Genomic DNA, 57,456 nt, shown 5'->3' on the forward strand with positions numbered 1-57,456 from the left:
CCTACATCTAAAGTACGTACTACAAGAGGGCGACCAGCAAGGGCATCTAGCACAACACGATAATCTGCTTCTTGGGTAGCTTCATTTGGAGCACTACTATGAGCCATAAAAACGAGTTCGGTTCTTAGTAGTCCGATTGCTTCGGCACCACATTCTACTGCATGGGCTGTAGCTTGAACTTTTCCTAAATTGGCAGCAACTTCGATTTGATGTTGATCTAGGGTAATCGCAGGTTCTTGGCTGTGACGTTCAGCCTCTTCACGAATTTTTTGTTGAAGCTCTCGTTCTTGTTTGGCTTGCTCGATTTGCTGAATATTAGGGTTTAATACAAAAGTTCCTGTATCTCCATTAATTAAAAGAGAGCTCTTTTGTTCAATATCTAGTACTTGATCACCAGCGCCAACAATTGCAGGAATACCTAAAGCACGAGCAACAATAGCGCTATGTGCACTTGCACCACCAACAGCTGTCAAAATACCAGCAACTCGATCTTTATTAAGGCGAGCCACATCACTTGGGCCAACATCATACATGATCAAAATATAAGGCTCTTTAGGCTCTTCGATGATAACTTCGCCACAGAGTTGAGCTAAAACCCGATCGCCAATATCACGTAAGTCTGTAGCACGCTCAGCGAGTAAACGATCTGGTAAAGCTGCTTGCTCTTTAGCTGCTGCTTCAATATGTTCATGCCAAGCAGCAGGAGCAGAAAGGTTTAAGTTAATCTTTTGATAAACACCATTAATAAGATCTGGGTCGTCTAGCATTTCCAAATGTGCTTGGAAAATTTGCTTAATTTCCTTTGCTTCAGATTTTGCAATAACTTGGTGAATATTGTTTTTAACTGCGTGAAGAGCAATATCAAGTTTCTCTTTTTCTGCTTTAACGCTTAAACCCATACGTTCATATTGATAAACCTTAGGTTTAATAACATGTACTGGGCCAAAAGCTAGACCACTAGAAGCTGGAATACCTGTATTTGTACTCAATGTTTTCGGCAATGACTTTACTGTTTGAAGCGATTGAGCTTCTTGGGTATCTGAAGATTGAATTGGTTCAACTTCTTCTCCTAAGCCTTGTTGCACGGCCTGAATAACTTTATCTAAAGCTTCAACAGCATCTGTTTCTGGCTCGGCAATAAAACGTAAAGTCTGGCCACGTTTACATCCTAAAGCCAAGAGGCGCGTCAAACTTTTAGCAGAAACAAAATTACCATCGTCCACCGCGACCTGAATATCACCTTGAAAACTTTTAGTTAAGTTCACCAAATGAGTCGCTGGTCGAGCATGTAATCCATGTGCATTCGCGAGTACAACCGAGCGATGAGGCCAATCTGGAATAACATCTGCACCAATAATTTTAGCAATCTCATTTGGTGTTTGTGTTTGATCTAGCTGTGCGACTTGTTCTGGGTTAAATAAAATATCAATCAGTCGATTAAATCTTTGGCTATCTAACTGCTCATTGGCAGCAATACAGACGAGAGTATTTAGTTTTTGTCCATTTACATCTAAAGCATGGCGTGGTTTTACGATACTGATTGCTGGTTGTTGAACAAACTTACTGCTAGAAATAGACCAGATCTGGTCTTGTAACTGGATAACTTGATCTGGCTCAAGTGAGCTTAAAAAACCACATTTTACGAAATTATGTTTTTTTAGAATTTGAGAGGCTGACCACAATAAGTCTTCAATATCTTGAGATTCAATTTCAGTTTGAATTAAATTTTCGTGCAGAGTTAAAGATAAGGGCTGAGCTTGTAAGATTTCAATAATTTGCTCAGGTTGAGTCGCATTTTTTACTTGTTCACTTACATCCTGCATTAACGCTCTAGTTAATATTTGTAGTACTTGTAAATGTTCATCAGATTTTGCTGCAATAACAACAGCTAAATAAATCGTGTTTTCCCCATCCCATATTATTCCTTCAGGGAAGTGAGCTAACCGAATACCTGTCTCTAAAATAAATTCACGAGATTGTGGAGTGCCATGTGGAATAGCAATTCCTTGGCCTAAATAGGTGGCGCTTTGTTGTTCGCGATTGATGAGCCCTGTTACATATTCAGGTGTAACTAACCCATCTTTTACTAAAATATCTACTAGACACTGTAATGCATGCTTTTTATCAACAGCATGTTGATTCATATGAATATGTCGAGGCTCGAGTGCTAGCATACTTATCCTTGAACAATTTCTTAGGTTTTAACTAAAACAGAAAAAAAGAAGCTGTTTGTATTAAAATAGGTTGATTTACCCGTTTTTAAACAACAGCTTCAGACAAATTACCATAGCAGAACTTTAAGTTTATATCGACGTATTTACGTAAATAATGCTTATTAAAAATACAAAGGAATCACGACTTAATATATTTTAATTTTTATATTAACTATAAATTTAATAAAGTGATTTTATAAAAAGGGGGAGTATTAATAAAAAAACCTCTACACCGGATTACGGGCATAGAGGCAAAAACTAAATGATAGAATTTAGGTTGCTATTGAATTTCTTGCTCTAAGAGTGACCACAGCTTTTGATGTGATTTTTTAAACATTAACATGTGCCCAATTGATTTATAGCCGAGTTTTGTCGGGTTCAGTTCTAACATTTTAGTAGATGCATTCGGATATAAATTTAATAAATCTGCAACGTTGTGTTGAGTGGCAATTTCATCGTCACTTGCCCAAATAGAAGTAATAGGGCAGATAATTTCAGTGTGAAAGTCATGAAAGATAGTTTTACCAATCGCATTTTTCACATAGCCTGGATGACTGCAAAATTCTCGCCATTGTTGTGCGACTTTTTTAGGTAAGTTTTCACCCATTCCAATAAATTGAGTAGCACCATAACCTTTTAACGTACTAGAAATTGGGAAGATAACGTTAAACATAACAGGGGCCAGAAACTTGGTTTTACCTTTGAGTCCTTTTACATGGCCTGTAGAACCTGCTACCGCAACAACTTTTGCTACTTTATGAAAATTTGGCACAATCCCTAATAGTTGCCCACCCGCACTATGGCCAAGAAGAGTAACTTTTTCTGCTTGAGTTTTTTCTAATAAGGCATCAATTGCACAAGGAATATCAAGCGTTCCCCAATCATTAATACTTGCTGTACTTTGCTTTAATGGCCCATGCAATGAATCTCCAATTCCACGGAAATCAAAGCTTAATACTTCATAACCTTGTTGGCTTAACCATGTGGCAAAGGGGTGATAAAAGTTTTTAGTAATACCTGTAGCTGGACAGATCAAAACGGGATTTGCCGACTTTTTTGATTGAGTTGGATAAAATTGTGCAGCAAGTTGATAACCGTCTTCGCAGGTCATCCAAAATGATTCAAAAGTGTTATCCATAATATTACGTAATGATTAGCTTATTAATGAATTTAATTTACATGAGTTCTAAAATGATACTTGATTAAAGTGTGACTATAAAGTCAAGATTTATGCTATACAGCTCATTAAATTTTAATAAAACGAATAATTGGGAAAAAGATGGATTTACCGAAAGCTGTACAGTTAGCGATTGTGTTTAGTGGCATATTTTTATGGATAGGAATGTTCACTGGGGTGTGGAAATATTGGCAAATACGCCGTTCAGAGTTACATCGTGCCCACTATTATGTTGATATCGCTCATCGCAGTAGTTTACTTTATGCGGCTGCCAGCCTAATTCTTGCTGCACTGAGCTATTTTACTGTTTTAAATGAAAATATTGCTTTGTGGTGTGTGTTAGCTAATATTTTCTTTTTTAGCTTTTCAATATTGGTTTATATAATACATGGATGTTTACAAGACACGACAAATCAATTCAAAACGCCACATCGGTTGGGCAGATTTAATTTACCAGCGTGGATGATGTCTTTAATGATGGTGGGATTAATTATGACTGAATTATTGGCTACAGCTATTTTGGTTATTGGAACAATTTTTTTATTTCTGGGTATATAAAATGGATGATGGCTCATCCATTTTTTTTAAATCTTACAATTATTGTTGACTAAGACGTCGCTTGGCTAATTTTCGCATCTTATGATCGACAAAAGCCCACAGACAAAATATGAAAGAAACCACCATCGCATACATAAAGTATTCGGGTTTTAGATTTCCTTTAATCATACCTTGAAACAGTAAAGTCAGCATAAGAGCAAGCGGTGTCACTCCATAAACAACTGAATCTTTGCTGTTCAGAGTGTTAATGAAGACTTGTTTGTTGAAATGTATTGATAACATCTCCATCCCTCCTTGTGGTTGCGCTAAAACCTAATGTTTTAGTCAAGAATAAGTTTTAAGCTTAATGTTGTACTGCTATTTTTAATTCAATTCAATAGCGAATAGAAAATTTTTTAAGCAGTTTTATAAAAACTTCTGTATTTATAAAAGCTTAAGGTATTAAAAAAGTAAATATTAAATATTTTTGTAGGAAATACTTATTTCTTTTGGAAAGAGAAACTATTTAAGTGAAAAGTAGATTAATTTTTCTTTCCTATCAATTTATCTTAGCTATTTTGCTTTTTAAAAAAGGTATCAATTGCATGTTGAGCAATTTCTGCATCTTCAAAAGATTGAACACCCGATACACCAATAGCACCTAAAATTTCACCTTCGTGAATAATTGGTTTTCCACCTTCTAACATGCCTTGAGCGCTAGGCATACTTAAGAAACCAAGACGGCCACTTTGCAGAAGTTCTTCATAAAATTTTGACGGTCTACCTGATATTGAAGAGCATTTTGCTTTTTCTAAACATAAGTGTGAACTTAAAGGAGAGGCGCCATCTAAACGTTTCATGAGTAATAAGGAGCTTGTTTCATCAACAATAGCAATGCTTACTTTAAAGTTGTGTTCAATTGCATATTTTTGAGCTTCTTCCATTAAAAACTCTGCATCTGCTAATGTTAAGTAATATTTAGTTTTCATTGTTGCTCTTCTTTCCTGAGTAAGCTAAAAATTATTTTAGTGTAATTTTACAGTAAAAATTGATTATTTCTATTGTTGATTTGTCATTAAAAACTAGTGTGGAAATAAAATGCTGGTTGGGTAAACACAGCATTCTATTCAATATATAAAATCATGTTTGGATAAAACTCGATTTCAAAAAAGCCACTAGATTAAATATTTTTGAATTTAACTTTGTCGATAATTACGGTAATTGCAAGAACAACTAAAGATGGGATCAACCAAGCTAAGTTTTGTTCATTTAATGGTAAATGTTGAAGAAATTCAGGTAAATAATCACCGAAACCTGCAACTTTAAGTCCATCAATAATACCGAAAATTAAAGCAATACTCGTTACTGAACCGACAATAAAAGAAGGTTTATGCCAAAATTTCCAGAAGAAGCTCAGCATAATCACCACAATTGCTGGTGGATAGATTGCACTTAAGACAGGTACTGAAATAGCAATCAGTTTAGTTAATCCAAGATTCGAAATAATGAAAGAGAAACCAACTAAAATAAATACTAAAAGCTTGTATGGTAATTTCGTTAACTGAGCAAAGTACTCACCACACGCACAAGTTAAGCCAATTGCTGTAACCATACACGCTAGAAAAATTAGTCCAGTTAAGAATAATGAACCCATATTTCCAAAAGCATGCTGAACATATGCATGTAAAATTACTGCACCATTTGCTGCATTTGGTGCTACTTCATGGCTACCTAGACCTAATTTGAACAAGCTCAAATAGACTAAAGTAAGACCGGCACCTGAAATGAGGCTGGCAATAATTGCATATTTGGTCACTAACTTTTTATCAGTTACACCACGTGAGTAGATCGCTTGAATAATAACGATACCAAATACTAGTGCGCCTAACGTGTCCATAGTGAGATAACCATTTACGAAACCTTCAGAAACTGGAGATGCAACGTAATGGTTAATTGGAGCAGGTACGTAACCAGAAGGTATCATGACTGCTGCAATGCCTAAAATTGCTAACGCAATAATTTTTAGCGGGGCAAGCACATGTCCAACTGTGTCCAATAACTTGTTTGGATAAAGTGAAACTATAGTTACAAATGAAAAATAAATTGCGCTATAGATTAAAAGACTGCTACTTGAGGTTCCAAAATAAGAAGAAAAACCAATCTCATAAGAAACTGTAGCTGTACGTGGCGTAGCGAATAGAGGGCCGACTGATAAATAACAAACCACAGTTAAAATCAGACTTGCTACTCGACCTAAGGGGGAGCTAATAATTTCAATGGAACCCTGCATACGAGAGAGTGCCATAATAGTAATTACGGGTAAACCAACAGCAGTAATCAAAAAGCCCATTGCAGCTAGCCATACATGATCACCAGCTTGTTGAGCGACGATGGGAGGAAAGATAATATTGCCAGCCCCAATAAAAAGGGCGAAGGTCATAAAACCTAAGGCAATAATATCTCCAGTGCGAAGATGTTGCATAAATTAAATTTAATAAAAAAGAAGGAATTTTAGAGCAAAAGTAATCATGATCAAGCGCTAATTTATGTGAAAAAGCTTTTTTTCGGGTGGTTAAAACAATATATAGAGTTATAAGCGTTTGTTTGGTTAAAGTATGTACTTGAAAAGCCATTAAAAGGCTAAAAGAACTTCTTTTTAAGTTCTGACTTTTCATAAAAAATATGTAAGAATAAAAACATAAATTTTTATTGTGAATGCTGAATATTTAAGCATTTTAGGCTTTTGGTCTGACTTATATTCATCCTAAAATATTTTGAATTACCTTAGGTTTTGTAGGGACGGGCATGTTTCTTGTCTGCGAGGATAGAATTGAATGAGAGCTTCTACTGTTACCATTAAAACTGAACAAGATCTGGAAAAATTAAGAGTTTCTGGACGCTTGGCCGCGCAAGTTTTAGAAATGATAGAGGCCTATATTAAACCGGGCGTATCTACTGAATATTTAGATAACCTTTGTAATGACTATATTGTAAATAATTTAAAAGTTATTCCCGCTAATGTGGGATATCACGGTTTTACAAAAACGATATGCACTTCAGTCAATGAAGTTGTTTGCCATGGGATACCATCGCCGAATAAAATTTTAAAAGATGGCGATATTATTAATATTGATGTCGCAATTATTAAAGATGGTTATTTTGGTGATACGAGCCGCATGTATTTTGTGGGTAATGTAAATCCACAAGCGAAAAAATTAGTTGATACAACTTATGAGGCGATGGTTGCAGGTATTCATACTGTTAAGCCAGGAGCGACATTGGGTGATATTGGTTATGCTATTCAGTCGGTTGCTCACCGCGAAGGCTATAGTATTGTTCGAGAATATTGTGGACATGGGATTGGTAAGGTCTATCATGAACAACCTAATGTTTTACACTATGGACAGCGCGGGCAAGGCTTGGTCTTAAAGAAAGGAATGGTTTTTACCATTGAGCCAATGGTGAATGCAGGTAGACCGCAAGTGAAAGAGTTAAATGATGGGTGGACAGTCATTACTCAAGATCATTCATTATCTGCTCAATGGGAACATATGGTTGCGGTAACAGATACTGGCTTCGAACTATTAACCCCATGGCCTGAAGGTGTGGGTAATTATCCTGCAATTTAAAAATATAAAAAAAGTTCGATAAATTATCGAACTTTTTTGTTTTAACGCTCAGAAAGATGTTCTACTAAGTAATCAATAAATACTCGAACAGCAGGTAGCAATCCTCGGCGTGATGGATATACGGCATGTAATATTCCATGAGGGGCTTTCCATTCAGGTAAGATTTGTATAAGTTGACCAGATTTCAAGAAATCTTCTGCTGCACTTTCTGGCAATAATGCGATACCACAGTTCTGACTCGCCAATTGCGCCAACATATGTATGTTCGTGCCCATTACAATAGGGCTAACTTTAACTTTCTTCTGTTGATTGTCAGGTCCGTGTAAGATGAATTGTTGATCGAGATGATCTTCAGACAAGCTTAAAATACGGTGTTCACTGAGTTGCTCTGGATTTTTGATATCTCCAAACTCATTTAAATAGGCCTGACTTGCGAATAGGCTTTGTTCTATAAGGGCAAACTGTCGAAGAACTAAACTTGGATCATCATCAAGTTTTGAGCGAACTCGTAATGCGATATCAATCCCTTCATTAATAACATCAACTCGACGGTTACTGACCATCAGTTGCAAACGAATTTCTGGATATTTTTTTAAGAAAGCAGGCAGAATTTTTGGAAGTTGATTTTGAGCAATATCAACAGGAACGCTAACCTTCACTACACCTCTAGGTTGAATACTTAAATGATCAACTAAGTCATGGGCAGCTTGCGCCGCATTCATCATGACTTGAGCATGTCTATAAATATCCATCCCAATATCTGTAACAGCAAAATGACGAGAACTACGCTGGATTAAGCGAACCCCCAAGTTTTCCTCTAAGCTGTAAACGCGGCGACTTAATTTTGATTTTGGTATATCCGTTACACGCTCGGCAGCACTAAAGCCACCATGCTCAACAACAAGAGCAAAACAATAAAAATCATCAAGATCGGTGAGCATTAAAATATCCTATTTCTGCAACAACCATGATTTTACATCATTATTTTTGCAACGATAATTCTTATGCTAAGTTTTTTGTAAGTAGGAGATAAATTCATTATTTAATTGACAGAAAGAGTTTTGAAATTATATTGTAATTACCTTGTAATTTGAATGTATGTATTTCAGGAGGCTTTATAGGTTGTCTATAGAACTATTTAACAATTTCTTCTACACTATATTTTTCTCTACTTTTCAAATCTAATGCCTTATCAATTGATAGAACTTAACGATGCCTCTTCAAATATTGAGTGTCCATTTTGCAAACAAGCGATAATTGACTGGGTACAAGAACAGTATGTTCAGCCATGTGAGCACACTTTATTTATTGCTATGGATTTGGGATTCGAATTTGTTGCAGATCGATTTGAAGAGTGCATGAGTCAGAGCGTGGATGAGTTACACCAAGATCCAAATATGAATATTTTTGAAGCTCTAACGACAACATCTTATGAAAATTTGATTGTTTTAAAATCTGATTTAGGTGTGGAAGGTTTATTTCGCTATGTTGGGGTAAGCGATCTTTAAAATTGAGAGTATAAAAAAGCCAATCTATTGATTGGCTTTTTTATTATTTACGCTTCTGGTGCAGCGCTATATTGTTCAACTAATGGTTTTAATTCACCATTTTGGAACATTTCAAGCATGATATCGCTACCGCCAATAAGTTCGCCATTTACCCAAAGTTGCGGGAATGTAGGCCAATTCGCAATTGCTGGTAAGATTGCACGAATATCAGGATTTTCCAGAATATTTACATATGCAAATGGACGACCAATTTGACTGAGCGCCTCTACAGCACGTGCAGAGAAACCACATTGTGGAAACTGTGGAGTGCCTTTCATGTAAAGTAAAACGGGATGCTTCGCAATTTGATCGCGGATTAACGCTTCAGTATCACGTGCTTGTTCAGTCATAAATAGATCCTCAACTAATCTAGCAGCATTATAGGGGGTGTTTATGTTGCTTTGCAAACCACCTGAATACTTAAAGTTGCATTGAATATTCAATATTTTATTGTATAAACCGAAGTGATAGCGAAAAGCGGACGAAATTTTAGATAAATGATTGATGAGACTTTTCATCAGAGCCAGTTTTTGTTTATATAAACTCTTCTTAAAACCTCATGCAGACAGAGTTCGTTATGACTGATATTACCCTAGCTCCAATACAACCTGATCAACCATCACACTTAATGGCTACTTATGGTCGCCAAGCGATCAGTTTTGTACGAGGCCGAGGGGCATATCTATATACTGAAGATGGCACAGAATATCTAGATGCCTTAACTGGTATTGCTGTATGTGGTTTAGGTCATGCTCACCCAGTTATTGCAGAAGCAATTGCTGAACAAGCTGCAACACTTGTGCATACCAGTAATCTATTTGAAATTCCTTGGCAAACTGCCGCGGCTCAGAAGCTTGCTGAAGTTTCTGGTATGGAAGAAATCTTCTTTTCAAATAGTGGTGCTGAGTCAAATGAAGGTGCGATTAAGATTGCTCGTAAATTTGGTACCCAACAAGGTGTGCGTTTGCCAAAAATTATTGTGGCTGAACAATCATTTCATGGTCGTACTTTGGCAACACTTTCAGCAACGGGCAATAAAAAGGTACAAGACGGATTTGCTCCTTTGGTGAATGATTTTATTCGTGTGCCATTTGGTGATGTAGAAGCAATTCAAGAAGCTGCTTTGCAACATCCAGATATTGTTGCAATTTTGATTGAGCCAATTCAAGGTGAGGGTGGTATTAATACCGCTCCTCAAGGCTTTAGCTATCTTGAAGAAGTCCGTAATATTTGTAATCAGCATAATTGGTTAATGATGCTAGATGAAATTCAAACAGGTAATGGACGTACTGGTAAATATTTTGCATATCAGCACACCAACATTGTGCCTGATGTATTGACGACTGCGAAAGGACTTGGTAATGGCTTTCCAGTAGGGGCTGTAATGACACAGGGTAAAGCTGTTGGTTTATTAGGACCTGGTAGTCATGGTTCTACGTACGGTGGTACTGTATTAGGTTCTCGTGTGGTTTATACGGTAATCGATACAATCCAAAAAGAGAATGCTGTAGAAAATGCGGCAGTAGTAGGACGTTATATTGTTGATCAACTTCGCGTACAGTTAGCAGACAAAAATGTTCAAGTGCGTGGTTTTGGTATGATGATTGGTATTCAATTGCCTAAAGACTGTGCTGAACTGGTTGCTATTGCTCGTGATCAACACAAGCTTATTATCAACGTTACAGCAGGTTCTGTGGTTCGCCTTTTACCGCCTATTAATATGACTCAAGTACAGGCTGATGACTTATTAGAACGTTTAGTCGCTTTGATTAATAATTATCTTTAAATTTTAGTATGAAAAAAATGGGCTCTTATAGAGGCCCATTTTTTATTTCCAATCATTAACCAGAGATGTACTGTTTTAATTGTTCAATTAAGTTTTTCTGATCTTCCATTGCTGCTTTTACTAAGTCACCAATAGAGATGAAACCAACTAATTTTTCATTGTCTAATACAGGTAAGTGACGTAAGTGGCGATCTGTCATGAGCTGTAAACACTCTTCAACCGTGTTGTTTAGGCTTACAGTAAGTACTTTAGATGTCATAATTTCAGCGACTGTAGTGCTATATGAAGAACGCTCCATCAGCGTCACTTTTCGCATGTAGTCACGTTCAGATAAAATTCCGACAACTTTTTCACCTTCGGCTACGACTAACGCACCAATTCCTTTATCAGCCATGATCTTAATTGCTTCAAGGACAGTGGCTTCTGGAGAAATTGTAAAAATATCTTGCTCTGATTTGTTTTTGATTACTTGTGCAACGATTGTCATTTCTTCTGTCCCGTGTTTTATCATTTTGTTTTAAATTAGCCTGATTTTATAAAAATGCAAAGACTTGATAGTCATTCAAATACAAGTTTTACAATCAAACGTTCAAAAAGCATTCTAATAATAATGGTTAAGAACCTAAAGAAAATTTTAGGTTCCTTGCCAGTGCGGATGTTTGAAAAAGAAATGATGCATTTGCTGTGTAGATAACTTCAACTTACGATGAGAAGAATTAAACAAAGCTGGCGTAACATTGAGTCGAGTTAAGGTTGGTAATAAAGACTCGTGAAAATCCTTAGGGGTAATTCTTCTCGGCTTGTAATGTGGCCAGTGTTCTTTAGCATAGCGGTGAGCTTGCAATCCATTGAGCCAGAAAGGAAAAATAAAGTCTTCTTGATCTGATTTAATTGCCCAGCCTTCATGAAATAATCCCCAAAGAACTCCGCAGTACATCATGGTTCTTAAAATATAAATCTTAATCATCAAGTCTTTTGAAACCGGTTGTAGATTGCTTAAACTATTCATTGTCAATTTAATGGTTCGTAACTTGTCTTGCTTATTATAGAAAAAATAGATGACATTTCAGTTTAAACAGGTATCAAATCGTAAACAAATATTCCCAGCTAAGAAAAATTCGTCTTGAGCCACGTCTCAATTGGTAAAGTAAAGCTTTAGATAAATTGATAATTTTGGGCTTTTACGGGCATAAAAAAACGCCACCTGAGTAAGGCAAAGCGACTAAAGCTTTGGTGAAGCGCAAGAATAGATAAGGGGTGAATTGGTTTATATCAAATTTTTACAGACATAAAAAAACGCCACCTAAGTGACGTCTCTTTATGCTTGCATTGTGGCTAACTTTTGCCAATATTGTGCTTTAAGTGAGTCACGTTCAACACGGAAACCTTGATAATACAATTCTGCTAAGAATAGAGCAGCTTTACCGTGCCCAGCGCGAGCAACTTCTTCTAACTGTGTAACTGCGTCTTGAAAGTTCATTTGAGAATGAATAGTGTTTACTGCAGTTGCGTATACATGTTCTAAATCATGATGAGAGATACGTTGAATCATATAAAACTCCTTATTGTAATTATGATTACTTTTTTCTAAAGGCCACTGCCTTTAAATTAATTTAACTTAGAATTATTAAACTAATATTACAAATTGATGGATTTGTCAACTATTTGCGCATTTCGCTTAGTTCACTATTAGGATACATGATTAAACATTATTCACAAATAATTTTGATTAAAATCAATATGAGAATAAAAGACAAGGAGAATAAAATATGACAAATACAATCGACGGCTTTGTTTTTGACACTCCTCCTAAAGAGGAAAAAATCATAGAACTGGCCCATTATCACCGTAAATTATTAGATGAAGCGATCTTTCATCAGGAAATCCATTTAGGGGATTATTGTCTTGCACAGCGCAAAAGGGTGTTTGATTTTGCTGGGCATTTGGAACCCACCCAAAAAAGCTGGTTTTATCAAGTTTATGATGGGGAGCTTCGAAAAATTGCTGATGAAGACGAATTGCACCCAGCTGATGCAGAAGAAGGATTAAGTATTTTTGCGATGTTTTTAGTCTTAGTGATTATTGCAGCAATTTTATACTTTTCCGTCATTCGTTCACTAATAAGTTAAGCATACTCATACTATCCAGTAAGGTACGATTATTAACCTTACTGGATGTTTGATCTTGTACTTATGAGTATTGAACCCTACACTACACTAATTCGAGGTAGGTCATGCTCATATTCAAACAAAATTTTCTTAAATTAAAGTCTGAGTTAAAAGTTGATCAATGTTTTAACCTATTTGTGGTTATTGTCATTGGCTGTATTTTTGTGCTGTCATATTTAGCATTACTTCGGCCTATTAGTCTGGATCAATATCAACGAATTATACAACTTTCTCATCAGGCGACTTATCCAAAAACTCAAGACATGGCTGAGTTACTTATAGCTCAGTCGGAAATTCATCGGGCAGAGTATTTAAAGTTAATGCATGCTTACCAATTTGAAGGTGCTCATATTAAGCAATATCCGGCACTCGCTCAGGAAGATACTCAGTAAATGAGTGAATCAGGTTAAATCTTGGTTTACAAAGCTTTTTGAGCACTATTGTGGCAGGCAAAATTTTGAATTTATGCTAAACTTTATCTTTTTAAACGCGCTGCTTTTCAAGGAATCCGCATGGAGCAACAATCGAATATGCAAAATAAATTCTTGATAGATGCTGAGATCGGTGATGACGATGTCACATTACCTAATTTACCTGCTATCGATGTTCCCATCGTTGAATCTCCTGTTAAATCACAAGAAAATATTGAAGTAGCCAAAGTTGAATTGGCTTCTACAGATACCGAGGTTGAACAACCAAAATCTGGTTTTTTTGGCCGAATGAAAGAAGGTTTAACCAAAACTCGTCGTAATTTCGCTGATGGTATGGTCAATATCTTGATCGGCGGAAAGGAGATTGACGATGAGTTACTTGAGGAAGTCGAAGAACAATTATTGGTTGCAGACATTGGTGTTGAAGCAACTAGAACGATCATTACCAATTTGACAGAGCGTACAGCTCGTGGTGATTTGATCTATTCCCACTCTCTATATAAAGCGCTACAAGAAGAGTTGGTTGCTTTGTTGGCCCCACGTGTTAAACCTTTGCATATTGACCCTAACAAATCGCCTTTTGTGATTTTAATGGTTGGGGTAAATGGCGTTGGTAAAACCACAACCATTGGTAAATTAGCAAAGCGTTTGCAAGGTGAAGGTAAAAAAGTGATGTTGGCTGCTGGGGATACATTCCGTGCCGCAGCAACAGAACAATTACAGATCTGGGGTGAGCGTAACGATATTGCTGTTGTAGCCCAAGGTCACGGAGCTGATAGTGCCTCTGTTATTTTTGATGCCTTTGAGAGTGCTCGTGCTAAGGGAATTGATGTATTAATCGCAGATACAGCAGGTCGGTTACATAATAAAAGCAATCTGATGGAAGAACTTAAAAAAGTTAAACGCGTAATGCAAAAAATTGATGCAACTGCACCTCATGAAATTATGTTGGTGGTAGATGCTGGTACAGGGCAAAACGCGATTAACCAAGTGCAAGAGTTTGACCAGACTGTAGGTTTAACTGGTATTACAATTACCAAGTTAGATGGAACTGCAAAAGGCGGCGTGCTATTTAATATTGCAAGTCGTACTCATGTGCCAATTCGTTTTATTGGCGTTGGTGAAAAAATTGATGATTTAAGACCATTCTCGGCGAAATCATTTGTTGCTGCACTATTTGAAACTGATAAATAACTGGTTATCGGCCATAAAAAGCTTCACTAAATGGTGGAGCTTTTTTATATGTATATCTTTTTTTATTGTTGCGAAAATAAAACGAACTGTCATATTTTTAATGCTGATTATAAAAAATGAGTTCAATACACTGTATTCATTCCCAAACAACGACCCATGGTCAATCAATAGGTAGGAAATAACAAAATGTCTACTTTCTTAGATAAAATTAAAAACCGTCGTACTATTTATGCAATTGGTAAAAATGTTGCATTAGATCGCACTAAAATTGAAGAGACAATTCGTGAGGCGGTTAAACATAGCCCTTCAGCTTTTAACTCGCAATCTTCACGTGTGGTGACATTATATGGTGAATCTCATGCTAAATTCTGGAATTTAGTTCGTGAAGCATTACGTAAAATTGTTCCTGCAGAAGCTTTTGCTGGTACAAACACAAAAATTGATAGCTTTGTAGCGGGTGCTGGTACGGTTTTATTTTATGAAGACCAAGCTGTTGTTAAAAATTTACAAGAGCAATTCGAATTATATGCAGATAACTTCCCTGTATGGTCTGAACATTCAAGCGCGATTGCTCAATTTGCAACTTGGACTGCGCTGTCAGAGCTTGGTTTAGGTGCATCTTTGCAGCACTATAACCCGATTGTTGATGCTGAAGCAGCTGAAGCATTTGATGTGCCTGCAACTTGGAAATTACGTGCTCAATTAGTATTTGGTTCAGTTGAAGCGCCAGCAGGCGAAAAAGCATTTATTAATGATGCTGATCGTTTCAAAACTTTCAATTAATTCAAATTTAAAAAAGAGTACCTATTTAGGTGCTCTTTTTTTACGTTTTGACAATTAATGCAAGGACTAAATAAAACGCAAACTGATGAAATTCAATTATATATTTTAAAAATAATAAATCTGAAAATTAGCCAGTAACTGTACTGTCATAAAATAGTCACAATCATATTGCATATTGCTCATGATTTAATAGCTTATCAAATACAGAGAAAGAAACAGATGACTTTAAGATTAGGTGTTGCTGCAATTGGTTTATTACTCAGTGGTTCAGTATTTTCAGCAGTTACAATTACAGCACCAGAGGAAATTGTAATCCTTGCGGTAAATGGTCAAGAAGTCAATTCTGGGTTATTTCGTTCATCAAAAAATAACTATAAAGTCGATGCGGGTGAGACTAGCTTAAGCGTGCGTTACCAAGAATATTTTGAACATTTAAATGGCGAGCATGACATTGTTAAATCTGGTGTAGTTACAATTCAAACACCTGCATTGCAAGATGGGAAAACTTACAAGCTTTCGATGCTAGATGTCCCTAAGGACTTTGAAAATGCGAAAAAATATGCTGAACAACCAACAGTTGCTTTGTATAGTGCAAATAATGAATTAATTGTGAAACAAACGGGTGCAAACAATGAAGCAAAACCATGGTTTGCAACTGGCTTACTGGGTAAAGTAAGCGACTTTACGACTAAATCATCTAAACCACAGCCTGAAGCTGTGTATGCCTCGGCTAAACCTACTTCTGCTCAGGTTGTTGTACCAGCTCCAACGTCTATGCCAGTAACAGGTGTAGCACAAACGAATGATCAACGGTTAGTGGAAACTTGGCAGAAAGCTTCTAAAGCTGAGCGTCAAAAATTTATGGCATGGTTAGCAGAACAATCAAATTAATCAATTGCTATTTAAAATAAAGCCGATTTAATATCGGCTTTATTTTTAGAATTTTTATAAATAGCCTAAGTATATTTTATGACTAATTTAAATTTCCGTTTAGCTCAATTCGCTGATATTCCACAGCTTGTAGATTTAATTAATACGTCTTATCGAGAACAACAAGGCAGAAGTTGGACAACTGAGCTTGAGTTTGTAAAAGGGCAACGTATTACAGAGCACCAATTAGAAGAACAGCTACAACTTTCGAATTCGACATTATTGGTAGGGGAAACTAACTCTTCCAAAATTGTTGCATGCATTGGACTTACATTTGAAAATAATCAAGTTGAGGTTGGGACGTTCTGTACAGATCCTCATGTTCAAAATATGAGAGTGGGTCGTTCTGTTTTAGAATATGCGGAGCAATATGCATTGAAAGAAGTTCCCCATCTGACCAACGCCGTAATGTATGTGCTAGATGTACGTTCAGAGTTGATTGCTTATTATGAACGACGTGGATATGTGAAAACGGATAATGAACAGCCATATCCAGTTGAAGCAAATGTAGGGGTACCAATAGTACCTATTAAATTGATTGAAATGAAAAAAGACCTCAAATGAGGTCTTTTTTGTTTAGGTTAGAAACCAGATGTAATAGCCTAAAAGCATGAGAGGCCAAGCCACCCATGGACTAAATAACCATTTCCATAACCAGAAGTTGGGTACAAAACCCACTCCATAAATAAAGCCACCAGAAATACCGATCATCACCAACATGAGTTGGCTATGATTGTAGTGTCCGTTAGCATCTAACATGAGTGAAGGGTAAACCAGCAAAATTGCAGCAAGAGGCAATGCCAACAGAAATGAAAGGGCCATTGCGAATGCTTGAACTTTTCGATGATTTGATGCTGTCATTGCTTTTGCCATGATTTATTCCTCATCTAGATTTTGATGATGTTCGATATAAAGTGCACTGAGTACACCTGCAAAACATGCCATCAAAATGCCAAGGATCCATGCGAAATACCACATTTGCTTCTCCTTAATACAAGCTATGCGAGTTTGACTCGATGTGTTTGTTGGTAATGACGCCCCACATTTTGTAATAAGACCAACTGGTATAGATCAAAATGAGTGGTACAAAAATGCCAGCAGCTACAGTCATAACGCCTAAAGTAAGGTGGCTTGAGACAGCATCCCACATCGTCAAGCTAGAATTAGGATTAATGCTAGATGGCAGTAAGAACGGGAATAGTGCAAAACCTGCGGTTAAAATTGCTCCTACAATCATTAAACTTGTACCAGTGAAACTTAGACCTGCTTTTGCTTTTGAAGCTGCAATAATTGCAATGATTGCACCTAATATTGCAAGAACTGGGGCAACTTTAGTAATTGGATAGGTACTGTAGTTGTTCATCCAACCTGGGTTGCTATTGGTAACTACCTCTTTTGCTAAAGGGTTGAGTGCAGCATTTGGATCAATTGCTACTGCATAGCTATAACCGGGTATTTGACCAAAATACAACCAAGCTCCGATAACAAGAAAACAAGCTAAAAATATCATTGCCATAATCTGGGTTGCTTTTGCAGAGCGTTGCTTTAAAGCATCGTCTGTACGCAACATGAGCCATGCACCGCCATGGGCACAGAGCATTGAAAGACTGACAATACCGCAAACTAATGCAAACGGATTTAAAAGAGCAAAAAAGCTGCCAGTATATTCAGAGCGTAAAGTGTCATCTAAACCAAAAGGTAAGCCTAGAAATAAATTGCCAAAGGCTACACCGAACACAAGCGCTGGTACAGCGCCTCCAATGCATAGGCCCCAATCCCATGAATTACGCCATTTGGTGTTTTCAAGTTTGGAACGATAATCAAAGCCAACTGGTCGTAAGAAAAGGGCGAATAAAACCAGTAGTAATGCCCAATACATACCAGAGAAAGCTACAGCATATACCATTGGCCATGCAGCAAATAATGCACCACCTGCTGTAATAAACCAAACCTGATTGCCATCCCAGTGAGGCGCGATCGTGTTAATGGCCGCACGTCGTTCGTTATCGGTTTTCCCAACGAAAGGCATCAGAGCCATGGAACCCATATCGAAACCGTCAGTGAGAGCAAAGCCGATCAGAAGTACACCAACTAAAACCCACCAAATGATTTTTAATAGTTCATATTCAATCATGATAAGGCCTCCCCATTAACAGCTGTTTTCGGTTCTTGCTTTTCAAAATGATATTTACCAGTGTGCAAAGAGCTTGGTCCTAAGCGAGCAAACTTAATCATTAAGTACATTTCAATAATTAAAAGTGCGGTATAGAATGCTGCTAGCGCCAGAATTGAACCCCATACATCGCCAGTACTTAAACTAGAAGTAGATAGGTGTGTTGGTAAAATTTCACCAATAGACCATGGTTGACGGCCACCTTCAGCTACATACCAACCAGTTTGTGCAGCGATCCAAGGAAGTGGCAAACCAAACAATGCATATTTAAGTAGCCAAGGTTTATTTTCAGCATTTCTTTTTGCTACAGCCCAAGTTGCTAAAATGAAAAGTAATAGCATTAAGAAGCCAGAGGCAACCATTGCACGGAAAGAGAAAAATAGCGCTGTAACATTTGGAACAGTATCTTTTACAGCAGCTTTAATATTTTGCTCGCTTGCATCAACTACATTTGGTGCATATTTTTTAAGAAGTAGGCCATAACCTAGATCTTTTTGATTTTTTTCAAATGAAGCTAATAACTCTGGTGAGCGATCGCCTGCACGTAATTTTTCAAGTTCAGCATAGGCAAGCATACCGTTGCGAATACGAACTTCATGCTGCTGCATGAGATCTTTAAGACCAGTAACTTCTTTGGTTGTTGAGCGAGTTGCAATTAAACCTAATGCGTATGGAATTTTAACCGCATAATCTGTCCGCATCTCTTCATGATTTGGTACGCCAAACAAGGTAAACGGAGCAGGAGCAGGGTGAGTATCCCATTCGGCTTCTATTGCAGCGAGTTTAGTTTTTTGAACATCACCTAGCTCATAGCCAGATTCATCACCTAACAAAATTACTGAAAGTGTAGATGCAAGACCGAAAATTGCAGCAATTGCAAATGAACGACGTGCGAAAGGTAGATCTCGTTTTTTAAGCAAGTAGTAGCTTGAGATAGCAAGAACAAAAATTGCACCAGTTACATAACCTGCAGATACAGTGTGTACAAATTTAACCTGAGCTACAGGGTTAAAGATAAGTGCGCCGAAATCAACTAATTCCATACGCATCGTTTCAAAGTTAAATGCGGCACCTACTGGGTTTTGCATCCAACCATTCGCCACTAAAATCCAGAGCGCTGACATGTTAGAACCTAGTGCAACTAACCATGTTACGCCTAGGTGCTGAACTTTAGTTAATCGGTCCCATCCAAAGAAAAATAGACCTATAAATGTCGATTCAAGGAAGAATGCCATAAGGCCTTCAATTGCTAATGGCGCACCGAAAATATCACCTACATAGTGTGAGTAATAAGCCCAGTTTGTTCCAAACTGGAACTCCATTGTTAAGCCAGTCGTAACCCCTAAAGCAAAGTTAATACCAAATAATTTTCCCCAAAATTTAGTCATATCTTTGTAAATTTCTTTACCAGAAATGACATAAGTGGTTTCCATGATGGCAAGGATAAATGCCAAACCTAAAGTTAAAGGGACGAAAAGAAAGTGATACATTGCGGTCATCGCAAATTGAAACCGCGAAAGATCAACCACGCTTTCAGAAATCATCAACGTGTCTCCTTAATGTTGGAAATGTTATCGCCAGCAATATGCTCAGCGACCTGATTGTCGAAATTTTTGGGGATGGTGGGAGCATCAAACCAAATATGTTTAATCGTTAAAAGAAGCACTATTTTTATTATTAGAATAATAGTGATTTCTTTAATTAAACGACTATTAAGATTTTTAAAATAAAGGCTCATAAATTAAACCTCATTTGATAATAATTTTATTATTAATCAAAATATAATAAAAATAAACATTAAATATATTTTAAATGAATATTTAAATAATTAGTTTATATAAAACAAATACTTGTTATTTTAAAATAAATATCATACTAAAATGGTTTGAATTGATTATTAATTCCAACTAAAACACTTGTAAATAAAAGATATAAAGTTTATTAAAATGGTTTGTTTTAATTTAATACCAACTAAAATGGTTGTATATAATATTTATTAACTTTATTTCAAACTAAGGTGGTCGGAATAATAAATAATTAATTAAATAAATGAGAAAATAAGGGCGCAATAAAGCCTGCAAAAAGCAATAATGGACTACAGCAATTATTAAGAATTAGTCGGGTGCGAAAAGATCGTTTGATACGGAAATTTTCTTAGCTACATAATGGCTTTTATGCACTCTGACAAGAATGACTTGGGAATGTAATTCGAGTTCGCCATATTCTGGTTCTACTTGAACATAGTGAAGTTGGCCAAATTCATCACGTACGCGTGCTTGAGCAGAAAAACCAGGTCTAGCATTACCACTAGAAATGGTAGCTAATCGGCCTAAGAGGTTATAGTTAGTATGAGTAAGCTTTGGCTTAATTACTTGGTCAAGGCAGTGAATCATGAACACAGTAAAGAAGATTGCGATGACTAGTGCAGGGACGATTAAATAAAATGGGGAAATAAAATAATGCTGTATTGCGAAGAAAGAGAGTTGTAAAAAGTAGCCTGCATAACTGAAATTGATAAGTAAAAAAACGAAAATTAGAGCTTTAGAAAATTTAACATTAAGTAGTGGTGAGTTAGAAAGCCAATCGGGTGCAATTTTTTTGAGTAATTGACTTGGACGGAGTCCAATATACATACCAATGGTTTCTACCACGCTGAGCAATATCAAAGCCACTACACTTAAGTGAAATGGCATAAGATAATAATTGAAAAAGAAATCAGCCATGGCAGAAACTCTAATGTTAATAGTCTCAGTCTACGATATAGATACCGCCATCTGAATGTACTTTAAGCTCAACTTTATTTAAAAAATCACCTAAACAAGGACCTGAAATACATTCGCCGGTTTCCACGTTAAATAAAGCACCGTGAGTAGAGCATTGGATATATTCTTTGTCTTGATCTAGAAATTGATTTTCTAGATATTCAAGCTCAGTTTGTAGGTGAGGGCATAAATTCTGATAAGCATAGAATGCACCGTCACGTTGCGTAACGAAAATAGTAGTTCCTTGTAAAGTGTCAAAAGCCCTAGCTTCGCGCTCAGGAACTTCTTCCGTCATACAGATCCTTTCCATTTTAAGCACATTCCTTCTGAAAATTTTCAAGAAGTTTAGCATAATCATTAACAGCTAAACGTGGACCAAACTGAGAGACTACTTCACTCGAAATTAAGATAGCTAACTGAGCTGCCGCATTCAAATCTTGATGGTAATTTAGGGCATATAGGAATGCGCCTGCAAATGCATCGCCTGCACCATTTGTATCAACGGCTTCTACATGTCGTCCAGCAACATGGAAATGTTGAGTTGAGTTAGAAACCAATGCACCTTTAGCGCTTTGTGTAATGACTACAGTATGATTTTTAAAACGTAATTGAGCCAGAGCATCTTCTACAGAAGTTGTATTTGTATACATTAAGGCTTCTTGTTCATTACAAAATAGTAAGTCTACGCCATCATCCATGAACTCTTCCAAGCCTTCACGAGCGTATTGCACCATTGCAGGATCTGAAAGAGATAGGGCAATTTTAACGCCATTTGCTTTTGCAATTTCTCTTGCTTGTTTTACAGCCTTACGAGCGGTTTCACTTGTAGAAAGATAACCTTCAATATAGAGCCATTTTGCTGTTTTTAATGGTTCAAAATCGATTTGATCTTGAGACAGTTCGGCAGTAATACCCAAATAGGTGTGCATTGTGCGTTCAGAGTCAGGGCTAATGAGTACCATACAGGTACCAGTTACGCCTTCACTGATCGATTTTGGTGTGGTCTGGATGTTAGCTTCATTTAGACCTTGCAGATAAATTGCACCTAAATCATCGTTACCAACGCGGCAACCGTAAAAAGCGCTTCCGCCTAATGCACTGAAAGCTACAGTCGTATTTGCCGCTGAACCGCCACTTGCTTGACCTTTATAGTCTTGATGCTGTTTTAACTCTGCATAAAGAGCAGATTGAGTGTCACCATCGGACAACTGCATTGTGCCTTTTTGCAAGCCTTGTTGATTCAGAAAATCATCAGACACTTTAAATTCTTGGTCGATTAATGCATTACCAATTGCAAAAAGATCTACAGTTGCCATATGTGTTGTCACAAATAAAAAAATCAGGTTGCTAAGTTTACACCATTGCTTGGATTTGCTGTAGTTTGTTGAATAAAATTCAGTTAATTCAAAAATTAGAAGGGAAATATTGTTGTTTGAATATTATTAAGATCGTAAGTAGGTCAGCTCAGGCATTTTATGGGTATCTTCATTATCAACTTTAAGGAATTTAAAGATGGTTATCGAGAGAGGTCCGTTATTTTCTTAAAAAATGGGGGATAGCGGAATAAATACACCTCATAGTAATTCTTTTTTAATAAGATGATTTTAAAGTCAGGGCTGATTTAACAAGGCCATTGAACTTAGACTTTTAATAAATATTATCAATTAATAATGATTCTTACTAATATTTACAAGTGCAGTGTATTTCATTGAAACTTCGCATGAAATTTTTCGTAGCGAATTTACATGAAGCGTTCTATTTTATTTATTTCATCAGTTGGGGTTATGACAAGCCATGTATATGCCGTAGAGGCAGACCAACAGGCTGTAACGAATCTTCCAACAATTTCAGTAAAAGCTGAAAAGGAACAAAGCTTAAAACAAGAAGTGGGACAAGCATCAACTGCAACTAAAGGACTTATGCAATTAAAAGATGTTCCTCAAATCGTAAATGTGGTGCCTAAACAAGTTTTAAGAGAGCAAACCGTAACCTCAATGCAAGGAGCTTTGCAAAACGTTGCAGGTTTGAGCTTTAGTGTGGGGGATGGGCAGCGTGATCAGGTCATGATTCGTGGTTTTTCTGCTATTACAGATAACTATGTAGACGGTATTCGTGATGATGCACTGTATTTTCGTGATATGTCGAATGTTGAGCGTATTGAGGTATTAAAAGGGCCTGCTTCTGTATTATATGGGCGTGGTTCTGCGGGTGGATTAGTTAATAAAATTAATAAAAAACCGATGGATGAATCTTTGCGTGAAGTGAGCCTGATTGGGGGTACAACAGGGCAACGCCGTGCAGAAGTAGATGTGAATGAAAAAGTAGCAGAGAATGTTAAAGTTCGTTTAACTGGCGCAGTTGAAGATTCAGATGGCTATCGTGATCAGGCCTTTTTAAAACGCCAAGCAGTTGCTCCATCTTTACAATGGGATATTTCAGATAAGACGAAGCTTTTAATTCAGGCTGACTATTTGCATGATGACCGTTTAGCAGATCAAGGTTTTCCGACAGATCCAATTACAGGTAAACCAGTTAAAACAAACCCTAAAACTTTTTATGGTGCATTAAATGGTAAAGAGGTTGGCGATGTTGATACTGAAATTTCAAGCCAAACCATAAGCTTAGATCATGAGTTTAACGATAATCTAAAATATCATGGAGCAGTTCGTCACTATAACTACTCATTAGACCGTCAATACAGTGTCGATTCACATCAAGATTCTGCAAAAAATAAATTGCCCGCTGATCAAATTCAATTGACTCAAAATAAACGTTTACGCAACGAAGATGGCGTCTATGTTCAGCAAGAATTAAGTAGTTTATTTAATACAGGATTTTTAAAACATAACACTTTGATTGGTGCAGAGTACAGTAAGCAGCACAAAGATGAACTCGTGTGGAGCAAAGCTCGTCAAATTACAAATATATTTAACCCAGAGCTTGAAAATTGGGCTCCATTAGATACAAGTGTAGCTGCGGAAACTAATAATAGTAATACATTTGAAAACTACGGTATCTATTTACAAGATTTAATGACAGTTACAGATCAGCTGAAAGTTTTAGTGGGTTTACGTTACGATAATTTATCGCAAGATCGTAATAATAAAGTGAAATCTCAAATATTAAATAGAACTGATAACACCTATTCTCCACGTATCGGGGTGGTTTATCAGCCAGTAAGTAATATTTCACTATACACTTCTTATAATCGGTCTTTCCAGCCTTTGGCTGATTCATTTGTTTTATATAAAAATAGTGATGATTTGAGTCCAACGAAAACCGAAAATATTGAGGTTGGTGCAAAATGGGATGTAAGTGATCAATTGAATGTGACATTGGCTTTGTTTGAAATGAGCCAAACGAATATTCAAAACCAAGATCCGAATGATCCTAAGGGTTTAAGTGCAATCTTAGCGGGTGAGCAAAAAACCAAAGGTGTTGAGTTATCAGTAGCTGGTCAATTAACTGATCAATTATCAGTATTAGCAGGCTATTCCTATATGGATGGCAAAATTGAAAAATCTGCTATTGGACTGACAGGCAATCATTCTGCGCTCACGCCAAATAACACTGCAAACTTGTGGTTAAAATATCAAATTAATGATCACTGGTATGCGGCTGTGGGCGGACGTGGCGAATCCTCACGTTTTAGTGCCTCCGATAACAAGAATGTTTTACCAGGTTACGCTGTTGTAAATGCGGCATTAGGCTATCAAAGCGAACGTTATGATGTGAACTTCAACTTAAATAACCTATTTGATCGCGATTATTTTGTTTCAGGGCATAGCGGAGCGAATGATTCAAACATGATGGGTGATCCATTAAATGCTCAAATTGCACTTCGTTATCGTTTTTAAATAAAAGTTTTTTATAAAAGCTCATCAACTTGATGGGCTTTTTTATTTGTTGGATAGCATATACATAGAATTAAAAGCTTATGTTCTGTTAGGATAAAACATTCATAGCTATGTGCTTGATATCAAAGCCGCGCCAATGAAAACTAATACTCAACAAAAACATAGTATTTTACTTGGCTTTTGTTCGCCAATCTCAAGCTGACTCAGGCTATAATGAGACTTATTCACTTATCCGATATGTTAGGAGATCACATGACTGTAGATGTCACTGAAACCATTTCTCAAACTGTTCACCCTGCGTTTCAGTTGCTACGTCAGCACCATGTAGAAGCATTAGATATTTTAGTGTCTGAATATAAGCATAAAGTTACAGGTGCGGTGCATTATCACTTGGCAACTGATTATGATGAAAATGTATTTCTGGTTGCTTTTAGAACACAGCCTATGGACTCTAAAGGCACTGCACATATTTTAGAACATACCGCTTTGTGTGGGTCTGAAAAGTTTCCGGTACGTGATCCGTTCTTTTTAATGATTCGCCGTTCTTTAAATACGTTCATGAACGCATTTACAGCAGCAGATTGGACAGCATATCCATTTGCTACTCAAAACAAAAAAGATTTCCAAAACTTACTCTCTGTTTATCTTGATGCAGCATTTGCCGCTAATTTGAATCCGCTTGATTTTGCTCAAGAAGGTATTCGTATTGAACTTGAAAATGGGCAACCTGTTTATAAAGGTGTTGTTTTTAATGAAATGAAAGGTGCGATGAGTGCACCGTCTGACCAACTTTATCATCAGTTGGCTCATCATTTATTTCCTGAAACGACCTATCATTACAACTCAGGCGGCGACCCGAAAGATATTCCTGATTTAACGTATGAGCAGTTAGTCGATTTTTATAAGGTACATTATCATCCAAGTAATGCTGTATTCATGACCTTTGGCAATCAAACAGCCTATGAGTTGCAAGAGCAATTTGAAAAACTAGCTCTACATAAGTTTTCTGCTGGAACAACTCTATATTCTAAGCCCGAAAAACGTTTAGCAGCGCCAATTGAAGTAACAGAAAACTATGGTGTTGATAGTGATGATTTAAAAGATAAAACTTATCACGTTCTATCTTGGTTATTACCAGAAGCAAATGAAGTGAAATTGCGTTTGGGAATGCGTTTGGTTGAAGGAATTTTGTTAGAAAACTCTGCTTCACCACTGCGTCATTACCTAGAAACATGTGGTTATGCTCAATCAACAGGTCCATTAATGGGCGTGGACGATAGTAATTTTGAAATGACTTTCTACTGTGGTGTTCAAGGTTCAAACCCAGAACATGCGCAAAGCTTTAGAGATGGTGTTTTAAATATTCTGCGTGATGTTGCTGCAAAACCAATTGATAGTAATTTAGTCGATGCAATTTTGCATCAGATTGAGTTGCATCAACGTGAAATTAATGGTGATGGTACACCTTATGGCTTAAGTTTAATTTTAAATGGCTTAAGCGGTGCGATCCACCACAATGACCCAATTCAAATTTGGGATGTTGACAGCGCAATTGCACAAGTTAAAGAAGAGTTGAAAGACCCAATGTGGTTATCAAATCTGATTCAAACACATTTGCTAGACAACCCGCATCGTGTGCAGATGACTCTAGTTCCAGACCCTACTAAGTCTGTAAAAGAGCAAGAAGCAGAAAAAGCACGTTTAGCTGCTATTGGTGAGAAGTTAACAGATGCTGATAAGGCTGAAATTATCGCTAATACCAAGGCGCTAGAGGAACGTCAGGATACTCCAGACAACCTTGAACTATTACCAAAAGTAGGTCTGGAAGATGTACCTGCTGATTTGCATATTGTGCAGGGTCAATTACGCGAAATTCTTTGTAATCGTATGGATACGCCGTTGAATCTGTACCATGCTGGTACGAACGGTATTTACTATCAACAAGTACTTATTCAGATTCCTGAAGACATTGTGAAGTCACCTTACTTCAATTTGCTTTCTATCTTGATGGGCGAAGTAGGTGCAGGTGAATATGACTATCTTGAACTACAAAACTTACAAACGGCGGTAAGTGGTGGTTTAGGAATGGGCGCTTCACTACGTAGTAAAGTTGATGACAAAGATAAAATTAGTGCTTGGTTAACGTTAACGACTAAATCGTTGACTCAGAAGTTTGATGCAATTCATTTATTAAAATTAGCATTTGAACAGCTTCGATTTGATGAGAAAGAGCGAATTATTGAGTTATTGCAACAACGTAAAACACGTTGGCAATCTCGCTTATCTGGAGCAGGTCATAGCTACGCAATGCAAATCGCGTCACGTAATATGAGTGCATTGGCTCAACGCGACTATCAAAACACTGGTTTAGGTGCATTAAATTGGTTAGGTGAGCTTGTTACTAAGATTACTCAAGACTCTGCTGCATATGATGATTTGATCGCAGAATTAAAACGTATTCATCGTAAATTATTGCAAGCGCCTAAACAATTCTTGCTTGTATGTGAAGAACATCAGTCTGAACGTTTAGTTGAAGAAATCCAAAATGTTTGGGATAAACTAAACGTTGATGCAACCGAAACAGAATTAACTCACGTAGAACAGGCAAATGACAATAATCATGAAGCATGGTTAATTCAGGCAAATGTTCAGTTCTGTGCTTCAGCTTATCAGGCGGTGGATGTGTCGCATCCAGATGCAGCTCCGCTAATGGTATTGGCAGCTTATTTACGTAATGGGTTCTTACACAGCGCCATTCGTGAGAAAGGCGGTGCGTATGGTGGCGGAGCAAGTTATGATGGGAATGCGTGTTCATTCCGTTTCTATAGTTACCGTGACCCACGTTTAGCAGAAACTTTTAAAGATTTTGAAGCAAGTGTGCAGTGGTTATTAAATACGGAACAACAGCCTCATCAGCTTGAAGAAGCGATTCTTGGCCTAGTTGCAAGTATGGATAAACCAGGTTCACCAGCGGGTGAGGCGATTACTGCATGTTATGCATTGTTGCATGCAAGAACACCAACTTTCCGCCGTATCTTACGTGAGAGATTGTTGCATGTAACATTAGATGATTTACAACGTGTTGCTCGTCAATATTTAGTTGAGCAAACTCCTGTAAAAGCTGTAGTTGCACCATTTGCTAAACGCGATGAATTGCAGCAATTAGGTTTTACCATTCAACAAGTGAATTAAAATAAAGATTGGAGATGAACATGGCGTTCAGACAATTTGAACGCACATCTTTACAGCTAAGCATGGGAATCGTGCTTAGCTGTTTGTGTGCGTCTGTGACATATGCTGACACCTTGGCACCTGTAACCCCCGCGACAGTAGATGCATGTGTTGCTCTTGCTTCGAATGCCGATCGTCTGGCTTGTTATGACTCTGTATTTAAACCGTCAGCTTTACCAGTTATTCAAGCTGCGGCTGTACCAGAGCCTGTTAAAAAAATTGATGCACCTGCTGTTCCACCTGAAACTTTTAAAGAGAAGGTGGTAGATACAGTGAGTAATATCAAAATAATTGGTAAAGCACCGAAACTTCAGCCTACTACTTCTTTGCTAGATCAACGTTGGGAGCTATCTGAAGAGAGTAAATTAGGGGTTTGGAATATTCGTGCTTATCAGCCAGTCTATTTGCTACCTGTATTCTGGACCAGTGACAAAAATGAATTACCTACTAGCCCAAATCCAAACAATGTAGAACATACAGCCCAAAACTTGAAATCAATGGAAAGTAAATTTCAGATTTCTTTAAAGACCAAAGCTTGGGAAAATATTTTTGGTAATAATGGTGATTTGTGGGTAGGTTATACCCAATCTTCACGTTGGCAAACATTTAATGCTGAAGAGTCTCGTCCTTTCCGTGAAACGAATTATGAGCCTGAAGCAAGTTTAATGTTTAGAACGAACTATGAATTGCTTGGCTTAGATGGCCGTCTGCTTGGGGTTACCTTAAATCACCAGTCAAATGGTCGTTCAGATCCATTATCTCGTAGCTGGAACCGTGTCATCTTTAACGTTGGATTAGAGCGCGGTAACTTTGCTGTAATGCTTCGTCCATGGATTCGTCTTGAAGAAGACAGCAAAGATGATAATAATCCAGATATGGAAAATTACATCGGACGTGGTGATTTAACAGCATTTTATAAGTGGAAGCAGAATGACTTCTCTTTAATGCTGCGTCATTCCTTGAAAGGTGGTGATGATTCTCATGGCGCTATTCAATTTGATTGGGCTTTTCCAATCAGTGGTAAATTGCGTGGACACTTCCAGTTGTTTAATGGTTACGGTGAAAGCTTGATTGACTATAACCACCGAGCAACCTACGCGGGCTTGGGTGTTTCACTCATGAACTGGTACTAAGTTTTTACTTATAAAAAAGCCGCTTTTAAAGCAGCTTTTTTTATTATCCAATTTGAATGTTGGCTTGGGGATGCTTGAGCCGACTTTTTTTCGGCGTGGCAATTAAATAAGCCAGTGTTAATGGGCCGAGTCGCCCAGCAAACATCAATAAGCTTAAAATGAATAAACTACCATTATGCAGATCTGGCGTGATTCCACGAGAAAGCCCTACAGTACAAGCCGCGGAAACAACCTCAAAAAGCAAATTCATAAAATCTGCTTTAGGTTCTAAAAGTAAAATTATAAAGAATCCCATGAAAATGAGTATGCTCGTAATTGCAGTTACAGCTAAAGCTTTATACGTCGTTTCGTGTGCGACAGAATGATTAAATATTCGGATTTCATCTGTACGACGTAAAAATGAAATAACACTGAGTACTAAAATGACAAAGGTTCCAACTTTGATTCCGCCTGCTGTACTGAGTGAACCACCACCAATAAACATAAGCAACATCATGAGTAAAGAGCTGCTGTTGGTCATTGCGCCTGTATCAATGGTATTAAACCCTGATGAGCGCGGAACAGTGGCTTGAAACCAAGCATTCAGCGCTTGATCACCTACACTGAGCATTCCTAGGGTATGAGGATTTTGAGCTTCTAAAGCCCAAATTAAAATAAAGGCAATCAGGTTAATCACTGTAATAGTTGTAAGAATCAGCTTGCTATTCGGGGTAAGTTTTTTCCATTTTTTATTTTGCTTAATGTCCATAAGAACCAAAAAGCCAAGTCCACCTAAGGTGTAAAGTATGCTAACAGTTATACAAATAATATAGTTGCTTTGAAAACTGATTAAACTATTAGAAAATAATGAAAAACCAGCATTGTTAAATGAAGAAATGCTGTAAAAAATCGCATAGTACAATCCACGTGCAAAGCCGTAAGTCGGTGTAAAAGCAGTCGTGAGAATAATTGTACCAATAAGCTCAAAAATAAGGGTGTAAGTGACAACTCCCTTAGCAACAAACGTCACCTTTGACAGGCTTGTTTGACCGAGACTATCTTGAGCCATCATTTGTTGTTTAAGACCAACTTTGGGTGACAAACTTAATGCAGCTAAGATAGCAAAAGTCATAAAACCCAAACCACCAGATTGAATCAACAACAAAATAATGGTTTGCCCGAACAGGGTAAAAGACTCGTGAATATTTAAAACAGATAGGCCAGTAATTGTGACGGCTGAGGTGGCTGTAAAAAGCGCGTCCATCCAACTCACATGACCCGTATTGGCAAATGGCAGTTTGAGTAATAGAGTGCCAAAAATAATAAAGCCCAGAAACCCCAGTGCCAAGAGTGAAGGAGGGCTTAAATTTAATGTTTTATGGGGCTTGGGATATATAGACATATTCTAGATTTCGCCTCTTATAGGAAGCAATTAGAAAGTTTCTTTAACTGGGGTAAATGACCTTCTAAAATAAGAATATCATGCGTTTGCAAGGTGAAATTTTCTTCGGTCTCAAACAAAATTTGTTGCTGTCTTTTTACGAGCAATGTTTTAACCTGTGGTGCTTGCTGCATAATGCCATATAAGTTAATACCATTAAGCTTTTCGGGGATTTCAATTTTTATAATGTAGTGATCATCTTCTAAAGACATATAGCGACTCACCATTGGATAGTTCAGCGCTTGGGCAACTCGTACCCCCATATCTTCTTCAGGATGAATAATTTTATTGATATTGAGGTGCGACAAAATGGTGTGATGGGCTTTGGTTTTTGCTTTTACCCAAACTTTGTCCATGCCTAAATTTTTTAAATTCAGTACACATAAGATACTTGCTTCAATATCTTCACCAATTGCGACCACAACTGCATCACAATTTTGAATATTGAGTTCATCAAGTACATGTTCGTCGGTCGCATCGGCAATGACGGCATGAGTTAAAACGTTGGCAAGATTTTCAACATTCTTTTTTACTGTATCAATGCCAATAACATCATGATTTAATTTTGTGAGCTCTTGAGCAACTGTTGCTCCGAAACTTCCTAAGCCAATGACTGCAAACTGTGCCATATTGGTCCTTGTTTCCTGATTAGACGTTTATTTTTAAGGATATTTTCTTTGAGATAAAGAGAGGCAATGTAAATATGATGGGAATATTAAAAGAATTATATGAATAAGCCGACAAACTTGCCGGCTTATTCATCAAAATTGAAGATTATTTCAAGAAACGTTTGTAGCCGACATTATTGGTAATTTCTGCATACGGATAACTAATCTGCTCAAGAGTTTCAATTAGACCATCAGGGTTCTGTTTCGCATCGGTTGCTTGTAAGCCCACTAAAACACGTCCTTCTGCTGCGCCATGATTACGGTAATGGAACAACGTAATATTATGGGTTGGGCCTAAACGAGTTAAGAAGGTTAAGAGGGCACCTGGACGTTCAGGGAACTCAACGCGGAACAATCTTTCATCATCTATATTTGCGTGACCACCAATTAAATAACGAATATGCAGTTTGGCAACCTCATCATCAGACAAGTCATCTACCACATAATTTTGTTGCTTTAATTGTTCCAAAATTTCATGACGCTCTGCATCACCACCTTTTAAGCTAATACCGACGAACACTTGCGCTTCATCTGTATTGTTTGCTCGGTAGTTAAACTCAGTAATATTACGACCTTGTAAAGCACGGCAGAAGCCTAGGAATGCGCCTTTTTCTTCAGATAAAGTAACAGCATAGATCGCTTCACGTTGCTCACCTAACTCAGTACGTTCAGCAATATAACGTAGACGGTCAAAGTTCATATTGGCACCGCATACAATCGATACCATATTTTTATTGCTGATTTTATGTTCGGTAATATATTTCTTGATACCAGCAAGGGCCATTGCACCAGATGGTTCAACAATGCTGCGGTTTTCGTCAAAAGTATCTTTAATGGCAGCACAGATTTCATCTGTGTTTACTGTCACAATATCAGGTTCAACAATTGGGCCTGAGTTATCAGATTTGCGCAGACGAATAATGTCAAATGGTAAAGCACCAATTTGAGCAACGGCAGTACCGTCTGCAAACAAGCCTACATGTGGCAAAATTACGCGCTCATTGGCTTCCAAGGCTGCTTTTAAACATGCAGACTCTTCATATTCAACACCAATAATTTTTACATGGGGTGCAACTTCACCCAGGTAAGCTGCTACGCCTGAAATTAGGCCACCACCACCTACAGCAACAAATACATATTCTACATCACGCCATTGACGCAAGATTTCATTTGCAATTGTCCCTTGACCAGCTATCACAAGTTCATCGTCATAGGGTGGAATGAATACAAGGCCTTCAACTTCGGCACGTTGTTGTGCATATTTATTTGCTACATCAAAACTATCGCCATGTAACACAACTTGACCACCCAAGCCTTTAACTGCTTGAACTTTAATGTCAGGAGTCGTGCTTGGCATAACAATGATTGCTGGAACTCCTAAACGTTGACCTGATAATGCTACACCTTGAGCATGGTTACCAGCAGATGCACAAATTACCCCACGTTCGAGTTGTTCTTTAGGTAATTGGCTAATACGGTTATAGGCACCACGTAATTTAAAAGAAAAAACAGGTTGTAAATCTTCCCGCTTAAAACGAATTGTATTATTTAATTTTTGACTAATTCGTGGAGCTGCTTCGAGAGGCGTTTCAATTGCAACATCATAAACCGTTGCTTGTAAAATTTGTCGTACCACACGAGACAGCATGTTCATCTTCCCTATAACAGTTTAAAATAGGAAATTATTGTAGCAAACCCTTGTGCATTTGCGCCGATTATTGGTGCATAAATGTCAAAAAATAGTTGAGTGATGTCATGAGTCTATATGCAACCCAAGATGAAAAGAAACAAGCTGCTGCGAAAGCTGCTTTAAAACACTTGCCCAAAGGTGGCATTTTGGGGGTTGGGACTGGAAGTACCGTAAACTTTCTCATTGATTTATTGCCTGAATTACAATTAGAAGCAGCTGTGGCAAGTTCTCAAGCAACTGCTGATCGTCTTAAAAAACTAGGCATCGAAGTTGTAGATATGAACCATGTAGGTGGTTTAGATGCCTATGTTGATGGTGCAGATGAAATTGACCGTCATATGCATATGATTAAAGGTGGCGGTGCTGCATTAACACGTGAAAAAATTGTAGCTTCAATTGCTAAGAAATTTGTTTGTATCGTTGATGATTCAAAATGGGTTGATCAACTTGGACATGACTTTCCACTTCCAGTAGAAGTTATTCCAATGGCTCGTTCTGCTGTAGCTCGTAAGTTGGTAAGCTTAGGTGGCGATCCAGTTTATCGTGAAGGTGTAGTAACAGATAACGGTAATGTGATTTTAGATGTATTTAATCTTAATATTTTAAATGCACTTGATTTAGAAAAAACCATTAACAATATTCCGGGTGTTGTGACTAATGGTATTTTCGCTTTAAACCCAGCAACGATTGCAATTGTTGCAACAAATAATGGTATTGAAGAGCGTACTGCACAGTAATGTCTGTGGAAATGCCAGAAATTAAAATTGTTCGTCACGTAAGGGCAAGAAAATTGCGCTTACGTGTTGAGCCAGCTTCAATCCGTCTTACGGTTCCTTTGTTTTGTAGTAAAAAACAAATTCAGCTTTTTTTAGCGCAATCTGAGCAATGGTTAACTGAGACGTGGAATAAACAACAAAACGTTCAATCGGCTTCCATTGATATTCCTTCAGAAATTTATTTTTTTAATAAAGAGCAACCGTTTCAGGTCATCGTTCAAAAGCAGCATCGAGTTTTTCAATTCGATTGGGAAAGAAGTTGTTTATTTATTAAAGATACGCAGCCATATTTGGCATTACAAAGTGCAGTGATTGCTTTTGCAAAACAAGAATTACCCGAGCTTTTAAAAGAATTAAGTGAACACACTCATTTGGCTTATCGGGAATGTACAATTCGCCGTCCGAAAACTCGGTGGGGAAGTTGTAGTAGTCAGCATAATATTATGCTACATGCAGGCTTAGTGCTCATGCCTCACGAAATTACTCGCTATGTCGCTATTCATGAGTTAGCTCACACTAAACATTTTGACCATAGCCCAGCTTTTTGGGCTGAAGTTGAAAAATACGATCCATATTTTCAAAAACATCGCAGACAACTTAAATCAAATCCGTTGCCTGCATGGTGGTATGTCTCAAATTAACTAAAACTACATTCTAGTTGTGGTGTTTGTAAGCTATCTGGTGCTTTTCGGCTATCTAAGCCTGCTTTTGCACTCACGATTTTATTTGCTTTAATCGATAATTGTATAAAGTTGTATTGCTGCGTTGCGTTGTTTGGTTCGGCGGAACTTGAGTTGAGTAAATAACTTGAGCTTGCAGCATCGGTTTGCAATAAATTATCTGTACTATCGGCACTTAATGCAGAGCGATAAGTCTGTGATCCTTTAATAAGTTCGATTTGGCCATTTGCACGGAAATTAAGCTGGCAACCAGTTGCAATGTCTTCATAATGACCCACTAAATAGTCTGTAGCGGGTAGTTTGGGGTCGGAAAGATTAATGCTAGTCAAACCTTGTTTGCAAGGATATGCAGAACCATTACAGGTCGCTGTAATACCGCTAAAACCAACAGCTCGACGATAATCACCCGCACCATCTATGCGGAAAAAGTCAGTCGTATTTCCGGCGGGTACGATTCCTGAATATAGTTTCTTTTGCAGAAGGTCATAACCTGTTTGGTCTAGAGTGGATTGGCTTTGGCCATCTGCCAATTTAAAAGTAGCGGCTTTTAAATTGGTTGCGAAATTATCGCGTGTTGCTTTTTGATTAGCTGCGATATCTAACAACGTATTTTTGACTGGATCAATATTATCTGGAGCGGAAGTGAAAATAGGGGTGAATGTTATTTGATCACCATGAAGTTTTTTTCCATCTAAAAAGCCATCTTTTAAATCGGTTGCCAAACTCTTAATGAACTCTTGATATGTAGTTGGTCCGCTATGAATTGTTGACCAATATTGTAAGTAGCCAAAGCTAAGATAACTATCCATATATGTACTAGGTTTTTTAGTTGAGTACTGCAGTAAAGTTAAAACTGTAAGGGAATTTGCTGGACTTAAAATTGGGATGTCAGCATCTTTAAACGCGTTAAGAAGCGATCTATAAACATCTTGCGAAGCTAAATCCACATGCAATTGCTCAATGCGGGTTGGGTCAATCGTTTCTTGAGGGAGTTGTCCTGAGCGTATAGCAGCTCGTTGGTAAATCGCTTCACTACTTGGGCTGATGAATAGGGTTCTACCACTTACACTGTTTGGTGTAATAAATGCATGATAAACACCAGAGAAATTTTGGTATGTTGAAGTAATGGGATCAAATACTTGAGATGAATTTTGAGTCGTAATTTCTACGCGATATAAACGACTTAATTTAGCGGTAGGAATTTTGACATTAAAGCTGTTTAAACTTGCAATTGAAGTATCTACTAAAACAGAGTTGGTAGTGTTGTCATATACTTTGAGTTGGATATTACGCATTTCTACAGGGGATTTAACAGTAACATCAGTTGTTGCCTCTGGAGTAGGGTCAACAGGTGTTGGAGTGCTTGGTGAGTTACCACTACTACTGCCTCCACCTCCGCAACCAACAAGTGCAGCACTTAAAATTAATGTGCTTAAGCCAAGGTAAGTGCGTAATTTTGTTTCTTTTGATTGATGAAGCATCCTAGCTCTCCAAAATTAAATCTGATATTTATTTGCTGATATTTGTTTAGTTCTGACAGTTGAATAAGTGCTATCTAATTGTCGCTAAAATTAAAAAATTAAAATTACCAAGCATGAAATGGTTTTGTAAGCTTGGACATCCTGTCATACTACAGCACAAGTATAGATTCAAAAATTGAGGTAATGCACGTGATTTCTGTCGGAATTGTTGGTGGAACGGGTTATACAGGCGTTGAACTATTACGTATTTTATTACGACATCCTAAAGCGCAGGTTCGAGTTCTTACTTCACGTACAGAAGCGGGCAAACCAGTTGCAGATATGTTCCCTAATTTACGTGGACATACTGATCTTCAATTTTCTGATTTAAATATTGATGATTTAAAAAAATGTGATGTTGTGTTTTTTGCTACACCTCATGGTGTTGCAATGCAGCATGCAAAAGAATTGATTGCAGCAGGTACTAAAGTTATTGATTTGGCAGCTGATTTTCGTTTGCAAAATCTTGAGCAGTTTGAGAAATGGTATGGCATGGAGCATGCCTGCCCAGACGTTTTAGAAAACTCAGTATATGGTTTGGCTGAATTAAACCGCGAAAAAATTAAACAGGCGCAAGTTATTGGCAACCCTGGTTGCTATCCAACTACCGTTCAATTGGGTTTAGCACCGCTTTTAAAATCAGCACAAGCATTGATTGAAACAAAAAACATTATTATTGATGCGAAGTCAGGTGTTTCTGGTGCTGGTCGTAAAGCAAGCTTAGGCATGATCTATAGTGAAAATGCTGATAACTTCAAGGCTTATGGAGTTGCGGGTCACCGTCATCATCCGGAAATTGTTGAAGCATTAGAAAATATTTCTGGGCAAAAAGGTGGCTTTGAAGGGCTCTTATTTGTTCCTCATTTAGTTCCAATGATTCGCGGTATGCTCAGCACAATTTATGTCGATTTGACAGAAACTGGAAAACAAACTGATATTCAGGCATTGTATGAGCAATTTTACGCAAATGAAAAATTTGTTGATGTGATGCCTGCTAACAGTTCGCCTGAAACACGTAGTGTGCGCGGTGCGAATGAGCTTCGTATTGCTTTATATAAGCCGCAGCCGAATAAACTTATTATTCTTGCGGTACAAGATAACCTTGTGAAGGGTGCATCTGGTCAAGCTGTACAAAATATGAACCTTATGTTCGGCTTTGATGAAGATGAAGGCTTACAAGGGATTGGTTTATTACCATAAAAAACTCTTTTTTGCTTCACACACATTTAAATTTCGATTTAAATGTGTGTCTTGACTCTGATCTTAAACACTGAGATGACGATGCAAAACTCTGGACAGACGACTTCAGCAGAAAGTTCGTTGCAAAAGAAAAATTTTTTAAATACCAATAAACCTTTGTTTATTGGCGCGGCTATTTTAATGAGTGGTTGTCTTGCGCTCGGCTATACAATTGGGCACCGTCAAGGTCTGACTGTTGTAGGTTACGATGCAGATGCAGAGCAATTGGTTGAAGTGGTGCAAAAGCAGAAAACAGCTTTAGATGCAGTTAATAAAAGCCTGAACGCTGCGGTACAAGAGCGTGATGTTGCTGTAACAAATGCAAATGATCTGTTTGAAGCTCTTAATCAAGCCAATGCTGATAAAACGCAGCAAGAAGGTATGAGTAATATCTACCGAGATATCTTGAGGCAGCGCGGTGGTTTAAGTTTGACCATTCAAAATTTGGCGATCAAACCTCTGCCTGAAAATGCTTATGAATATCAGTTGGATCTCGTGCAGGTGAGCCCAAGTAAGCGCCGTGCTTCAGGATCAATTGAGATAAGACTCATTAAAGATACAGAAGTTTTGGTTGTACCACTTGAAGCTAAAAGCTTTAACTTTACTGACTTTGAGCGCTTAACAGGTCGTTGGACAATGCCTAAAGGTTTTACACCTCAATTTATTGAGGTACGTTTAACAGGCGGTTCCGATACACCAGTTATTAAACGTTTTAGTTGGCAGCGCGGTAAACCTGTCGAAACATCTTCTGCTTTCGTGGCAGAAATTCCTCAAGCTGAAGCAAATTCACAATAGTAACATCCTATGCGAACAAATAAGCGTCAAACAAACTTAAAAGATATCAAGGCTTCTTTTCAGCAGTCTGGTTATGTCGATTGGCACTTCCATCCACGCTTAAGTGATTCGCAAAACGAAGATCATGACGGAGAGGTTGTTGTACAAACAGCACCTCCTGAACTCAAGCGTCCGCCGTTATATGCAGTCTTATTAATGAATGACGATTACACGCCAATGGACTTTGTAATTGAAATTTTACAACAATACTTTGCAATGAATCTTGACCAAGCGACTCAAGTAATGCTAACAGTACACTATGAAGGTAAAGGTATTGCTGGGGTATATCCAAGAGACATCGCGGAAACCAAAGCAAACCTTGTTAATAATTACGCTCGATCGCAAGGTCATCCATTACTTTGCCAGATTGAGCCTAAAGCATAAGGGGGTTACATGCTCAGTCGTCAATTAGAAGTATCATTACGTTTGGCTGTTAGCATGGCTCGTCAAAAGAGACATGAGTTTCTTACAGTTGAACATTTATTATTAGCACTACTCGACAACGATTCGGCTGTGAATGCTTTAAAAGCATGTGGGGCTGATATAGTTTCTTTACGTAAAGAATTAGAAGAATATGTAGAACAACATACTCCTAAGCTTGGCGAAAATAGCGAGCAAGCGCCTCATCCAACAGAAAGTTTCGACCGCATTTTGCAACGTGCTATTTTCCACGTGCAATCAAGTGGCGGCGATCGTACTGTTGAAGGTGCGGATGTTTTGGTCGCAATGTATTCAGAGCGTGATTCTTTTGCTGTGTATTTGCTTAAACGTCATCAAATCAATCGATTGACATTGACTCAATACTTGTCTCATGGGACACGTAAAGATGAAGTGCAAGTTGAAGAAGAAGTCGAAGATATTGAGGGTGAGACGAGTACGGGCAATGCAGGACCATTAGAGCTTTATACGCTGAACTTAAATGTTGAAGCGCAAAAAGGCAAAACTGATCCACTTATTGGTCGTGAAAAAGAAATTGAGCGTACAGCACAAATTCTTTGCCGCCGTCGCAAAAATAATCCATTACTGGTAGGTGATCCGGGGGTTGGTAAAACCTCGATTGCTGAAGGTTTGGCATGGTTAATTGTGAATGGCAAGGCGCCTAAACCTTTGAGCCAGGCTGAAGTCTATAGTTTAGATATTGGTGCATTAGTTGCTGGGACCAAATATCGTGGTGACTTTGAAAAACGTTTAAAACAATTGCTTAATGCTTTGAAGAAAAATCCAAATGCGATTTTATTCATTGATGAAATTCATATGATCATTGGCGCAGGCTCAAGTATGGGCAGCACAATGGATGCTTCGAATTTGATTAAACCGGCTTTGGCTAATGGTACTTTACGTTGTATCGGTTCAACGACGTTCCAAGAATATCGTCAGGTTTTTGAAAAAGACCATGCGTTATCACGTCGTTTCCAGAAAGTTGATGTTAATGAGCCAAGTATTTCTGAAACAATTGATATTTTGCGTGGCTTAAAATCTAAATTTGAAGATTTCCACCACGTACAATATGACGATAAGGCACTGGTATCAGCTGTAGAACTTTCTGCTAAATTCATTAATGATCGTTTCTTGCCAGACAAGGCAATTGATGTGATTGACGAAGCTGGTGCTCAGCGTCGTTTGAAAGCCGAAAGCGATGATAGTTTGATTACGGTAGAGAATATCGAAGATATCGTTTCTAAGATTGCTCGTATTCCGCCTAAAACTGTCTCTAAAGATGATAAATCAGTGCTTGAAAATCTTGAGCGTGATTTAAAACGCGTTGTGTTTGGTCAAGATGAGGCGATTACCGCGTTAGGTTCAGCGATCAAGTTGTCTCGTGCTGGGTTGAAATCACCAGATAAGCCAGTAGGTAGTTTTGTTTTTGCTGGCCCAACAGGTGTGGGTAAAACCGAAGTGACTAAGCAACTTGCGAAGTTGTTAGGTGTTGAGCTTGTGCGTTTCGATATGTCTGAATATATGGAACGTCATGCAGTTTCACGTTTGATTGGTGCGCCTCCTGGTTATGTCGGTTATGACCAAGGCGGGCTGTTAACTGATGCGATTCATAAGAACCCGCACTGTGTTTTATTGCTAGATGAAATTGAGAAAGCACATCCAGATGTGTTTAATCTGTTGCTACAAATCATGGATCATGGTGCTTTAACGGATAACAACGGACGTAAGTCAGACTTTAGAAACGTTATTATTGTCCTGACTACGAATATTGGTGCAGAAAGTATTTCTCGTGCGAGTATTGGTTTTACTGAACAAGATCATAGTTCTGATAACCAAGAAGCAATGAAACGTGCTTTCTCACCAGAGTTCCGTAACCGTCTAGATAGCGTTATTCAATTCAAGTCATTACCAACAACTGTGATTGAGTCTGTGGTTGATAAATTCTTAACAGAATTACAAGCACAGCTAGATGACAAACAAGTTGTACTTGATGTCGATCAAAGTGCTCGTGATTGGTTGGCAACAAATGGTTATGACCGCTTGATGGGCGCACGTCCAATGCAACGCCTCATTCAAGAACACTTGAAGAAACCGCTAGCTGAAATGATTTTGTTTGGTGAACTTGCAGATCATGGTGGTAATGTGGCTGTATCAGTGAAAAATGAAGATGGCAAAGCTGTTGGCTTAAAACTCGAAGTTTTTGAAGATCATCATACGGCAGAACCAGCGTAACTTATGTTAATTGATAGTCTTGCGATAACCCGAATACTGAGTGTATTCGGGTTATTTATTATCACAGCAATTGCTGAAATTCTTGGTTGTTATTTCCCTTATTTGATTTTAAGAGAAGGCAAGTCTGCTTGGCTGTGGCTACCTACAGCTTTAAGTTTGGCTGTCTTTGTCTGGCTGCTGACTTTACATCCAGCGGCTTCTGGGCGCATTTATGCTGCATATGGCGGTATTTATATTTTTACTGCTCTCATGTGGTTGCGTTTCGTGGATCAGGTCGGATTAACAAGATGGGATATAGTGGGTGGTCTAATCGTGCTTTGTGGAGCTGGCTTAATTATTTTACAACCTCAAGGGCTGATTCGTTAAGACAATGAGTGAATCAAATCTTAAGCGTGAAAATAAAAAGTTTTTTAAAAAAAAGACTTGTCAAAGCCCTCAACAATGCGTATTTTAGATTTAAGGAACATTTTTTTATATTTGAGATAAAGATGTTAAATCTATCTGTGAACACTAACGCATATTATTATTTTTGGCAATTTAGATAGTTGCCTGAGCGTATTCGGGCATGAGAAAGTTGCCCATCACAGTTAATACCTGATCGGCAACCCCGATCAGGTTTTTTTATGCTTTATCTTTTTTGAATCGAGGAACTTAAAATGAACAACATGACTTATTCATACTTTAGCAACTTTTATTGGTTTTACTTTTGCTTACCTTTACCAACGAATAGATCCAAAACGCTCAAATAAATGATGGGACTGAATAGATTGCAGTCCCAAGGAAAGACCAATGAATGCCCTAAATACTTTATTGACACAAAGCAATACAAAAGAAACACCAGTTAGTTTACCTCTCCAGTTAAAAGCAAAATATCCGCTTGCACATTCTTTCGTGCGTCAAATTGCCGAACATCGCCAAACTATTCAAAATATTCTTATCGGCATAGATCCTCGGTTAATGGTAATTACAGGGCCTTGTTCAATTCATGATCCGGTTGCAGTACTTGAATACGCTGAAAGATTGCAAAAATTACAAGAAAAAGTAAAAGATCAGATTTTTATCGTGATGCGTGCATACATTGAAAAACCTCGTACAACCGTGGGTTGGAAAGGTTTCATGTACGATCCAAATTTAGATGGTTCATCAAATTTACAACTTGGTTTAGAAAAGTCTCGTGAACTTTACCTGCAAATTATTGAAAAAGGTTTACCAATCGCGAGTGAAATTTTAAGCCCAATGGCAACTGGTTATTTTGATGATTTATTGGCTTGGGGCGCAATTGGTGCTCGTACAAGTGAGTCTCAGATTCACCGTGAAATCTCAAGCCACATGCCATACAGCATTGGTTTTAAGAATGGTACGGATGGTTCAATTCAGATTGCATTAGATGCAATTCAGTCAGCACAAAATGAGCATCAATTTTTAGGAATGAATCAGCAAGGCTTGCCTTCGGTGATTCAGAGTGCTGGGAATCCATTACCGCACTTGATCTTGCGCGGAGCAAATCATGGGCCAAATTACGATTTAGCTTCAATTCAGGCAATACGAGAAAAACACAAACAAAATCTTCCTGCATTAGTCATTGACTGTAGTCATGGTAACAGCAGTAAAGATCCGTTGCGTCAGCCAGAAGTTTTACAGCAAATCGTTGCTGAACGTTTAAAAACCCAAGTAAAGGGTGTCATGATTGAAAGTCATTTGGTTGATGGTAGCCAAAAGATTTCTTGTGATATGACTTATGGGCAGTCAGTAACTGATGGTTGTCTAGGTTGGGAAAAAACTGAGCAACTTTTATTAAGTGTTTCTGAGCAATTAAAAGTGAAAGAGTTAGCTCATTCTGCTTAATCATTTGTCGACTTAAAAAGGGATCTACGAGTAGATCCCTTTATTTTTTAAGAAGCATGTTTTAATTCTGATAAGAATGTAGTGATTTCATGCCCAAATTTTTTCGGCTCAGTTAATAACGGTGTATGGCCTGAGCGCTCAAAATATATTGCTTTTGCGTGTTCAACACTATGAGCAATAAGAGTCTGTCCAGCTTCTGGATAAAGCGTCGAGTTGCGACCAATAAAGAAGGTTGTTGGGCATTGTAACTGTTGAATGGCTTCACGATAATCTTCATTGTGATAAAGATAATTTTCGACATACCAAAATAAATAATCTAAACGTTGAATTGGTAATAAATATTTTTGTAAAAAGGGCTGTTTGAGTGCTGTTTTAAAAACTAAAGGGCTAAAGGGATTGCTGCTTTGTAACTCAATAAAATCTACCCAAAGACGAACCAGTTCTTGTCGATCTGGAAGCGCTAATTCATAAAGATATTTGGCATTTTTGTGCTTTGATAATAATTGATAGATATCATTTAATAATTGTTTGAACTGAGGATGCAGAGGGCCGAAGAGACCATATTCCCATGTTGAATCGACAGATATTTTTGGTGTTTGATCGATATGCAAATAGGCTTTTAACTGCTGAGCCAGATGTGCATGTTTCATACCATGCATGGCAGTTGTAGCACCCATTGAATAACCCATCAAGATAAAGTTATCGAGTTTTAATTGTTCTATTAAATGGGCGACATCTTGCCAGTGGCTAGAAATTGCATCTTGTTCAGGGATTGCACAGTTCTTTGAACCCCCAAAACCACGCCAATCTGGAATGATAAACTCATAATCTTTACGGTTTGCATAAATAAAAGGAAGCCATTGCCAGCTTTGCATGCCAAGCCCAGATAAAACCAAAACTGGTTCACCACGACCAACACGACGAACAAATAAGTTTTCCCGATCGGGCATGGTGTAATATGGCATGACTATTCTCCGACTACGCTATCTTGAGCAAAGCGTTTTAATTGAGGGATGACTTGTTCTAACCATTTGATCCATTCACTTTCCATCGTAATCCCAAGTTCTAAGATCATTTTGTGAATGTATAACACACGGTTATCTAGATCATCATTATCTTTAAAATCCTTATCATAAATACTTTGATAAAGTTTTAGTTTCTCTTGATGTAAACCAAGATGTCTTAACAGCTCAGGTAATATCTGATTATTGCTCAATTGTGCTTCAGCACGCAATCTAACCATTAAATCATCACGAAGCTGCGCGGGTTCACTTTGTTGTGTCATCCATGAAGCTAGTTCAATACGCCCCAATTGCTCAACTTGATAGGTTTTTTTTCGACTATTTTCCATTTCATTTTCTAACGTTGAAACCCAACCTTTTTTTAGCATGTGGTTGAGTTCACGATAAATTTGCTGATGGGTAGCATTCCAGAAAAAACCGATTGAACGATCAAACCGGCGGGCAAGTTCAAACCCTGTACTTGGTCGTTCAAGCAAACTGGTTAATAAAACATGGGGAAGTGACATAGCAATCCGGTTTGTAAGCAAAAGTAAAGTATGACTGATGAGATTATGCAACATGTTGCATAAAAGTCAAAATTTGATTATAAATTAATGCAACAAGTTGCATTAGCAAGCTTATTGCTAGCCAAAGGAGAAAATATGTCAGCTTATCCGCATTTATTGAAGCCACTTGATTTAGGCTTTACTACTTTAAAAAACCGTGTGCTTATGGGGTCTATGCATATTGGTTTAGAAGAAGCACCACAGGGATATGAGCGCATGGCTGCGTTTTATGCTGAGCGTGCAAAAGGTGATGTGGGTTTAATTGTAACTGGCGGTGTTTCTCCGAATGATGATGGTGTTGTATTTAGCCATGGTACAAAGTTGGATACAGTTGAAGAAGCTGAAAAACATAAAGTGATTACCCAAGCTGTTCATGAAGCTGGCGGTAAAATTGCAATGCAGATTTTACATACTGGGCGTTATTCTTATCAGGCAAATAACGTTGCTCCTTCAGCAATTCAAGCACCGATTAATCCAATTAAGCCAAAAGCTCTAAGTTCTGCCGAAGTGCAGCAGACCATTGATGACTTTGCAAACTGCGCCAAACTTGCTCAGTATGCTGGTTATGATGGTGTGGAAATCATGGGTTCTGAAGGTTATTTAATTAATGAGTTCATTGCCGCGCGTACGAATCATCGTGATGATGAATGGGGCGGTAGCTATGAAAACCGTATTCGTTTTCCTATTGAAATCGTAAAACGTACACGTGCTTTAGTAGGTGAAAACTTTATCATTATTTATCGTCTATCGATGCTTGATTTAGTTGAAGGTGGTTCAAGTATTGAAGAAGTGATTCAGCTTGCAAAAGAAATTGAAAAAGCAGGTGCAACTATTATTAATACAGGGATAGGCTGGCATGAAGCTCGTATCCCAACAATTGCGACCAAAGTTCCTCGCGCTGCGTTTACATGGGTTACTGAAAAACTTAAAGGTGAAGTCTCTATTCCTTTAGTTACTTCTAACCGAATTAATACGCCAGAAATGGCTGAACATGTGTTGGCATCCGGTCATGCTGATATGGTGTCTATGGCACGCCCAATGCTAGCGGATGCTGAGTTTGTTTTAAAAGCAAGCGAAGGCCGTAGTGATGAAATTAATACATGTATTGGATGTAACCAAGCTTGTTTAGATCACATTTTCTCAATGAAAATTGCAACTTGTTTAGTGAACCCGCGTGCATGTTATGAAACTGAACTTATTTTTAAAGATGCACAAGTTCAAAAGAATATTGCTGTTATTGGTGCAGGACCTGCGGGTTTAAGTTTTGCTGTATATGCAGCTGACCGCGGACATCAAGTTAAAATTTTTGAAGCAAGTCATCAAATTGGTGGCCAATTTAATATTGCAAAGACTGTTCCTGGAAAAGAAGAGTTTTATGAAACCTTACGCTACTTTGCTCGCCAAATTGAGTTACGACCAAACATTGAATTAATTTTGAATCATAAAGCAACTTATGAAGAGTTGAGCCAAGCAAATTTTGATGAAATTGTGGTCGCAACTGGTGTAACACCTCGTCAATTACAATTTGAAGGTATTGATCATCCTAAAGTACTTAGCTACTTACAAGTTTTAAAAGAACGTGTACCAGTGGGACAGCGTGTAGCCATTATTGGGGCGGGCGGTATTGGTTTTGATACGGCTGAATATCTCATTCATGAAGGTGAAAGTGGCAGTTTAAACCCAGAAAAGTTCTATGAAGAATGGGGAATTGACACTCAATATGAGCATGTAGGTGGTTTAAAACAGCCAAAAGTTGAGACTTCTGAACGAGAAATCTATTTACTGCAACGTAAGGCCGCTGTTGTTGGTGCAGGTTTAGGTAAAACTACAGGATGGATTCACCGTGCAGGCCTTAAAAATCGCCAAGTTAAAATGCTTGCAGGCGTTCAATACGACAAAGTAGATGATCAGGGCTTACATATCACTATAGATGGGCAACCGAGTGTGCTTGAAGTTGATCATGTTGTGATTTGTGCGGGTCAAGAATCTTTCACTGCAATGTATGACCAATTAAAAACAGAAGGTAAAAATGTTCATTTAATTGGTGGTGCTAAAGAGGCAGGAGAACTAGATGCAAAACGTGCAATACGTCAAGGTGCTGAACTAGCAGCGGTTCTATAAATTTTGAGGGGCATTTCTTTATACGGAAATGCCCCTTACTGCATTGGTTAAATTACGGGATAAAATAACAATGACACTTGAAACTACAAAACAGTCTTTAGAAAAATGGCATCACATGATTCAGGCAGGTAACTTGTCTGATCTAAATGATTTACTGGCAGATGACGTGGTTTTTCGTTCACCAGTTGCCTATAAACCTTATGAAGGAAAGCAGGTCGTTTTCTTCATTCTTACCAATGTCATTCAAGTGTTCGAAAACTTTACTTATCATCGTGAGTTTTATACAGAAGATGGCGAGAATGTAGTGCTTGAGTTCAGCGCTAATGTCAGTGGTAAATCATTGAAAGGTATTGATATGATCCATTTTAATGAACAAGGCAAAATTATTGATTTTGAAGTAATGATTCGTCCAATGAGTGGCTTAGCAGCATTGGCTGAACAAATGGGTATAAGAATTGCCAAGTTTCAACCACAATAATTTTAGTAAATAGCCTAAGCAAGATAGAGATTAATAGAATGTGGTTAAAACTTTCAACTTTAGCATTGTTACCTGTACTTTTTGTGCAGGGAACAAAGGTTCGTAAGAATACACCACGCTTGCTAGAAGCCACTGGTGAAAGAGAAGGCATGGTTGGCAAGGGTAGACCATTGTCTCTGCTTATTTTAGGAGACTCTGCCGCAGCGGGAGTTGGCGTTGAAACACAACAAGATGCTTTATCTGGCGCAATTATTGCTGAGTTACAAGATCAATATTTGATAAGTTGGAAGCTTCACGCAAAAACAGGTGATACTACTAAGCAGGTTTTTCAAGCTTTACAGCATTTAGAACAGCAAAATTATGATGTTGTTGTTACGTCTATTGGCGTTAATGATGTAACAAAACTAACGTCAGCAAACTCATGGATAAAACAACAAAAACAATTATTTGAATATATACAAGCACGTTTTCAGCCTAAACTCATTATTGTTTCAGGCGTTCCGCCCATGCAACATTTTCCAGCTTTACCCAATCCATTGGCTTGGTTGTTTGGAAAATACGCGGAGCAAATGAATCAAGTATTATATAAATGGGTAGAAGCACAAAACCAATTTAGATTCATTCAATATGATATTGAAAGTTTTCAAGCGTTGAATCTGCCTATGGCAAGTGATGGCTTTCATCCGAGCAAAGAAATTTATGCAATTTGGGGACAGCAGGTTGCAGCATTAGTGCGGCAATCATTTAACTCATAATCAGAGGTCGTGATTGGATATGGGCATATCTACTTTAAATAAAATTAAAGCTTTCGGTTCGGAATTGTTTGACTCAGTACTCGGTGCTGAACAGCCAAAAGTCTATTATGACCCACAAGGGAAAATTAAAGATGTTTTGGATAAGTTGCCCCAACTTAAGCAGAAATATCGTCCTACGCCATGGTTAACTAACAATCATGTTCATCTTTTATATTTCGATATTATTAGAAAAAAAACCATCAAGCTTGAATATGACCGTATTGACCAGCTCAGCATGAAAGATGGTGGCGTAACTGCAATTGCATGGTATGGCTCTAATCTTCCGGAAGATACTCCTACAGTTGTTATCATGCACACCATTACAGGGACACCTGAAAGTATGCGTGAATTGGTGAGAGATATTCATCAATATACGGGATGGAGAATAGCACTATGCTTACGCCGTGGGCATGCGGGTTTACCTATGCCTGTACCACAGATTTCTCTTTTCGGATCAACAAGTGATCTTAAAGAACAGCTCACACATATTCAAAGTTTGTTTGCTGAATCAGATTTGTACGCTGTAGGTTCTTCTGCTGGCACAGGATTATTAGTTCGTTATTTGGGTGAGCAAGGCACTGACACACCATTTAAAGCTGCTTTTGCAATGTGTCCAGGCTACAACACAGAGATTGGCTTTAAAAATGTTCACCCGTTTTACAGCAAAATGATGACCAAAAAGTTATTCAAATATTTTATTCATCCTTATCAAAGTACTTGGAACCAGATTGCTTCTTTAGAAAAAGTTCTTGCAACGACTAGTCTAGAAGAGTTCGAAAAAGAATACTTTGAAATGGCTGGCTTTCAGGACTATCAAAGTTATTGTCAGGCAATTAATCCAATTTATGTATTTGAAAATGTCAAAATTCCATTAATGATTCTTAATGCTGAAGATGATCCCGTATGTTCAATTAAAAATTTAGAGCCGTATAAAGAAACGATTCAGCAAATGAGTAATATTGCGGTGGTAACCACTAAAAAGGGAAGTCATTGTGGTTTTTACGAAGGTTGGAAAAGTACTTCATGGGCTGCTAAATTAATATCGAATTATTTTATGGTTGATCATAAACAATGATTGCGTTGCCGTAATTGGTTCAATAAAGCCCATTCAATAGATGGGCTTTATGGTTTTGTTGGATCAGGATAAAAGTAATTTTGAGTTTTTTAGACCAATTTTGATTTTAGTATTGGCAACGAGGTCTTTTTCGTCAGTTTGGTTAGGATGAAAATCAAAGCGATAGTAGTCAAAAAATTTCGGAGTTAAAACTCTATATTGTGTTGCTGCAAAACCAAGAAACTTACGCCAAGATTTAAAATTAAGAAGTTGGCGATCTCGTTTCATAAGAACGAATTGATAGGATGTTGAGAAGCCGGTAATTAAAAATAAACTTAAAGTGAAAACAGTGATACGTGGGAGATATGCGCTCAGCCCACTTCCATATAAGTGTTCATAGAGATCAAAGGCCACAGCTTTATGTTCAGTTTCTTCAATACTATGCCATAACCATAAATTACGAATAGTTGAGTCCGTCATTAGTTCATTAATAGACTCCATCATGCTAACCACAAGTACTGCTGTGTAGTGTTCAAGACCGACCGTTACAAGCAGGTTCCATTTTTTACTAAAAACTTTTTCAATACTCTTTAAAACAAGACCCGTTACTTTTTCTAAAGATTCAGGATCTAAGCCATGTTGTTGTGCACTCACGTGAAAAGCATGATGTTCTTTAGAATGCATGGCTTCTTGGCCAATAAAAGCACTGATTTCACGATCTAGAAGTTCATTCGACTTTGCTTTGGCGCGTAAAGCTCGGACTGAACGAACAAAATATGATTCGCCCTCAGGAAACAATGTAGATAAACCCGTAAAATAATGTGTAAAAGTGGGTTCGTTATTACACCAATAGCGAGGTACGTTTTCAAAATTATAGTCCATACGACGGACTGGAAATGAGGCAGGTACTCGATTTGATACAGTATTCATTTTAAGCTCCAATCTTCTTTTAATTAAAGTTCCAAAAAGGAACTTGATAAAAAATTACATCTCAGAATATGGAACGTCAATGCTTTTCTAGATGAAAGAAGTAGATTGTCCTAAATTGATATCTGGGAAAACTTTAAAGACAAATTGGAATAAGAAAAGTAAGACTGATTATTGAATTGATAGTTTTAATAATATTTAAAAAGCCCAAATCAACTGTTTAATTTGGGCATATTTATACGAGAACTTAGTTTTTAAGCGCTGGTGTAGCAGCAGCAATTGCAGCGGCAACAGCATCATCTTCAGTTTGAGATGGTTCTGCTGGCTTAGCTGGTTTTGACTGAGCTTTTTCAGGCTTAGGTTCTGCTTTTGGCTCAGGTTTAGGTTCTGGCTTAGGCTTCGGCTCTGCTTTAGGTTGTTCAGAAACAGTTGTTTGTGAATTTTGCTCAGAATGGGCAGGGCGAGTTTCACTACGAATTACAGTTGTAGTATTCGCAGTTTCCTCATGATGAACTTCAACTTGCGTTGGTTCCTGAGTTTGAGCTTCTTCAGTTTTAACACTTTCTAAAGACTCAAATTTTGCAGGTTCAGCAGGCTTAGGTTCTGAAACAGCAGTTTCAACCTTTTCTTGCTCTTCTTCAGGTGTTTCTTTTTTGACGCATGCGGTTAACAATAGTCCAGCCGCAATTGCAGCGCAGATTAAAAGTTTTTTATTTGCCATTGCCCTAAACAACATTTAATTGAGGAGCTCGCATTATAACAGCAAAAGAGAATGAAAAAATCATGTGAGATTGACCTAATTTTTTATTAAAAATGCTGATAGAATAGCCAGTTGTTTAATGATCTTTGAATTGGTGCGGTTTGACTTTGCTTTATAGGGGCAGAGTACAGTAAAATTGCCCAACATTGTAGGCCGATTTCGGCTTGATTGTACGAGAAACTTAATGACCCATTTTATTTTTGTTACTGGTGGTGTGGTTTCATCGCTAGGTAAAGGTATTTCTGCTGCTTCAGTTGCTGCACTTTTGGAAGCCCGTGGCTTAAAAGTCACAATGGTTAAAATGGATCCTTACATTAATGTCGATCCGGGGACAATGAGTCCTTTCCAACATGGTGAAGTTTTTGTCACAGAGGATGGTGCCGAAACTGATCTAGACTTGGGTTATTACGAACGTTTCTTACGTCGTGCTAAAATGACCAAACTGAATAACTTTACCAGTGGCCGTGTTTATCAAGATGTTCTAAATAAAGAACGTCGTGGTGATTACTTAGGTGGTACGGTTCAAGTTATTCCACATATTACAGACAACATTAAAGAACGTGTACTTCGCGCAGGTGAAGGTTACGACGTTGCAATCGTTGAGATTGGTGGTACGGTTGGTGATATCGAATCACTTCCATTTATGGAATCAGTTCGTCAGTTAATGGTAGAGCTTGGTCATAAACGTACCATGCTAATGCATTTAACTTTGTTGCCATATATCAAATCTGCGGCTGAGTTAAAAACCAAGCCAACTCAACATTCAGTGAAAGAGCTTCTTTCAATTGGTATTCAGCCAGATATTTTAATCTGCCGTACTGAATATGATGTAGATGTTGATACTAAACGTAAAATTGCATTGTTCACTAACGTGGAAGCGCGTGCCGTTGTGGTATGTAAAGATGCGAAAACGATTTATCAAATTCCACGCACATTCTATGAACAAAATGTTGATGACTTGATCTGTGAACGTTTTGGGTTTAATGATCTTCCAGAAGCTGACTTAACCGATTGGGATAATGTAGTCGAAGCATTACTAAATCCTGAATACACGGTACGTGTTGCGATGGTTGGTAAATATGTAGAACTTCCAGATGCTTATAAATCTGTGAATGAAGCACTTTTACATGCTGGTATCCAAAACCTTGTGAAAGTACAGATTGACTATGTCAATGCTGAAGAACTTGAAACTCAAGACGTTTCTATTTTGCAAACAGCTGACGCAATTTTAGTCCCAGGTGGCTTTGGTGAGCGTGGTACTGAAGGCAAAATGAAAGCTATTCAATATGCACGTGAAAACAAAATCCCATTCTTGGGTATTTGTTTAGGCATGCAATTGGCTGTAATTGAATATGCACGTCATGTTGCAGCAATGCCAGAAGCATCTTCTACAGAATTTAACCGTTCTACAAAGTATCCATTGATTGGTTTAATTACCGAATGGTTAGATGAGCGTGGCGAGTTACAACAACGCAGCGTAGAGTCTGATTTAGGTGGAACTATGCGTTTAGGTGCACAAAAATCTGAATTGGTTGAAGGCACAAAAACACGTGAAGTCTATGGTAAAGCAGAAATCACTGAGCGTCATCGTCACCGTTATGAAATGAATAACCGTTTCATTGAGTCGATTGAACAAGCTGGGATGAAGATTTCTGGTTACTCTTCAGCACAACATTTGGTTGAAACTGTAGAAATTCCTGAACATCCTTGGTTTATTGCTGTACAATTCCACCCGGAATTTACAAGTTCACCACGTGATGGACATCCATTATTTGCTAGTTTTATTGGCGCTGCGAAAAATCAGCATCAAAAAAGTAAATAATGCGATTTTAAATAAACTGGGAAAGTTTAAATGTCACAATTAAAACCACAAGAAGTTGTACGTTTAGGCGATATACAAATGGCAAATCATTTGCCATTTGTATTATTTGGCGGAATGAACGTACTTGAATCAAAAGATTTAGCTTTCGAAATTGCAGAAACGTATGTGGATATTTGCAAACGCTTAGATATTCCTTATGTATTTAAAGCGAGTTTCGATAAAGCAAATCGTTCTAGTCTGCATTCATTCCGTGGTCCTGGACTTGAAAAAGGTATTGAATGGTTAGGCGATATTAAAAAACATTTTAATGTACCTATCATTACTGATGTTCATGAACCACACCAAGCTGAAGCAGTTGCAGAAGTAGCTGATATTATTCAGTTACCGGCTTTCTTAAGTCGCCAAACTGACCTTGTTGAAGCGATGGCAAAAACACAAGCTATTATTAACATTAAGAAAGCTCAGTTTTTGGCACCTCATGAAATGCGTCATATCCTGAATAAATGTTTAGAAGCAGGAAACGATAAACTTATTCTTTGTGAACGTGGTTCAGCATTTGGCTATAACAACCTTGTTGTAGACATGCTAGGCTTTGACATCATGAAAGAAATGAATGTTCCTGTTTTCTTTGATGTAACACATGCGTTGCAAACTCCTGGTGGTCGTGCTGACTCGGCAGGTGGTCGTCGTGCTCAAATTACAACTTTAGCACGCGCTGGAATGGCAACAGGCTTGGCTGGATTGTTCTTGGAAGGTCATCCGGACCCAGAAAATGCAAAATGCGATGGACCTTGTGCATTACGTATGTCGCAGCTTGAGCCGTTCTTGGCACAAATAAAAGAATTGGATACTTTGGTTAAAGGATTCAAAAAGTTAGACACCCATTGAGTTTTTACTCATTTACGCTGCTTTAATCGCAGCTCATATTCATTCAACAGAGGAATTGTTCATGAGCCAAATCGTTGACATCCGTGCACGTGAAATTTTGGACTCTCGTGGTAACCCAACCATCGAAGCAGACGTAATTTTAGAATCTGGGGTTGTTGGTCGTGCATGTGCACCATCTGGTGCTTCAACTGGTTCTCGTGAAGCTTTAGAACTACGTGACGGTGATAAATCACGTTACTTAGGTAAAGGCGTTAAAACTGCGGTTAACAACGTAAACACGATTATCCGTGACGCTTTAGTGGGAAAATCGGTATTTGAACAAAAAGACATCGATAATACGATGATCGACCTTGATGGTACTGAAAACAAAGAAAAATTGGGTGCAAATGCAACTTTGGCTGTGTCCTTAGCTGCTGCACGCGCTGCTGCTGATGAAAAGAAAATTCCTCTTTTCCAATACATCGCTGACTTACGTGGTCAAACGATTTTGACTATGCCTGTACCAATGATGAACATCATCAATGGTGGTTCACATGCAGACAACAACGTTGATATTCAAGAGTTTATGATTGAGCCAGTTGGCTTCACTTCATTTGCTGAAGCATTGCGTGCAGGTGCTGAAATCTTCCATTCACTAAAATCAGTTTTAAACAAAAAAGGTTTAAACACTGCTGTAGGTGATGAAGGTGGTTTTGCACCAAACTTGCGTTCAAACGAAGAAGCAATCACTGTTATTCTTGAAGCTATCGGTCAAACTGGTTACAAAGCTGGTTCTGATATTATGTTGGCGCTTGACTGTGCATCTTCAGAATTCTATAAAAATGGTCAATATGTTCTTGCGGGTGAAGGCAATAAAGCGTTCACAAGCAATCAGTTCTCTGACTATTTAGCTGGTCTTGTAAACCAATATCCAATTATCTCGATTGAAGATGGTTTAGATGAATCAGATTGGGAAGGTTGGTCTTACTTGACATCAATTCTTGGCGACAAAATCCAATTAGTGGGTGATGACTTGTTCGTTACAAACCCTAAGATTTTGCAACGTGGCATTAATGAGAAAGTAGGTAACTCTATCTTAATCAAATACAACCAAATTGGTACGTTGACTGAAACTTTAGATGCAATCTATCTTGCTAAAGAAAACGGTTATACAACTGTAATTTCTCACCGTTCTGGTGAAACTGAAGATTCAACTATTGCTGACTTGGCAGTAGGTACAGCGGCTGGTCAAATTAAGACTGGTTCACTTTGCCGTTCTGACCGTGTTTCTAAGTACAACCAATTACTTCGTATTGAAGAGTTGACTAAAGCTGCTTACCGCGGTAAAGCTGAGTTTAAAGGTTTAAATTAATCTTTAAATAAAAAGTTAAAATTAGTTTTTAACATTTTAAGGTGCTATTTTTAATAGGAAATAGCACCTTTTTTACTATCCTAGGCGACGGGTTTTTAAAGACTCAGCCCAACTATGGTGTTTGCAACGAGAACACTCTTGATCGAGTGTATTTAAAATTTTAGTTTCACCACATTTCATACATGAATAAAAAGTATTGATTTTAAGTACGTCAGCTTTGCAATAAGCATTAGGGAATAGTGGTAGCCCCCATTTTACCTCATCATCTTCATAGTACAGTAAACTAAGAATACCATCAGACTCCAGCAAAGCTGTCCTCACTTGTCCAAGATGTTCAACATTTTGTTGGCGCATTTCTGAGAAAAACTCATCATGTGAATACGATTGTTTCTGGAAATCTTTGTAGACTAAAAGTCCATCTTTGACCACGCAAAGAGCTTTTCCTTCCAATAGATCTTCAATTTTTTTATGCTTCACCATGGCCCAAGTTACAAGACGATATAGAAATAGAATGGCGATAAAGGCTACGAAGGCGTGGGCGATGGGTAGATCTTTAGTAAACATAGGGTCGCCAGCAGCAGAACCTAAGCAGAGAATAATGGCGAGTTCAAAAAGAGAGAGCTGTCGAATACCGCGTTTGCCTGATAGTCTTAAAAAACTAATAATAATGATAAACATAACGAAACATCGAACCAGAATTTCTAAAATAAAGGTCCAAGTCGTGTCACCTATGAAAATATTAAAAAAATCCATTTTTTCTCCTTTTGATAGGTGAAAGAAATCTTTATAAAATTCTTAGCAAATTAAAAAAAGAAAAAATATACTTTTTAAGTAGTTATTGGTTAAAAATATATGAGGTTTTATAAATCTTGATTGAAATCATTCTGCTAAATAAAATTTTTATAATTAAATGATTTAAAAATTAAGCTCCTGAGTAGCTATAGTTATGATGATTTAAAGCACATGAGAGTATGATCATAATCTATCATTCTTAGCTCTTTTGATGGAGATATTGGTATTGAAAATGGTATTGCAGTAGGGTGGTAGAACTATTTAAACAAAGGATTTTTGATTTGTATTGCTGTTCAAAAAAAACGTAACTCTAGAGCTGATTCACCTACTATTGCTTTAATTGGGAGAGGTAGATTGATTTATAAGCAGTTGTACTTATAAATATTATTTCCCTTTCAAATTCCATCCATTTTTGACAAAATGAAACAAGTCACAATGGTCAATTAAAGTAATATGCCCATTAATAATTTTGCTTAAATTTTTGCAGGAATTGCGCATGTTACTTGTTAATTACTATACAATACAAACTCTTAACGAAAGTTTTTAATTAAAAATCTTAATGATATGTTAGAAGTATTTCGATCCACTTCAAGCAAACTGATATTGCTACTGGTTATTGTTTTAGTAGCTATACTCCAATATCAATTTTGGTTAGGTGAGGGTGGTTATATCCCTCATCAAGCTCTCATGCAACAAATTCAGCAACAAGCTGAGGTAAATGAAGAGCTTAAAGAGCGAAACCGTATTTTAGCGGCAGAGGTTTTTGACCTTAAAAATGGTACAGAAGCAATAGAAGAACATGCTCGCCTTGATCTGGGTTTGGTTAAACCTCACGAGACATTTGTTCAAATGAGTACAATCAGTACCCATTACAAGCCTATTTATATTGACCCGAACGCTAAAGTTGATTTGGAAACGAATGAGACACCTGCATCTCCAGATATCCCAGACTAAATTGTGGGCAGTAATTCCAGCTGCAGGATCGGGAAGTCGATTTTCTAAAACTGAATTGAAGCAGTATCAATATATTCAGGATAGGACTGTTTTAGAGCACACTATTGGGCGTATAAGTCAACTTCCGTTAAATGGTTATGTTTTGGCAATTGGTACACAAGATACCTTTGCCCAGACTCTTGCATTTCAAAATATAGATAAGGCGCATTTTTGTACTGGTGGAGCCGAGCGAGTCCATTCGGTGCTAAATGCGTTAAATCATCTTTTAAATTTTGCCGATGAAAATGATTGGGTCCTTGTACATGATGCGGCTCGGCCTTGTGTAACAATTGAGTGTTTGAATGCTCTTGTGGCAAAGGCAATTGAATCAAATGAGAGCGCTATTTTAGCAATTCCTGTTCGTGATACTTTAAAGCAGGTTCAAACAGGCGATCATATTGATAAAACAGTAAGCCGAGACTCATTATGGCAAGCTCAAACGCCTCAAATTACCAAAATTGGTAAACTCAAAAAAGCAATTGAACATGCTTTAGAAAATAACGTCACTATTACCGATGAAGCAAGTGCACTTGAATATATGGGTGAAACTGTACGGGTCGTGATGGGGCGTTCGGATAATATAAAAATTACCTATCCTGATGATTTAGAACTTGCGCGTTTGATTCTTCAATCTCAGTCTTAATTTGATTATTTTAAAATTGCTTGGATGATTAAATCGTCTAAGCAATTCTTTCTACATATCTATTTATAACAACTCATATTCTTTTACATTTATAAGTTTTACGATTTATCAAGATCGGACAACTATACATAGATAATGTTCGATCATCGAACAAGTAACACTTATACCGAACAAAACCATAGCGAGATAACTAGATCAAATTATAAAAATTATCAAGAATGTTTAAAAGGGAAATCTAAGGGAAACACTCGGGATTGAGTGAAAATATTTATCTATTCTTCTCGCCTCAGTGTGTCTAACTCTCTTAGCTATCTCTTCCTGAATGAGCACAATGGAGTTGTCTAATGATTGACAAAAGTAAGTCCTCACTTAC

The 57,456-nt window shown here is 37.7% G+C and carries 57 protein-coding genes (1 of these 57 cut by a window edge); 30 read left to right on the forward strand and 27 right to left on the reverse strand.

The window, feature by feature from the left end; translation table 11 throughout:
* Both ptsP and FY048_RS04230 read right to left on the reverse strand, forming a co-directional pair.
* Window positions 1-2,174, reverse strand: the 5' portion of a protein-coding gene (ptsP, locus tag FY048_RS04225) for a phosphoenolpyruvate--protein phosphotransferase (protein WP_446090242.1). The gene continues 682 nt to the left of window position 1, outside the view; 2,174 of the gene's 2,856 nt are visible here — the first part of the coding sequence; it begins with the start codon at window positions 2,172-2,174; its stop codon lies beyond the left edge, outside the window.
* Window positions 2,175-2,493: 319 nt separating this feature from the next.
* Window positions 2,494-3,351, reverse strand: coding sequence for an alpha/beta hydrolase family protein (locus FY048_RS04230; RefSeq protein WP_446090243.1), 858 nt, complete (start codon window positions 3,349-3,351; stop codon window positions 2,494-2,496).
* A gap of 141 nt (window positions 3,352-3,492) precedes the next feature.
* Between FY048_RS04230 and FY048_RS04235 the strand changes: the two genes are divergently transcribed.
* A complete protein-coding gene (locus FY048_RS04235; protein ID WP_446090244.1) occupies window positions 3,493-3,948 on the forward strand; it encodes a hypothetical protein in 456 nt (151 codons plus the stop codon).
* A gap of 39 nt (window positions 3,949-3,987) precedes the next feature.
* Here the strand turns inward: FY048_RS04235 and FY048_RS04240 are convergent, their stop codons facing one another.
* The 3 genes from FY048_RS04240 to brnQ all read right to left on the reverse strand — a co-directional run bounded on the left by FY048_RS04240 (window position 3,988) and on the right by brnQ (window position 6,409).
* A complete protein-coding gene (locus FY048_RS04240) occupies window positions 3,988-4,230 on the reverse strand; it encodes a hypothetical protein (protein ID WP_016137912.1) in 243 nt (80 codons plus the stop codon).
* 266 nt (window positions 4,231-4,496) lie between these two features.
* Window positions 4,497-4,916 (reverse strand): GlcG/HbpS family heme-binding protein, encoded by a 420-nt coding sequence (locus FY048_RS04245; RefSeq protein WP_009392680.1) that lies wholly within the window; start codon window positions 4,914-4,916, stop codon window positions 4,497-4,499.
* A 191-nt stretch (window positions 4,917-5,107) separates the two neighbouring features.
* Window positions 5,108-6,409, reverse strand: a complete 1,302-nt coding sequence (brnQ, locus tag FY048_RS04250) for a branched-chain amino acid transport system II carrier protein (RefSeq protein WP_446090245.1) — start codon at window positions 6,407-6,409, stop codon at window positions 5,108-5,110.
* Window positions 6,410-6,761: 352 nt separating this feature from the next.
* On the opposite strand from brnQ, the gene map reads away from it, so the two are divergent.
* Complete coding sequence (map, locus tag FY048_RS04255; RefSeq protein ID WP_009392682.1) at window positions 6,762-7,556, forward strand: type I methionyl aminopeptidase; 795 nt, start codon at window positions 6,762-6,764, stop codon at window positions 7,554-7,556.
* Between the two features lie 41 nt (window positions 7,557-7,597).
* Here the strand turns inward: map and FY048_RS04260 are convergent, their stop codons facing one another.
* Window positions 7,598-8,497: a LysR family transcriptional regulator gene (locus FY048_RS04260; protein ID WP_016137915.1), complete on the reverse strand. Its 900-nt coding sequence runs from the start codon at window positions 8,495-8,497 to the stop codon at window positions 7,598-7,600.
* 243 nt (window positions 8,498-8,740) lie between these two features.
* Here FY048_RS04260 and FY048_RS04265 point away from each other — a divergent pair, with 243 nt between their 5' ends.
* Entirely contained in the window at window positions 8,741-9,064 is a 324-nt protein-coding gene (locus FY048_RS04265; protein ID WP_446090246.1) for a hypothetical protein, read from the forward strand.
* Between the two features lie 47 nt (window positions 9,065-9,111).
* On the opposite strand, the gene grxD is transcribed toward FY048_RS04265, so the two are convergent.
* On the reverse strand, window positions 9,112-9,453 hold the full coding sequence (gene grxD / locus FY048_RS04270; protein ID WP_004643080.1) for a Grx4 family monothiol glutaredoxin: 342 nt from the start codon (window positions 9,451-9,453) through the stop codon (window positions 9,112-9,114).
* 227 nt (window positions 9,454-9,680) lie between these two features.
* On the opposite strand from grxD, the gene FY048_RS04275 reads away from it, so the two are divergent.
* Window positions 9,681-10,889 carry an acetylornithine/succinylornithine family transaminase gene (locus FY048_RS04275; RefSeq protein ID WP_446090247.1) on the forward strand — a complete coding sequence of 403 codons (1,209 nt, stop codon included), beginning with the start codon at window positions 9,681-9,683 and terminating at the stop codon, window positions 10,887-10,889.
* A 55-nt stretch (window positions 10,890-10,944) separates the two neighbouring features.
* Here the strand turns inward: FY048_RS04275 and FY048_RS04280 are convergent, their stop codons facing one another.
* From FY048_RS04280 to FY048_RS04290, 3 genes are all read right to left on the reverse strand, one after another.
* Window positions 10,945-11,376 (reverse strand): CBS domain-containing protein, encoded by a 432-nt coding sequence (locus tag FY048_RS04280; RefSeq protein WP_016137918.1) that lies wholly within the window; start codon window positions 11,374-11,376, stop codon window positions 10,945-10,947.
* Window positions 11,377-11,523: 147 nt separating this feature from the next.
* Window positions 11,524-11,898 carry a DUF2750 domain-containing protein gene (locus FY048_RS04285; protein ID WP_446090248.1) on the reverse strand — a complete coding sequence of 125 codons (375 nt, stop codon included), beginning with the start codon at window positions 11,896-11,898 and terminating at the stop codon, window positions 11,524-11,526.
* A gap of 309 nt (window positions 11,899-12,207) precedes the next feature.
* On the reverse strand, window positions 12,208-12,441 hold the full coding sequence (locus FY048_RS04290) for a hypothetical protein (RefSeq protein WP_003652111.1): 234 nt from the start codon (window positions 12,439-12,441) through the stop codon (window positions 12,208-12,210).
* 217 nt (window positions 12,442-12,658) lie between these two features.
* Here FY048_RS04290 and FY048_RS04295 point away from each other — a divergent pair, with 217 nt between their 5' ends.
* From FY048_RS04295 to FY048_RS04320, 6 genes are all read left to right on the forward strand, one after another.
* Entirely contained in the window at window positions 12,659-13,018 is a 360-nt protein-coding gene (locus FY048_RS04295; RefSeq protein ID WP_446090249.1) for a hypothetical protein, read from the forward strand.
* Window positions 13,019-13,122: 104 nt separating this feature from the next.
* Window positions 13,123-13,449, forward strand: coding sequence for a hypothetical protein (locus tag FY048_RS04300; RefSeq protein ID WP_446090250.1), 327 nt, complete (start codon window positions 13,123-13,125; stop codon window positions 13,447-13,449).
* Window positions 13,450-13,569: 120 nt separating this feature from the next.
* The gene (ftsY, locus tag FY048_RS04305) at window positions 13,570-14,682 is read left to right on the forward strand and encodes a signal recognition particle-docking protein FtsY (protein ID WP_016137921.1); all 1,113 of its coding nucleotides are present in this window, start codon (window positions 13,570-13,572) and stop codon (window positions 14,680-14,682) included.
* A 186-nt stretch (window positions 14,683-14,868) separates the two neighbouring features.
* On the forward strand, window positions 14,869-15,465 hold the full coding sequence (locus tag FY048_RS04310; protein WP_004643073.1) for a nitroreductase family protein: 597 nt from the start codon (window positions 14,869-14,871) through the stop codon (window positions 15,463-15,465).
* 219 nt (window positions 15,466-15,684) lie between these two features.
* A complete protein-coding gene (locus tag FY048_RS04315; protein ID WP_446090251.1) occupies window positions 15,685-16,356 on the forward strand; it encodes a YccT family protein in 672 nt (223 codons plus the stop codon).
* Window positions 16,357-16,434: 78 nt separating this feature from the next.
* The gene (locus tag FY048_RS04320) at window positions 16,435-16,959 is read left to right on the forward strand and encodes a GNAT family N-acetyltransferase (RefSeq protein WP_446090252.1); all 525 of its coding nucleotides are present in this window, start codon (window positions 16,435-16,437) and stop codon (window positions 16,957-16,959) included.
* 12 nt (window positions 16,960-16,971) lie between these two features.
* Here FY048_RS04320 and FY048_RS04325 read toward each other — a convergent pair whose 3' ends face one another.
* From FY048_RS04325 to FY048_RS04360, 8 genes are all read right to left on the reverse strand, one after another.
* Window positions 16,972-17,271 (reverse strand): cyd operon YbgE family protein, encoded by a 300-nt coding sequence (locus FY048_RS04325; RefSeq protein WP_080593069.1) that lies wholly within the window; start codon window positions 17,269-17,271, stop codon window positions 16,972-16,974.
* A complete protein-coding gene (gene cydX / locus FY048_RS04330) occupies window positions 17,272-17,373 on the reverse strand; it encodes a cytochrome bd-I oxidase subunit CydX (protein WP_000270276.1) in 102 nt (33 codons plus the stop codon).
* Between the two features lie 10 nt (window positions 17,374-17,383).
* Complete coding sequence (cydB, locus tag FY048_RS04335) at window positions 17,384-18,529, reverse strand: cytochrome d ubiquinol oxidase subunit II (protein ID WP_133746746.1); 1,146 nt, start codon at window positions 18,527-18,529, stop codon at window positions 17,384-17,386.
* Window positions 18,526-20,112, reverse strand: coding sequence for a cytochrome ubiquinol oxidase subunit I (locus FY048_RS04340; protein ID WP_016137927.1), 1,587 nt, complete (start codon window positions 20,110-20,112; stop codon window positions 18,526-18,528). Before FY048_RS04340 ends, cydB begins: the two co-directional genes overlap by 4 nt.
* Window positions 20,112-20,306: a cytochrome oxidase putative small subunit CydP gene (gene cydP, locus FY048_RS04345; RefSeq protein ID WP_005306157.1), complete on the reverse strand. Its 195-nt coding sequence runs from the start codon at window positions 20,304-20,306 to the stop codon at window positions 20,112-20,114. Before cydP ends, FY048_RS04340 begins: the two co-directional genes overlap by 1 nt.
* Before the next feature lie 376 nt (window positions 20,307-20,682).
* Window positions 20,683-21,291, reverse strand: coding sequence for an OB-fold-containig protein (locus FY048_RS04350; protein ID WP_016137929.1), 609 nt, complete (start codon window positions 21,289-21,291; stop codon window positions 20,683-20,685).
* Between the two features lie 25 nt (window positions 21,292-21,316).
* Window positions 21,317-21,625, reverse strand: coding sequence for a Rieske (2Fe-2S) protein (locus FY048_RS04355; RefSeq protein ID WP_252612785.1), 309 nt, complete (start codon window positions 21,623-21,625; stop codon window positions 21,317-21,319).
* Between the two features lie 16 nt (window positions 21,626-21,641).
* Window positions 21,642-22,646, reverse strand: a complete 1,005-nt coding sequence (locus tag FY048_RS04360) for an adenosine kinase (protein WP_446090253.1) — start codon at window positions 22,644-22,646, stop codon at window positions 21,642-21,644.
* A gap of 429 nt (window positions 22,647-23,075) precedes the next feature.
* Between FY048_RS04360 and FY048_RS04365 the strand changes: the two genes are divergently transcribed.
* From FY048_RS04365 to FY048_RS04375, 3 genes are all read left to right on the forward strand, one after another.
* Entirely contained in the window at window positions 23,076-25,187 is a 2,112-nt protein-coding gene (locus FY048_RS04365) for a TonB-dependent receptor (protein WP_446090254.1), read from the forward strand.
* 252 nt (window positions 25,188-25,439) lie between these two features.
* On the forward strand, window positions 25,440-28,379 hold the full coding sequence (locus FY048_RS04370) for an insulinase family protein (protein WP_446090255.1): 2,940 nt from the start codon (window positions 25,440-25,442) through the stop codon (window positions 28,377-28,379).
* Between the two features lie 20 nt (window positions 28,380-28,399).
* A complete protein-coding gene (locus FY048_RS04375) occupies window positions 28,400-29,551 on the forward strand; it encodes a phospholipase A (RefSeq protein ID WP_446090256.1) in 1,152 nt (383 codons plus the stop codon).
* Between the two features lie 43 nt (window positions 29,552-29,594).
* Here the strand turns inward: FY048_RS04375 and FY048_RS04380 are convergent, their stop codons facing one another.
* From FY048_RS04380 to ilvA, 3 genes are all read right to left on the reverse strand, one after another.
* Window positions 29,595-30,932 (reverse strand): TrkH family potassium uptake protein, encoded by a 1,338-nt coding sequence (locus tag FY048_RS04380; RefSeq protein WP_446090257.1) that lies wholly within the window; start codon window positions 30,930-30,932, stop codon window positions 29,595-29,597.
* A 17-nt stretch (window positions 30,933-30,949) separates the two neighbouring features.
* Window positions 30,950-31,600: a potassium channel family protein gene (locus FY048_RS04385; protein ID WP_016137936.1), complete on the reverse strand. Its 651-nt coding sequence runs from the start codon at window positions 31,598-31,600 to the stop codon at window positions 30,950-30,952.
* Window positions 31,601-31,745: 145 nt separating this feature from the next.
* Complete coding sequence (gene ilvA, locus FY048_RS04390) at window positions 31,746-33,293, reverse strand: threonine ammonia-lyase, biosynthetic (RefSeq protein WP_446090258.1); 1,548 nt, start codon at window positions 33,291-33,293, stop codon at window positions 31,746-31,748.
* 101 nt (window positions 33,294-33,394) lie between these two features.
* Here ilvA and rpiA point away from each other — a divergent pair, with 101 nt between their 5' ends.
* Window positions 33,395-34,066 carry a ribose-5-phosphate isomerase RpiA gene (gene rpiA, locus FY048_RS04395; RefSeq protein WP_016137938.1) on the forward strand — a complete coding sequence of 224 codons (672 nt, stop codon included), beginning with the start codon at window positions 33,395-33,397 and terminating at the stop codon, window positions 34,064-34,066.
* A complete protein-coding gene (locus FY048_RS04400) occupies window positions 34,066-34,746 on the forward strand; it encodes a M48 family metallopeptidase (protein ID WP_446090259.1) in 681 nt (226 codons plus the stop codon). Before rpiA ends, FY048_RS04400 begins: the two co-directional genes overlap by 1 nt.
* Here FY048_RS04400 and FY048_RS04405 read toward each other — a convergent pair.
* Window positions 34,743-36,266, reverse strand: a complete 1,524-nt coding sequence (locus tag FY048_RS04405) for a hypothetical protein (RefSeq protein WP_446090260.1) — start codon at window positions 36,264-36,266, stop codon at window positions 34,743-34,745. The two genes, FY048_RS04400 and FY048_RS04405, sit on opposite strands and share 4 nt — an antisense overlap.
* Before the next feature lie 183 nt (window positions 36,267-36,449).
* On the opposite strand from FY048_RS04405, the gene argC reads away from it, so the two are divergent.
* The 6 genes from argC (at window position 36,450) to FY048_RS04435 (ending at window position 42,893) form a co-directional block, all read left to right on the forward strand.
* The gene (gene argC, locus FY048_RS04410; RefSeq protein ID WP_081402179.1) at window positions 36,450-37,505 is read left to right on the forward strand and encodes an N-acetyl-gamma-glutamyl-phosphate reductase; all 1,056 of its coding nucleotides are present in this window, start codon (window positions 36,450-36,452) and stop codon (window positions 37,503-37,505) included.
* Between the two features lie 75 nt (window positions 37,506-37,580).
* Window positions 37,581-38,339: a DUF6776 family protein gene (locus FY048_RS04415; protein WP_080645537.1), complete on the forward strand. Its 759-nt coding sequence runs from the start codon at window positions 37,581-37,583 to the stop codon at window positions 38,337-38,339.
* 9 nt (window positions 38,340-38,348) lie between these two features.
* Entirely contained in the window at window positions 38,349-38,762 is a 414-nt protein-coding gene (gene clpS / locus FY048_RS04420; protein ID WP_016137942.1) for an ATP-dependent Clp protease adapter ClpS, read from the forward strand.
* 9 nt (window positions 38,763-38,771) lie between these two features.
* On the forward strand, window positions 38,772-41,048 hold the full coding sequence (clpA, locus tag FY048_RS04425) for an ATP-dependent Clp protease ATP-binding subunit ClpA (RefSeq protein ID WP_016137943.1): 2,277 nt from the start codon (window positions 38,772-38,774) through the stop codon (window positions 41,046-41,048).
* Window positions 41,049-41,051: 3 nt separating this feature from the next.
* Window positions 41,052-41,414, forward strand: a complete 363-nt coding sequence (locus tag FY048_RS04430; RefSeq protein WP_016137944.1) for a YnfA family protein — start codon at window positions 41,052-41,054, stop codon at window positions 41,412-41,414.
* Between the two features lie 423 nt (window positions 41,415-41,837).
* Window positions 41,838-42,893, forward strand: a complete 1,056-nt coding sequence (locus FY048_RS04435) for a 3-deoxy-7-phosphoheptulonate synthase (protein WP_446090261.1) — start codon at window positions 41,838-41,840, stop codon at window positions 42,891-42,893.
* Between the two features lie 47 nt (window positions 42,894-42,940).
* On the opposite strand, the gene FY048_RS04440 is transcribed toward FY048_RS04435, so the two are convergent.
* Both FY048_RS04440 and FY048_RS04445 read right to left on the reverse strand, forming a co-directional pair.
* Window positions 42,941-43,858, reverse strand: a complete 918-nt coding sequence (locus FY048_RS04440; RefSeq protein WP_446090262.1) for an alpha/beta fold hydrolase — start codon at window positions 43,856-43,858, stop codon at window positions 42,941-42,943.
* 2 nt (window positions 43,859-43,860) lie between these two features.
* A complete protein-coding gene (locus FY048_RS04445) occupies window positions 43,861-44,421 on the reverse strand; it encodes a PadR family transcriptional regulator (protein WP_016137947.1) in 561 nt (186 codons plus the stop codon).
* Between the two features lie 135 nt (window positions 44,422-44,556).
* Between FY048_RS04445 and FY048_RS04450 the strand changes: the two genes are divergently transcribed.
* The 4 genes from FY048_RS04450 (at window position 44,557) to FY048_RS04465 (ending at window position 48,928) form a co-directional block, all read left to right on the forward strand.
* Window positions 44,557-46,581 carry an oxidoreductase gene (locus tag FY048_RS04450; protein WP_446090263.1) on the forward strand — a complete coding sequence of 675 codons (2,025 nt, stop codon included), beginning with the start codon at window positions 44,557-44,559 and terminating at the stop codon, window positions 46,579-46,581.
* A 70-nt stretch (window positions 46,582-46,651) separates the two neighbouring features.
* Entirely contained in the window at window positions 46,652-47,059 is a 408-nt protein-coding gene (locus FY048_RS04455) for a nuclear transport factor 2 family protein (RefSeq protein WP_446090264.1), read from the forward strand.
* 38 nt (window positions 47,060-47,097) lie between these two features.
* Entirely contained in the window at window positions 47,098-47,814 is a 717-nt protein-coding gene (locus tag FY048_RS04460) for an SGNH/GDSL hydrolase family protein (RefSeq protein ID WP_446090265.1), read from the forward strand.
* Between the two features lie 19 nt (window positions 47,815-47,833).
* Window positions 47,834-48,928, forward strand: a complete 1,095-nt coding sequence (locus FY048_RS04465) for an alpha/beta hydrolase (RefSeq protein ID WP_446090266.1) — start codon at window positions 47,834-47,836, stop codon at window positions 48,926-48,928.
* Between the two features lie 63 nt (window positions 48,929-48,991).
* Here FY048_RS04465 and FY048_RS04470 read toward each other — a convergent pair whose 3' ends face one another.
* Window positions 48,992-49,837 carry a metal-dependent hydrolase gene (locus FY048_RS04470; protein WP_446090267.1) on the reverse strand — a complete coding sequence of 282 codons (846 nt, stop codon included), beginning with the start codon at window positions 49,835-49,837 and terminating at the stop codon, window positions 48,992-48,994.
* A 244-nt stretch (window positions 49,838-50,081) separates the two neighbouring features.
* Window positions 50,082-50,555 carry an internalin gene (locus FY048_RS04475; protein WP_133746730.1) on the reverse strand — a complete coding sequence of 158 codons (474 nt, stop codon included), beginning with the start codon at window positions 50,553-50,555 and terminating at the stop codon, window positions 50,082-50,084.
* Between the two features lie 223 nt (window positions 50,556-50,778).
* Between FY048_RS04475 and FY048_RS04480 the strand changes: the two genes are divergently transcribed.
* The 3 genes from FY048_RS04480 to eno all read left to right on the forward strand — a co-directional run bounded on the left by FY048_RS04480 (window position 50,779) and on the right by eno (window position 54,655).
* On the forward strand, window positions 50,779-52,416 hold the full coding sequence (locus FY048_RS04480) for a CTP synthase (RefSeq protein ID WP_446090268.1): 1,638 nt from the start codon (window positions 50,779-50,781) through the stop codon (window positions 52,414-52,416).
* Window positions 52,417-52,446: 30 nt separating this feature from the next.
* The gene (kdsA, locus tag FY048_RS04485; protein WP_446090269.1) at window positions 52,447-53,304 is read left to right on the forward strand and encodes a 3-deoxy-8-phosphooctulonate synthase; all 858 of its coding nucleotides are present in this window, start codon (window positions 52,447-52,449) and stop codon (window positions 53,302-53,304) included.
* Between the two features lie 61 nt (window positions 53,305-53,365).
* Entirely contained in the window at window positions 53,366-54,655 is a 1,290-nt protein-coding gene (gene eno, locus FY048_RS04490) for a phosphopyruvate hydratase (protein ID WP_446090270.1), read from the forward strand.
* A 75-nt stretch (window positions 54,656-54,730) separates the two neighbouring features.
* Here the strand turns inward: eno and FY048_RS04495 are convergent, their stop codons facing one another.
* On the reverse strand, window positions 54,731-55,408 hold the full coding sequence (locus FY048_RS04495; protein ID WP_446090271.1) for a DUF421 domain-containing protein: 678 nt from the start codon (window positions 55,406-55,408) through the stop codon (window positions 54,731-54,733).
* A 603-nt stretch (window positions 55,409-56,011) separates the two neighbouring features.
* On the opposite strand from FY048_RS04495, the gene ftsB reads away from it, so the two are divergent.
* Together ftsB and ispD are read left to right on the forward strand one after the other, a co-directional pair.
* Window positions 56,012-56,401: a cell division protein FtsB gene (gene ftsB / locus FY048_RS04500; RefSeq protein ID WP_004643028.1), complete on the forward strand. Its 390-nt coding sequence runs from the start codon at window positions 56,012-56,014 to the stop codon at window positions 56,399-56,401.
* On the forward strand, window positions 56,367-57,083 hold the full coding sequence (ispD, locus tag FY048_RS04505; protein WP_446090272.1) for a 2-C-methyl-D-erythritol 4-phosphate cytidylyltransferase: 717 nt from the start codon (window positions 56,367-56,369) through the stop codon (window positions 57,081-57,083). Before ftsB ends, ispD begins: the two co-directional genes overlap by 35 nt.
* Window positions 57,084-57,456: the final 373 nt, after the last annotated feature.

It is taken from the genome of Acinetobacter sp. 1124_18A, from assembly GCF_052824995.1.

What these genes read in the sequence shown, in the direction of transcription:
- FY048_RS04230 (WP_446090243.1), bottom strand. Translation starts at nt 3,351, where the DNA reads ATGGATAACACTTTTGAATCATTTTGGATGACCTGCGAAGACGGTTAT.
- FY048_RS04235 (WP_446090244.1), top strand. Translation starts at nt 3,493, where the DNA reads ATGGATTTACCGAAAGCTGTACAGTTAGCGATTGTGTTTAGTGGCATA.
- FY048_RS04240 (WP_016137912.1), bottom strand. Translation starts at nt 4,230, where the DNA reads ATGTTATCAATACATTTCAACAAACAAGTCTTCATTAACACTCTGAAC.
- FY048_RS04245 (WP_009392680.1), bottom strand. Translation starts at nt 4,916, where the DNA reads ATGAAAACTAAATATTACTTAACATTAGCAGATGCAGAGTTTTTAATG.
- brnQ (WP_446090245.1), bottom strand. Translation starts at nt 6,409, where the DNA reads ATGCAACATCTTCGCACTGGAGATATTATTGCCTTAGGTTTTATGACC.
- map (WP_009392682.1), top strand. Translation starts at nt 6,762, where the DNA reads ATGAGAGCTTCTACTGTTACCATTAAAACTGAACAAGATCTGGAAAAA.
- FY048_RS04260 (WP_016137915.1), bottom strand. Translation starts at nt 8,497, where the DNA reads ATGCTCACCGATCTTGATGATTTTTATTGTTTTGCTCTTGTTGTTGAG.
- FY048_RS04265 (WP_446090246.1), top strand. Translation starts at nt 8,741, where the DNA reads ATGCCTTATCAATTGATAGAACTTAACGATGCCTCTTCAAATATTGAG.
- grxD (WP_004643080.1), bottom strand. Translation starts at nt 9,453, where the DNA reads ATGACTGAACAAGCACGTGATACTGAAGCGTTAATCCGCGATCAAATT.
- FY048_RS04275 (WP_446090247.1), top strand. Translation starts at nt 9,681, where the DNA reads ATGACTGATATTACCCTAGCTCCAATACAACCTGATCAACCATCACAC.
- FY048_RS04280 (WP_016137918.1), bottom strand. Translation starts at nt 11,376, where the DNA reads ATGACAATCGTTGCACAAGTAATCAAAAACAAATCAGAGCAAGATATT.
- FY048_RS04285 (WP_446090248.1), bottom strand. Translation starts at nt 11,898, where the DNA reads ATGAATAGTTTAAGCAATCTACAACCGGTTTCAAAAGACTTGATGATT.
- FY048_RS04290 (WP_003652111.1), bottom strand. Translation starts at nt 12,441, where the DNA reads ATGATTCAACGTATCTCTCATCATGATTTAGAACATGTATACGCAACT.
- FY048_RS04295 (WP_446090249.1), top strand. Translation starts at nt 12,659, where the DNA reads ATGACAAATACAATCGACGGCTTTGTTTTTGACACTCCTCCTAAAGAG.
- FY048_RS04300 (WP_446090250.1), top strand. Translation starts at nt 13,123, where the DNA reads ATGCTCATATTCAAACAAAATTTTCTTAAATTAAAGTCTGAGTTAAAA.
- ftsY (WP_016137921.1), top strand. Translation starts at nt 13,570, where the DNA reads ATGGAGCAACAATCGAATATGCAAAATAAATTCTTGATAGATGCTGAG.
- FY048_RS04310 (WP_004643073.1), top strand. Translation starts at nt 14,869, where the DNA reads ATGTCTACTTTCTTAGATAAAATTAAAAACCGTCGTACTATTTATGCA.
- FY048_RS04315 (WP_446090251.1), top strand. Translation starts at nt 15,685, where the DNA reads ATGACTTTAAGATTAGGTGTTGCTGCAATTGGTTTATTACTCAGTGGT.
- FY048_RS04320 (WP_446090252.1), top strand. Translation starts at nt 16,435, where the DNA reads ATGACTAATTTAAATTTCCGTTTAGCTCAATTCGCTGATATTCCACAG.
- cydX (WP_000270276.1), bottom strand. Translation starts at nt 17,373, where the DNA reads ATGTGGTATTTCGCATGGATCCTTGGCATTTTGATGGCATGTTTTGCA.
- cydB (WP_133746746.1), bottom strand. Translation starts at nt 18,529, where the DNA reads ATGATTGAATATGAACTATTAAAAATCATTTGGTGGGTTTTAGTTGGT.
- FY048_RS04340 (WP_016137927.1), bottom strand. Translation starts at nt 20,112, where the DNA reads ATGATTTCTGAAAGCGTGGTTGATCTTTCGCGGTTTCAATTTGCGATG.
- cydP (WP_005306157.1), bottom strand. Translation starts at nt 20,306, where the DNA reads ATGAGCCTTTATTTTAAAAATCTTAATAGTCGTTTAATTAAAGAAATC.
- FY048_RS04350 (WP_016137929.1), bottom strand. Translation starts at nt 21,291, where the DNA reads ATGGCTGATTTCTTTTTCAATTATTATCTTATGCCATTTCACTTAAGT.
- FY048_RS04355 (WP_252612785.1), bottom strand. Translation starts at nt 21,625, where the DNA reads ATGACGGAAGAAGTTCCTGAGCGCGAAGCTAGGGCTTTTGACACTTTA.
- FY048_RS04360 (WP_446090253.1), bottom strand. Translation starts at nt 22,646, where the DNA reads ATGGCAACTGTAGATCTTTTTGCAATTGGTAATGCATTAATCGACCAA.
- FY048_RS04365 (WP_446090254.1), top strand. Translation starts at nt 23,076, where the DNA reads ATGAAGCGTTCTATTTTATTTATTTCATCAGTTGGGGTTATGACAAGC.
- FY048_RS04370 (WP_446090255.1), top strand. Translation starts at nt 25,440, where the DNA reads ATGACTGTAGATGTCACTGAAACCATTTCTCAAACTGTTCACCCTGCG.
- FY048_RS04375 (WP_446090256.1), top strand. Translation starts at nt 28,400, where the DNA reads ATGGCGTTCAGACAATTTGAACGCACATCTTTACAGCTAAGCATGGGA.
- FY048_RS04380 (WP_446090257.1), bottom strand. Translation starts at nt 30,932, where the DNA reads ATGTCTATATATCCCAAGCCCCATAAAACATTAAATTTAAGCCCTCCT.
- FY048_RS04385 (WP_016137936.1), bottom strand. Translation starts at nt 31,600, where the DNA reads ATGGCACAGTTTGCAGTCATTGGCTTAGGAAGTTTCGGAGCAACAGTT.
- ilvA (WP_446090258.1), bottom strand. Translation starts at nt 33,293, where the DNA reads ATGAACATGCTGTCTCGTGTGGTACGACAAATTTTACAAGCAACGGTT.
- rpiA (WP_016137938.1), top strand. Translation starts at nt 33,395, where the DNA reads ATGAGTCTATATGCAACCCAAGATGAAAAGAAACAAGCTGCTGCGAAA.
- FY048_RS04400 (WP_446090259.1), top strand. Translation starts at nt 34,066, where the DNA reads ATGTCTGTGGAAATGCCAGAAATTAAAATTGTTCGTCACGTAAGGGCA.
- FY048_RS04405 (WP_446090260.1), bottom strand. Translation starts at nt 36,266, where the DNA reads ATGCTTCATCAATCAAAAGAAACAAAATTACGCACTTACCTTGGCTTA.
- argC (WP_081402179.1), top strand. Translation starts at nt 36,450, where the DNA reads ATGCACGTGATTTCTGTCGGAATTGTTGGTGGAACGGGTTATACAGGC.
- FY048_RS04415 (WP_080645537.1), top strand. Translation starts at nt 37,581, where the DNA reads ATGACGATGCAAAACTCTGGACAGACGACTTCAGCAGAAAGTTCGTTG.
- clpS (WP_016137942.1), top strand. Translation starts at nt 38,349, where the DNA reads ATGCGAACAAATAAGCGTCAAACAAACTTAAAAGATATCAAGGCTTCT.
- clpA (WP_016137943.1), top strand. Translation starts at nt 38,772, where the DNA reads ATGCTCAGTCGTCAATTAGAAGTATCATTACGTTTGGCTGTTAGCATG.
- FY048_RS04430 (WP_016137944.1), top strand. Translation starts at nt 41,052, where the DNA reads ATGTTAATTGATAGTCTTGCGATAACCCGAATACTGAGTGTATTCGGG.
- FY048_RS04435 (WP_446090261.1), top strand. Translation starts at nt 41,838, where the DNA reads ATGAATGCCCTAAATACTTTATTGACACAAAGCAATACAAAAGAAACA.
- FY048_RS04440 (WP_446090262.1), bottom strand. Translation starts at nt 43,858, where the DNA reads ATGCCATATTACACCATGCCCGATCGGGAAAACTTATTTGTTCGTCGT.
- FY048_RS04445 (WP_016137947.1), bottom strand. Translation starts at nt 44,421, where the DNA reads ATGTCACTTCCCCATGTTTTATTAACCAGTTTGCTTGAACGACCAAGT.
- FY048_RS04450 (WP_446090263.1), top strand. Translation starts at nt 44,557, where the DNA reads ATGTCAGCTTATCCGCATTTATTGAAGCCACTTGATTTAGGCTTTACT.
- FY048_RS04455 (WP_446090264.1), top strand. Translation starts at nt 46,652, where the DNA reads ATGACACTTGAAACTACAAAACAGTCTTTAGAAAAATGGCATCACATG.
- FY048_RS04460 (WP_446090265.1), top strand. Translation starts at nt 47,098, where the DNA reads ATGTGGTTAAAACTTTCAACTTTAGCATTGTTACCTGTACTTTTTGTG.
- FY048_RS04465 (WP_446090266.1), top strand. Translation starts at nt 47,834, where the DNA reads ATGGGCATATCTACTTTAAATAAAATTAAAGCTTTCGGTTCGGAATTG.
- FY048_RS04470 (WP_446090267.1), bottom strand. Translation starts at nt 49,837, where the DNA reads ATGAATACTGTATCAAATCGAGTACCTGCCTCATTTCCAGTCCGTCGT.
- FY048_RS04475 (WP_133746730.1), bottom strand. Translation starts at nt 50,555, where the DNA reads ATGGCAAATAAAAAACTTTTAATCTGCGCTGCAATTGCGGCTGGACTA.
- FY048_RS04480 (WP_446090268.1), top strand. Translation starts at nt 50,779, where the DNA reads ATGACCCATTTTATTTTTGTTACTGGTGGTGTGGTTTCATCGCTAGGT.
- kdsA (WP_446090269.1), top strand. Translation starts at nt 52,447, where the DNA reads ATGTCACAATTAAAACCACAAGAAGTTGTACGTTTAGGCGATATACAA.
- eno (WP_446090270.1), top strand. Translation starts at nt 53,366, where the DNA reads ATGAGCCAAATCGTTGACATCCGTGCACGTGAAATTTTGGACTCTCGT.
- FY048_RS04495 (WP_446090271.1), bottom strand. Translation starts at nt 55,408, where the DNA reads ATGGATTTTTTTAATATTTTCATAGGTGACACGACTTGGACCTTTATT.
- ftsB (WP_004643028.1), top strand. Translation starts at nt 56,012, where the DNA reads ATGTTAGAAGTATTTCGATCCACTTCAAGCAAACTGATATTGCTACTG.
- ispD (WP_446090272.1), top strand. Translation starts at nt 56,367, where the DNA reads ATGAGACACCTGCATCTCCAGATATCCCAGACTAAATTGTGGGCAGTA.